Origin of the sequence: Vibrio sp. CyArs1, from assembly GCF_022432925.1 — a bacterium.
Lineage (GTDB): Bacteria > Pseudomonadota > Gammaproteobacteria > Enterobacterales > Vibrionaceae > Vibrio > Vibrio mediterranei.
Window position 1 is genome coordinate 1,038,090 of record NZ_JAKRBO010000001.1, and the last position, 55,466, is coordinate 1,093,555.

The window sequence follows — 55,466 nt, forward strand, 5'->3', positions numbered from 1 at the left end:
TCATCTACTTTATCTTTAAGCTCATCAGGTACTTGGTAGTCAATTGGCGTTCTATCCGCAAATACAATGTCCCAACCAAGTAAACCAAGTCGGATATTTGAAGGAAACATCATCTTATTGGGATCGTTTTTACGAGCAACCGACGCAATGGACTGCATGTATTCCCACAGATCGCGCATATCCTGCTCATTAACGTACTGGTAGGAGGTAAATGGCATCGCGGGATACAAGTAGCCATGTTGACCTTTGCCATCGACCAACGCTGCACGGAAGTCTTCGTAGTCGTAACTACCTATGCCTTCTGAAACGTGGGGTGTTATGTTGGTCGAATAAATAGTGCCGAAAGGTGTAACGAATGGCAGACCACCAGCAAACGGTTCTCCCCCCTCAGCACTATGGCAGGCGACGCAATCACCTGCATGTGCGAGATACTCCCCACGCTCCACTGACGACGCATCAAGCTTGGCAAGTCGAGAATTGTTGTCCAACCGCGCTTTAGTTATGTATGCACCAATAGCTAGTATTTCATTTTGAGAAAGCTGCTGTCCAAAGGCTGGCATAACATTGTTTAGGCCTGCACGAATAGAGTGCTGAATCTCCTCAATACTGCCACCATGTAACCAGATGTTGTCAGCGAGATCAGGCACGCCTTGTTCGATATTGGGAACACTGCCATCCCCATGACACGAAGCACAATTTTGTTTAAACAGCTCTTTCCCTAATTGGACTTTGATTTCAGGCACGTCGGTATGACGTTGATTTAGAGAAGCTAAGTAATACGATATTTTGGAGATTTCATCCGGTCGCAATACATCAATCCACCCTGGCATTGCTCCATTTCGACCTAACTCTATAGAGTGGATAATTGCAGCATCCGATCCACCATACAGCCACTCATTATCGATAAGATTTGGAAAGTGTTTCGCACCTTGCGCATTGTCACGATGACACGCAGCACAATGAGTCTGAAACAGCATACGTCCGGATTTCACTATATTTGGCTCATTCGCTAAGGCCAATAACGAGTCATCAGTAAGTCCGGAAAACTGCTGCGCTAGTGTGGTATTTGGACTACTCAGTTTATCGTTAGCTTGGTCGTAATCCATTAGCCCTTTCCAACTGCCGACTCCAGGATACAAGATCAGGTAACCAACAGAGATGGTAAATGCAACAAAATACGAAACAAACAACAATTTTGGTGGCGGCGCATCGTTCTCATCAATGCCATCAAAGGTATCTAATACTCTGTCTTTGTCAGCTTTGTGATTGTTGCGCCAGTACTTAACGACCACCAGCACCATTAGGATGAAAAATACAACAGTGCCGACAGCAGCCCAAAGGCTCCAAAAATGACTCATTGTCCATCCTCCTCTGCAGTGTCCACACCCAAACTTTGAAGGTAGTGAATCAGTGCTTCACCTTTTGTTTTTCCTCTCACTTGCAGTCGAGCATTGGCAATTTCATCATCAGTATAGGGAACACCTAAGAATCTAAGGGTTTCCATTTTCTCTGTGATGTCATCTCCCGTCAGAACCTGTTCGAACAACCAAGGGTAAGCAGGCATAATGGAAGTTGGCACAACTCTACGAGGGTCTATTAGATGTATTAAGTGCCACTGGTCAGAGTATTTTCGCCCGAGATTAGTCAAATCAGGTCCCGTGCGCTTCGAGCCCCATAAGTTGGGAAACTCATAGATGTCATCTGGCTCTTGGTTAGCCCTTCCGTTTCGCTTCATTTCGGGCTCAAGCGGCCTCACCATTTGAGTGTGACAAACATGGCATCCTTCGCTGATATAGATATCACGACCAGCCACTTGGATCGCCGTAAGCGGTTTCGCAGTGCTGTTCGCAACAAGCTCCGGTGTTCGCAATAAGTTTGGAAGCACCCATACTAAAATAGAGAACGACGCGACCACTATGGTAGAGACAATTAATATGAAGACTGACTTGGTAAAATCTGCACTCATGTTAAGCCTCCTTTGCGATTAACGACGTTGGCATTTTGACGGTCTTGTATATGTTTACAGCCATAAGCAGCAAACCAAGCACAAACAGCGCACCGCCAAAGAATCGAAGGAATAACCAAGGCGCTTTAAAGTTCATCGCCTCCACAAAGCTGTATACCAATTCACCATTATCGCTTTGTGCTAACCACATATAACCCTCACCTATACCTGCTACCCAAAGCGAAATGGCATAGATAGCGACACCAGCATGAGCAAGCCAGAAGTGCCACTTGATGAGACGTGGCGACCACAATTCTGTTTTCCCCCACAGTCGAGGAATGAAATAATAGAATACCGCTATACCCGACATTCCAACCCATCCAAGAGCCGCTGAGTGAACATGCCCTATAATCCACTCAGTGTTGTGTGCGACCATGTTGAACCAACGAATCGCGAGTAAGGGTCCCTCAAATGTCGCCAAGCAGTAGTAAAGAATGGCTGAGAAGAAGAACAGCATGATGTAGTCAGATTTGAGCTTTTGTTTGTTCTGAAGCAGGGTCATGGCACTGTTAAATGCGCCCCCCCAAGACGGTAACCAGAGGATCAACGACATCACTATACCGATGTTCTGGACCCACACAGGTACAGAAGAGTAGACCAAATGGTGAGTGCCCGCCCAAGTGTAAAACCCGACCAAGCCCCAGAAATGAATAATCGACAAACGATAAGAGTAAATCGGACGTTCAGACACTTTTGGGATGAAATAGTAGTTCATGCCAATGATGCCGGCAGTCAGCAAGAAACCAACGGCATTATGTCCCCACCACCACTGTACGATGGCATCCTGCGCACCTGCGAAGACAGAATAGGATTTCATTAATGAGGCGGGCATAGCAAGGTTATTGACGATAAATATCATCGCGATAACAATAATGAATGCTGCAAAGAACCAGTTAGCAACGAAGATATGAGAAACTTTCCTTTTCGCTATGGTTCCAAAAAAGAGCACAGCATAAAGCACCCACACTAAAACAATGAGAATATCAATCGGCCACTCGAGCTCCGCATATTCTTTTGAAGTTGTATAACCAAGAGGCAATGAAATCAGTGCAAGCAACAGCACTAATTGCCAACCCCAAAAGACCATCCAGGCAAGGCTCTTGTTGAAAATCTCACACTGCCCAGTTCGTTGAACAATGTAGAGCGAGGTCCCCATTAAGATATTGACCACGAAGCCGTAAATAACGCCTGAAGTATGAAGCGGTCTAAGTCGTCCAAACTGGAAATACTCGGAATCAAGGTTAAGCGCAGGCCAATAGAGCTGAGCTGCCAAGATAACGCCAATTGTCATGCCCGCCACAGCCCAAACCAACGAGGCGATGATGAAGTATCGAACAACTTTAGTGCTGTAGTTAGGAGATGTCGTATCCATAGAAGCTCTCCTTATTGTTTAGCATCATCAGAGCCAAGTTGAGAGTAATAATAGGCAATATCGGAGATGTCTTGTTCGCTCAAAGCATCAGCTTGCTGCTGCATAAGGACAGCGAGTCCCCCTGAACGTTCTCTAGTTTGATAACTGCGAAGCGAGGTCATGAGATACCCCATTTTTTGACCCCGAAGATTTGGATAGGATTCAATGCTGGATATGCCATCGGCGCCATGGCAGGTCATACAAACTTTTGCTTTCTGTTCTCCAACTTTGAAGCGTTCATCTGCATGAGTGAAAGGAGAAGCACTGAGTGCTCCGAGAAAACAAAGTAAGGGTATGGAAGAGACATATTTACCCATGACACAATTCCTTATGTGGCCTGTGTGATAAAGCTACTGCGTTACTTCAACTTTATTCGTCTATCTAAAATCTAGCCGATTCAGTACGTTGTTAGTGTTGAATGGCACTCGAGGGTGCCAAGAAACGTTGCTCTAGTAACTCCTACGCCTACTTGTACGGTATGGCGCAATAAATGGGGCAAACTTTAGTTGTCTCTAAAACATAGGAAGGGTAAAGCGGATATTCAAATATTGATAGGGATTAAATCGCCTTCGCAGTTGACGAAGGCGAATGGATTTTAGGCAAACAAGGTGTTTTTCAACTCAGCAAGAGACGTTACTTCGTAATGAGGTGCAATACCTTCTGGTCGCGGATGACCTTGTGTATTTAACCAACAGGTTTCAATACCAAAGTTAAGCCCACCGAGTACATCGGAATCAGGGTTATCACCAACCATCAGTATCTTTGATTTACTCGGGAGGCCCATTAATTGGTGGGCGTGCTGAAAGATACCATGGTCAGGCTTAGCCACACCTACTTCTTCCGAGATAACCACATGCTCGAAGTAGTCACTTAATCCAGTACGCTCAAGACGAATCGCTTGCAATTCCGTAAAACCGTTGGTGATGATGCCAAGTTTAGCTTGACCATTTAATGCATCGAGTAGCTCTTTCGCTCCCGGCAGCAAGGTACAAATATCAGCCATGGCTTCTAAAAATGCACTGTTCATTTCTAGCGGAGTGATACCAAGCTTAGTCGCCCAACCTTCAAAGCGAATATGTTTGAGTTGTTCTGCGGTGATTTTTCCGTCTTGGTAATCAACCCATAATGGTTTATTAACCAACTGATACTCTTCGTAATCATCACGAGAGAAGTTTACGCCAAAACGTTCAAACATTAGTTTCATACCACCAAAAGAATCAAAGTGGAACAAGGTTTCGTCGGCGTCAAACAAGATCCAATCGTACTTCATTTTTTGTTTTCCATTCTATTTACCGCGAGATTATATACCTAACTCAACTCACGGTGCATCTTGAGATTGTCACTCTCCGTGACCGAGCTCGAATACATGCATGCTTTGCATAGATTAATTCACAAAATGTCATTTGAGTCATTCAAAGCAGATCATTACACTTCGCGCTCTTTTTAAACCACTATTGAGCGTCATGTTTTCACAATCCATTTTTGCTCAACTCGTGAGAATGTTGTTGCTATTGGTTATCACCCTAACCGCAGTGCACCACTCTCCTGTATTGCTGGAGCTTATTGCAAAACAGGCAGTGCATACAGGGTGCCACCAACAGAATCCAACCGATCCTATGGATCATTCTCATCACCATCATTAGAGCGTAATTATTAATGAGTATTTTTCGTTTTCCCCCATTAGTTTGGTTGGGTATCGGCATCTTGATTGTCAGCTTGGGTATACGACAGTCATTCGGTATTTTCATGATGCCTATTTCCGAGCACTTCGAAACTGGGCGAGAGTTCTTTAGTTTTGCGATCGCATTGCAAAACCTTTTGTTTGGCCTTTTCCAACCCTTTGTCGGGATGGCAGCAGATAAATGGGGTTCAAAACGCATTATTTTAATCGGTGCTATCGCCTATGCATTAGGTCTCTATCTGACCTCAATAACGAATGAAGCCAGTGTTCTTTATCTATCACTAGGTGCGCTTGTTGGTCTAGGTTTGAGCGCGACAAGCTACGTCATCATTCTAGGAGCAGTCGCGAAAGTCGTGCCGGCGGAACACGCCGCAAAAGCATTTGGCTTAACTACAGCGGCCGGATCATTCGGTATGTTTGCCATGATCCCAGGTGCTCAATTAATGTTGGATGACATGGGTTGGCAAGGTGCATTACAAGGTTTTGCTGCGTTGTGCACTCTGATGGTTGCGTTTTCACTATTTATGAAATCCTCACGTCAAAATAACGCAGGTAAAACACCGATTGAAGACAACGAGCTAACGCTAAAACAAGCACTAAAAGAAGCATTTCATCACAAAGGTTATTGGTTAATTCATGCTGGCTTCTTTGTTTGTGGCTTTCATGTGATGTTTATTGCTACGCACTTGCCAAGTTATCTTGCCGATAAGAGCCTGCCAGCAAACAGCGCAGCCCTTGCGCTCGCTTACGTCGGTATTTTCAATATCTTTGGTTCGTATTTTTGGGGGCTAATGGGTGACAAGTACAGTAAACGCCATGTTATGTCGATGCTCTATTTATTTAGAACAGTGGTAATTGCTGCTTTCGTTTCACTTCCCGTGACAGAATACACAGCGGCGTGGTTTGGTGGTGCGATTGGCTTCTGCTGGCTCGGCACAGTACCACTTACTTCAGGTTTAGTTCGTCAGATTTTTGGTGCTCGCTATCTTTCTACTCTTTACGGCTTGGTGTTCTTCACGCACCAAGTGGGAAGCTTTTTAGGTGCATGGGCTGGCGGTCAAATTTACGATTACTATGGTTCTTACGAACCGATTTGGTGGTCGACAGTAGTCCTTGCCTTTGTGGCAGCACTGATTCACTTACCGATAAATGACAAGCCATTACGCGTCGCCGCTACCGCTTAGTTGAATAAAAAAAGCCCCTCTAACAAGAGGGGCAACAGTACCATCGCTTATAGTTATAGTGATATGCCAGTAAATTCGGGTCACTCGCTAATTGTTTGATTCAATGGAATCGCGCGATAACTGGAAATTGTGTTCAAATGCGATTAACCGAAGTCGCCATTTACATAACCTTGAGTACGGTCATCCGCTGGGTTTGAGAAAATAATCGGTGTTTCATTATGCTCAACCAGTTCTCCCATTAGGAAAAATGCCGTGCGGTCTGAGATACGACGTGCTTGCTGCATTGAGTGAGTCACGATAACGATGGTGTAGTCTTTCTTAAGCTCTTCCATCAACTCTTCAATTTTATGTGTCGCAATAGGGTCAAGTGCCGACGTTGGTTCATCCATCAGAATGACATCTGGTTCCATTGCAATAGTACGTGCAATACACAGACGTTGCTGCTGACCACCAGATAAACCAAATGCATGTGACTTAAGGCGGTCTTTCACCTCATCCCAAAGTGCGGCACCGCGCAAAGAGCGCTCTACCACCATATCAATGTGCTTCTTATCTTTGATGCCTTGAGCACGCAGACCATACGCCACATTCTCGTAAATACTCATTGGGAATGGGTTTGGTTTCTGGAAAACCATACCGACTTTAATGCGAAGGTCAGCCACATCGATATTGCCATAGATGTCTGTACCATCCATTTCCAGCGAGCCAGTGATTTTCACACCTTCGATCAGATCGTTCATACGATTTAGACAACGTAGTAACGTTGATTTGCCGCAGCCAGAAGGACCAATCAACGCCGTCACTTGGCGAGTTGGAATCGGTAGGTTGATCGATTTCAGTGCTTGGTTTTCACCGTAGAAAAGGTCTAGGTTTTCAATATTAAATTTGTTCATAGTCTTAATCTCTAAATTCTTTATCGTGCAATGTCGTCATGTATGGAGTGGCGAGGCTCTTTATGTTCTGGCTTTGCCACTCGACGTCAATAATCTCTGTTAGTACGTTGCTGTATTGAAGCGGCTAGCGATAAGCTTAGTCAGCATATTGATAAGTAGTACAACTACAATCAATACCGTTGCTGTGCCATAAGCCTGATTCCACTCTTCTATTGTGAACAGTTCCGTTGTGAGTTTATAAAGGTGAACCGTTAGTGTACGACCTGAATCCATTAATGAATCCGGAATACGTGCAACCATACCAGCCGTTAGGAACACTGGGGCAGACTCACCAATTACACGACCAATACTAAGAATGACCGAAGTTAAGATACCTGGCATTGCGCTTGGCAAAATAAGGCGCCAGATAGTGTAGATTTTTGAAGAACCAAGAGCGTACGAACCTTCACGATAAGTTTGTGGTACGGCCATCAATGCTTCTTCTGTAGTACGGATAATAACTGGCAGGATCAAGATACTCAGTGTTAATGCACCGGAAAGAATCGAGAAGCCAAAACCAAGAATAACCACAAAGAACGTCATACCAAACAGACCGAAGATAATCGACGGAATGCCAGCCAACGATTCAGTACAGAATCGAATGACCTTCACTAACTTACTGCCAACTTTCGCATACTCCGTTAAGTAGATTGCGGTCATGATGCCTAGCGGTGCAGCTACCGCAATCGAGGCGATAACCATGTAAATGGTTGACACAATCATCGGGAAGATACCGTGCTCATCGCCAGTACGCGTATAGTTATCGGTAATAAAGCTCCAGCTTACGTGTTGAAGACCATTTGAAAGGATGTACCAAATAATCCAGAACAAGAAACCCACGGTAAGTGCAGCAGCGGCCCATACGAATGCATTCAGAACCGCGTCTTTATTTTGGCGCGCTTTTTTTAGTTTAACTGTATCCATAATGATTACTTCGCTTTCTCACGGTTCAGGTAAAGTAGTGCAGCGTTTAGCATCATGATAAACACTAATAACACTACGCCAGTCGCATACAATGCATTAGCGTGAACACCACTTGCGTAAGACATTTCGATCGCAATGTTTGCGGTTAGAGTACGCGCTGAGTCGAGGATACTTCCCGGCATCGCAGGCGCATTACCCATGACCATAATGATTGCCATGGTCTCACCAAGTGCGCGACCAATACCTAGAATCACACCCGTCATAATGCCCGAGCGAGCAGCCGGTACAAGTAGTTTGAAAATGGTATAAATCTTTGAAGCACCAAGTGCTAGTGAACCTTCTTTATAGGTGCGAGGCACTGCACGAATCGAAGTTTCAGATACGGTAATTACCGTTGGAAGAATCATCACACCCAACACAATGATACCCGCAAGAATCGTGTTACCCGCAGGAACATTAAAGATTTGCTGAATCAAAGGAACAATGATGACTAGACCGAAGAAACCGTAAACAACCGAAGGGATGCCTGCCAATAGTTCAACTGCAGGGCGGATAATGTCCGCCAAACGCTTCGGGGCAATTTCTGCGATAAAGATAGCCGTTAGTACACCTACTGGAACACCGACGACAACCGCACCGAGAGTAGAAACCACCGACGCTACAATCATAGTAGCAACACCGTAAAGTGCTGGTGGAAGCCAGTTTTGGCCTAAAACAATGCCAGAGACGCCCACTGCTTGGAAAGCAGGAAGACTTTCTTTGAAGATAAAGTAAGCAATAACCGCTAGCGATACGATACCGATGATTGCACTGGTAAGGAAAAGTCCATGGAAAATTCGTTCTTTCCAATCCACTCGTTTTTGAGCCTTAAGGCCGCTGCCACGAGTTACGGACTGAGTCGCTTCATTACTCATAAGCTTCTCACTATTTGTTGCGATGGTCATAATTAATTTCTACTCGTCGAAAGTTCGAGTTAGACATATAAAAGGCTCAGCCCTAAACGGTGGGCTGAGCAAGGTATTCAATATTTACTGGTAGAGATTAGTTTACTGAGATGTAACCTTTCTTCTCTACGATTGCTTGAGCTTCGTCAGTTAGCATCCAGTCAAGGAACTTCTGAGCTTCAGCAGATGGCTTACCTTGTTGGTAAAGCACTAGGAAAGGACGAGCTACTTTGTATGAGTCGTTCTTAACATTGTCTACAGTCGCTGGCGTACCATCGATTTCTAGAGCGTGTACAGAAGTATCAACCGTACCTAGAGAGATGTAGCCGATTGCGTATGGGTTGCTTGCTACCATAGTCTTTAGTGCACCGTTACCGTTAGCAACTTGAGCACGCTGAGAGATAGCCGTTACTTTCATGCCGTTGATTTTTTGCTTCAGGCTCATGATGTCTTCAAATGCGCCACGTGTACCAGAAGCTGTATCACGAGTGATAGCTACGATAGGCTTGTCTGCACCACCAACTTCTTTCCAGTTGCTGATTTCGCCTTTGTAGATTGCAGTTACTTGCTCAGACGTTAGACCTTTTAGGTCATTCGCTGGGTTAACAACAACTGCGATACCGTCGCGAGCAACAACTTCTTCTACTAACGTTGCTTGTTTTTCATCTTCTTTTAGTGCACGAGAAGACATACCCATGTCTGCTGAGCCATCTTTCGCTGCACGTACACCCGCAGAAGAACCTGGTCCTTGTACTTCAATGAAAACATTTGAGTTTGCTTTCATATATGTTTCAGAGAAAACTTCCATCAGTGGAGTTACGCTGCTAGAACCTACCGCAGAGATAGTTTCTTTAGCTGAAGCTGGAGTCACTGCTAGTGCGCCTAGTAGAGCGATTGCACCGATAACTGTCTTTTTCATCACAATTTCCTTTATTGGCTTGATTGCCGAGTTTCATTTGAACGCTGACAAGATTAGTGCCCGAATATGACAGTTGTGTTTCACTTAGTTGAAAGGTGTATGACAAATGACAAAAACGTTGAGAGGAGCAATTGGGATAAGATCACTAAAAAATCAGTAAGTTAGTGATAGATTTGACTGTAAAACCAAATATGACGACAAAATTATTTCGATTATATGACTGTCATATAACTGAGGTTTTCAGTTTGAATAGTCTAAAAAAAGAGCCTTGATAAGGCTCTTTAGTAGAAATGATTGATTAAGCGTCTTCGGCTGGCTTCGGCTTTTTCTTAGGAATAAAGACCGAATCACCCACCGCAACATTTTTGTAGAACGTTTTGTCGCGTTGTGCCGGCTTCTTAGTCGTCGCTTTCTTCTGTTGAGGTTTACCTTTAGTAGCAGTCGCTTTTTTGTTAAACGCAGGCTTCTTAGGTCTAAAGCCTTTGAACTTACCTTTAAGCCCTTCTAGCTCAGAGAAAGTCAGGTCTTGTTGTAAGAAGGCTTCAACACGTTTAAAGCTATCCCAATCTTTAGGGCCCACGAGAGATACCGCATCGCCCTTGTTACCAGCACGACCTGTACGACCTACTCGGTGTACGTATTCTTCCGTATGTTTTGGCATATCAAAGTTAATTACGTGCGTTACGCTCGCAATATCGATACCACGCGACGCCACATCGGTAGTCACTAGGATCTTAAATACATGACGCTCAAATTGACTCATAATCGCGTTGCGTTGAGTCTGATTAAGATTCCCACTTAATGCGACTGCTTTAAGCTTCTTCTCATTGAGCCATTTTGTAAGACGTTCCGTATCGACACGTGTCGCAGTAAAGATGATGACTTGCTTATATTCTGCTTGCTCAAGAATACGTTCTAGAATCGCTTCTTTGTGATCAAGGTGATCACATAGATAGAATTTCTGGGTAATGTCTTTGTGCTCTTCATTCGATACACCAATTGCAATTCGTTTTGGCGCATCTAACATCTCAGCTGCAATATCATTTACTTCAGCATGGTCAAGTGTTGCTGAGAACATCAACGTTTGGCGACGACGGTGTTTAGCCGCGTTATGAATACGACGCAGCTCTGGTGCAAAACCAAGATCTAGCATGCGATCCGCTTCATCAAGAATGAGAGTATCTAAGCCATCAAGGAATAGAGAGCGGTGCTCAAGGTGGTCAGCTAAACGTCCTGGTGTCGCGACGATAAATTTTGGGTAACGACGCAGCGCTTTTACTTGATCGTTAAAGTTCTCACCACCTAAGATCAGCGTGGCATCGTAAGATAAGCCACCAAGCATCGATTTTAGTTCGCCATAAACTTGCTTCGCCAATTCACGTGTTGGTGCAAGAATAACAGCTCGAGGATCTCTTGCTGAGAATGCTTTGCTCTTGAGTGCTTTATGGAGCATCGGCAATACAAATGCCAAAGTCTTGCCAGAACCAGTCTTCGAAGATGCCAACAGATCCTTTCCAGCAATAGCTACTGGAATAGCTTGCTTTTGAATATCAGTCGCTTTCTTAAAGTCATAATGACTTAAGTTCTTCAGTAGTCGGTTATCAAGGCCAAGTTCTTTAAATTGCAATGCGTGTACTCCTAAAAGGTCGTGCAGATAAAAATGAGCGCGCATAATACCTGATAATTGTCATGGTAACCAGCAATGTCAGTAACCCAGAAATTTGCGTCCCCTTGCTTCATTGTAGGAGATGTCCCACTTAATATGGCCCAAATTCTGCTTTCATTAGATAAAATCTGACGATACAGTGACTTATCGTGTTCTCGCGTTATAATTTTGACAGAGATCACATTATCCTATGCCAAATTATTCTCATAATTAAGAAAGAGGAAGTTTAACCGCAAAATCGCGTAATTTTTTGGTTTTTCTGACTTTTAAATAATTTGCGTTCTTAAAATTAGGCACTAAACTCAAAAATAGCCTCAATGCGATGAATTAAGTAGCAGGGCTGTTTTAAATACTAAATCCTGAAGGAGCTTATAATGAAGAAAGTTTTAATTGCAGCAGCAGCGTCATCAGTTCTACTACTAGCTGGTTGTGCATCTGGTCCAGACGAAGCAACAACAGCAAAAATGGATGACCTAAGCAACCAAGTAAGCCAACTAAGCTCTGACGTGCAAGCACTGAAGAACGAAGTTCAAATGGGTAACAAAAACGCAATGGCTGCTCAAGAAGAAGCTGAGCGTGCAAACGAGCGTATCGACAACATCGCTCAGTCTTACACTAAGTAAGATTAACTAATTTAAATAGCCATTTACAATCAACAAGTTAGCTAACAACTGAATAATAAATGGCGACAAAGTGGCGACACATCTTTTGTGTCGCCACTTTTGTTTTTTGCCCATGTACTACCCCATTAGGACCGTAACTCAACCAAACCAGCTTGGACCTGTTTTGTCATGCTAAACCACTTTGGCTAAGGTGATTGATAATTTGGTCTTACTAAACACCACCTTATAAACAATTTAAAATCAATTAGTTATCAACACGCTAATTATCAATTGTCCCAAAAATGTCCACGCCGTGAATTTATGGGTATCTGGCAAAATCGCGTTTTCTGTCATTGCTTTGTTCTCTTTTCCGTTCACATTTCTAGTTTCATCCAATGAACAAATTTGAAAAAACAGTTTTGCAGTCAGATTAGCGCTAAGGCCTTGCTATACGTGGCTTAGCTACCAACCAAAGAGATCTTTAATTTTCCACACTAGATCTTAAAAAAAACTGACAAAAAACACATAGCAACAATACAAATCAACAACTTACAACAAAGCACTAGATCTTTGCAGATCGTCATTATTGCAATTTATCGAAAAAAAGCGCAATTGTTGAAATTCTATTAGGCGCAATATAAGCCCTTTTCAGCGGCTTTTTATATCATTCGAAGCCCTTATGGCAAAAGGCTTTATCGCGCGCTCTACGCCTTTCCCAGCCTCGTAGATTTTCACTAAATCAAAATTGCGAAAAAATCAGATCGAAAACGTCGCAGGTGGGGAGGAGGAGTGCGGATTCCGTCACCTGAGTGCTTCTTTACGCGGCGCTAGCCTGTAGCTATGCATTGGCTTTAGATATAAGAAAAGCGCCCATAGTGGGCGCTTGGTGATGAGGCGCTGGGCTTTTAGCTTACTTTGTAGGTTCCAGCAGAGCTGCCAGCATCAATGATGACTTCTGCATCTCGTTTAAACACTGTAACCATTGCTGCTGCTATGGCTTCCATCAATGGTGAGTTCTGTGAAAACTCTCCTTCTGTTACAAACCCTCTGGCTTCTAACTCTTTAATGAGTTCCTGCTTTGTTGCATCAACTTCTAGTGCCATGTTACTTACCTGCGAATACGGTGGTTGATACGTCCACATGCGGTTTACCAGTGAACGGACAAATGGTTGCCCCAGTACAAACACCTTTACCGCCATTGAGTTTTATTGTGTCGGCGTCTTCGGTGATGTTCTTGGCTTTGATAATGAGGTCTTTGCCTACGGTTAAACTCACTTGCCCTTTGATGTCCTGCACTTGGTCTTTGAGTATGGTTATCTGCTCACTCTGTTTTACGACCACCTTTCGCAGTTGCTCAATGATGGCAGTGTAGTTGGTTGCATTTACCGCCCTATCGACACAATTCATCGTGGCGTTTTTATCTGTAGTGCTCTCAAAGTTTCCATCTTGGTCTACTAGGTGGTAAACACCTTGGCGTTGTTGGTATCGGCTTTCACCCTCTTTGATACCTGGTAGCTTGAAGCCAAGTGGAAGAACGCAACGAACAAAAGGTTTGTCCGGTTGGCCGAACATAAAACCTAGCTCTACGATGCTACCAATTGCGGGAGGCTCTAGACGGCCAGCATGATCACCAAGACCTGGCACCGGAAGTGGTACCGCTTGCAGTGGTGGTTTATCTTCGTATTCCATGCCCTTTTCATCGAGTAACTGAACATCCACGGCATAGTGAGGATAAAAGCGATCAGACAAATCACCTTCTTCTGGAAGTTCTGGTAATGCGACCACCTTGCCCCATCTTGGCAAATGCCACTGGCCTGTGAGTTCTGGGAACAAGCGGAAGATAATGCGCTTAATAACATTTACATCCATGTGAGCTTTGCCTCCGTTCCTTCAAACTCGACACCGACTAATCGAAGTCCATTGACGACAACACCTGGCTTTAATTTTGGAATAGCCGGTATCTTTACCGACTTGTTTGCCGTGTGGTTTATCATGAGTTCATTAGGTATGGTAACGGGCTTATCTGCCCAGAATGAATCCTTCCAACTTCCTACGTAAATTTGCCCGTTGCCTTGTTGCTGCCAGAATAAGCCATCAATACTGAACGCTTGGGCTAATTCGTCTATGACTCGATAGCCGTTGCCATCGCTATAAAAACAAGGAATAGCCGTTTTGCTGTAGGCTTTCTCTGGTACCACAAATTGAAGCCCCGTTTTATTGGTCACTTCGCTCAGCAGCTGCATAAGTGTCGGGTGACGCATAATGATATTAAGTGGCTTGTAAAGCATTGCCGCTAATTCGCGGCAAAACACTTTTGACCAACCTTTTTCTGCAGGTTGAACACGTTCAATGTAACCAAGGAAAACCCGATCAATTGAATCACCCCACCCCATATCCACCGCGACAATAGTGTTTGCCTCGGGGCTTCCTTCTAGCGCCAGCTCACATCGACCTGGCGTATTTTCACTAAAGACAATGCGGTGGCTTTTTACTCTGGCTTTGCGTTTGCCAACGTAAGCCCGACACAAGAATTTATTGTTCGCCGTCATAGTCCACCACTAAGCTAAAGCATTATCGGCAGCTTTAAGTATTTTCATAAAGCCTGTTAGCTCCACGTCGGTACCTGGCGGCACATCGTCAGTTTGTCCAGCTTCAACCGGAGTATTCACACCTTGCACTTTTTGCTGTGCCGCAGGTTTATCCGGTTGGCGTTGTTCCACTCGTTCTGGTACCGATAGATGCTCTATCAGTTCAAATGAAACGCTCCATTGCCTGTGAGAATCTTGCTCATCGGCACGAACAGCACCTTGGAATTTCACTTGTCGGATCTTCAAAGCTTCTGCCGTTTTGTTGCTAATGCGGTAGATTTGGCGGGCACCGCTATCTTGTGCTTCCGCCATGTTGAACAAATTGGTTAGTAGCTGTTTTTTGGTAAAAGGGATCACGCCTTTCACGGTCAGAATTTTACCTTTGCTACCTGTTTCCGCTTGGTCGGTAGCCGAGGTCTGGCCGGACATATCCTGTCCGGCTAGTTGCTGACGAACACTAATGCGTAGGTTCTTTAATGGGAGTTGGGTACCGTTAAGGGTTAGCATATATTTTCCGTTATTACACAGTTACAAGTTGCCAAGTCTTAGGGCCTGGAGTTCGCATGAATAACGCGGCTTCATCCTTAGGTATCGTCACTGTTGAACCTGCTATAGATATATTTCCGGAACTACCAACTACTACAGCGCCACCAATTGCTCTAATACAGATCAAAGAGCCAGGAAGAAGACCAGACTTGATTGAATTCAGGTTGCCAGAATTCATGATCACATAAGGATGCTCTTTTACATCTACAACCCCAGCATCTTCACTAACTTGTAAATATCCGGATAATATTTCACCCGATATATCTTTTCCCATCCCTCCTTTATAGCTATATCCTCTTGACAAATTGATCTGTTCTGCAAATTTGTCATATTTGCCCCCAACATTGTTTCCTTCCCCCCACATGATATAAGAGTTATTTCCGTGTTTGAGAATGTACCCACTCCCTTCACCGTCACCAGCATTTGCAAAGTTCGTATTTTCAACGGAAACTTCACCGTTAACCGAACATTCAATTGCCTCCTGTGTATTTTCAACCCAGCAGTCATCAATTGATATTGCTACACCAGAACGAACAAAATATGCTTTTTTCGCTTGTTGCGTTGAAAAGCCTTCACGAAAACTTACATTCACGGGTGCTCTTACTGCATTACCAACGCCAGCAATATCACTGGAGCTTTCTCCTCTTTGCTCACTTGCCACCTGAGATGGTTCTGGATCCCAGTCAATCGTCACACATGTAACATCTTCAGAAATTCCCGGACCATCCCCCTTTCCTTTTTTAACTGATGTTTGTCCATGCTGACCAGTAAAGCGCCAAGGTACAATCTCTGCAGGCATATTTACATCTTTATAAGTATTCCACTGATTCGGTAAAAGGCTATGCGCTGTTGTATACCCCCCTCGCGACCAAACACCATACAACCAGTTTTTCCCATCAATATTCTCGGTAATCGAACTCCATAATCCACCATGGTTATAATCAGAATCCCATTTTGCTCTATGGTACATAGCCCATTGGTCTGGATTAACAGGTGATAGCCCATCGTCTTGTTCTCTGCTTGCCCACAATGTCATATTCCTGAGGTTAGAAAATTGGACGGGACCACTATCGACTTCAATCAAACCAATAACAGGATCAATACTTAGTCCATCTCTGGCTATAGGATGGATATTTGTTGCCCTCTGACCTGCACCATACACTGAAATTTTGCTTCGCCTAGTTAGCACTGACATAGCAAAATCACCGTCTGGTAAAAATAATGAACCACCACCTTTGCGATAAAGCCATTGGCAATATGCATCATACATCGGTGTATTATCTGTATGGACATCATCCGTGCCGTCAGATATCCCCCCAAAAACATAAAGATCGTGATTACCTGTTTTACGCTTTAAGGTAAGAACATTCCCCCCTGCGTCAATATGATCAGCAAAACCATCTGGTTCTAACAACCCTGTACTTTCAAAGTAACTAGAAATAGTTTTTACTTCGTATTCCGCCCCGCCTCTCTCACTTCCTTTGATTCGCTCAGAAGTAATAATTGTTGTTCCGCATACGTTGTAGGCAATCTTTGCATCATCCAAAGATTCAATTTTGAATTCAGGCTTCCACTCTCTAAAATTTGGATCTGCAATCGGAGTATCTCCCATTACTTTAGGTTCAGCTTGTGATGCTTCCGGCGCATACCATTCCTTTCCATCTGCCTCAGCATCTACTCCAAAATAAATAAACTTATCTCGGTGGCTCGTAACTTTTTTTCCTTTTTCCCAGCGCAGATTCGCCAGACTCTTCTGCCTCAAATCACTAACGCTTCCATCACCTAGCACCTGCGCTATCTTACAAACGAAGTGCTTCACGCCATTAGCATCGGCGTAATCGTCTTTATCATCTGCAGTAACCACGAAATCAAACAGCGTAACTTGTTCGCCTGTTGGTGTGCCTTCGCGGTGCGCATCTACATAGATGAATGAAGGCTTGTTAGGGACTTGAACATTGCGGTCAAATTCGAGTGTGACACGATTGCCCGACACATAGCCGGCACCCGATTTAATGTTGAATGCACTAGCTTGAGGTGTTACCAAGAAACCGTCTTCAATGAACCAATCTTTGCCGTTTTGGTCGATGATGGATTGCGCCACATCATCATCCATTTTCTTCATGCGTGGCGTAGCGTTGTACTGCCATGTTGAAGCGTCTACTGTGATGTTGGTGATTTCTGCAATGTCTTTGTATTCAAGAACCACTGAACGCACTAACGTATTACCTGAAACACCTGGTTCGTCTACCGTCTTAGGTGTTAGCGCATGGTGGTCTATCGTGACCAACACGCCATATTCAGAGCAATAAGCCCCTGTCCAGTTAAACTCGAACGGGCCTTCTTGACTGGTGAGCGTTGTGCTGTAAATGACCGAATCAACCGAAAGGCGACCACGTTGCTCTACTGCAGCTTCATGAACCACATCATCACTTGGTACCACATCATCAGGTTGTGGAAACTCTGGGCGGTTCGGTACATTGGCAAAAATCATCTTGTCGATTACAAGCGCCTTTTCTTCTGCATTAAGCTGAGCCAATAGTGCCTTACCTGCGGCGGTCAAAATCGACTTATCAGTGGTGTTTGTCATTCTTCTAGTTCCTTAGCCTTTCGCAGTGGCTTGGTAATATTCACAATCGACATTGAGCATATTCGGTAACATGCCAACGTTTATCCGTGTCTTAACGTGTGACGTTGAGTATTGCGCCTCGATGTTCATACTTCGCGCGGCCAACGGCATTTCGACATAACTGGTGTATTGATAACGGCGACAGGTACGCCCGTACTGGCGAATCACCGTGTCTAGTAATTTCGGGACATTGGTTAAATCACCATCTCGAATCTTGAGGCTGATAACATCCCAATCGACATTAACCAACCTTTCATCTTGGGCAATATGCGGATAACCAAGCTTTGCGAACATGTCTTCCCAACCAGACACCGAACCTGCATCACGGGCAAAACCATAAGCATGAGCCACACGAATTCGAAACAACTCTTCGGGCTCTTGGCCGAGTTTTTCTACTCCACGCTGCCAAGCCAGAATATTGACCAATCCAATAGGTGCGGTCAGTGGGTCATGCTGCTGCAGTGGCATTTCGAATGCGGCTTTCACATGTTCCCAGTAGTTACGAACAGCTCTAACGAACTTGGCGAGTTCGCCTCTACCCATCCAGTAACGAAGGTTTATCTCAGGTATTTTCAATGGATACCTCCAACGTCTGAATGCGTGGCACCGTCAGGTTGTTAATTATGTCGGCGTTATCGAATTCTAGTGATTCAATCTGTGCAAACTGACCGTGCAGCTCTTGACCTAACTTGGAGAAACTAAAGCGCAACACTGGGTTGGTTACAGTTGGTGAATAATCTGTGTTCTCGCGGAATGCCGCACCAATGAACTTCTCAACAGCTGCTTTAAGCTGGGTGCGCTCATCCATCGTGAGTGAGCGAAGCGGCCAAACACGGCAAACAATGTCGGTTTGAGTTTCTGGCATTGCCATCACCTGCAAATCATCACCATGGCCGTGTTGCCCTTGCTCACGAATATAGGCATTCAAATCAACAAGCATTTCTGGCGATGGCTCACCTGTATCAAGCAAAATGTAGGAATCGGCGGTACCTGGTCCACGTGGTGCGTTATGCTCGAAATACACGTTGTCATCGTTAATACCTGCTCGACTCGTTAACAGTGAGCGGTAAGCAGCATCAATGTGCCATTTAGCAACCGCGCTCCATTGGTTGCGGATGCGTAAACGAAGCTCATCATTGCTTTCTTTGTCTGCACCTGCAGCGGTTAGCCATTCGGCTGGGTTCGTCGCTGCGGCAATACCTGGTATCGCAGTAGGCAGAATATGGTAGTAACCTTCGCCAAGGTTATAGGCCGCGCCTTCACTTTCTGCTTCCACTTCTGCCATGATCATCGTTTCGTTTTCTGGCAGCGTGGTATCAGCAAGCACACGAACGCGATAGATATTGCCGTTGATGGGTTCGGTTTGAATCCAAGTATCTTTTGGAATGACTAACGCAGGCCCTTTTGCAGCGGCACGTTGGAAGGCGATCAGACCTTTGGCTTTGGTTGCTTCTTTACGAGTGAGTTTGCACTGCCATGCGAGGAGGTCTAGCCATTGGTCTACAGCGGTTGCAACAAACATGTTCGGTAGAACGTAACCCACCAATAATGTATTGATGAGCCACAAGGTCACTTGTACCACTGCCGATTCAATCAGGCGCCAGAACGGGGAGAAAAGCGAGTCGTTAGAGATAATACACTCTTCTTTTTCCATTTCCTCTTTCAGCACTTTTTTCCAACTGGCTGCATCGGTAGGGATACCGGATTGTTTTACCAGTTCGGTGTAATCTGGCTTAGGGATATCAGACATTGGTTGCCTCCGAAGTTTTTATATCAAGAGTTACATCGCCAAAGTCTGCAGTTGTGGCGAAAACATAAATCGTGCCTTCTGTCGGATCTTCTAATCTCACCGTTCCCGGCACCAGGCGAACATCTTCTTCAACCAACAGTTCCAACTTGGTACGAATATCCGCTTTCTTTGATGGGCTGCGCTCTGCAATGAGATCGACAGCTAAATTGCTTTCAATGATGGCGTGTTTAATGTCTTGGGCGATCACTGCTCGGTCTTGAATCAATACAGGGTTACGGCCTGCGTCGAGCACCACATCACCGTTTTCAATGAGCAAATCTTGGTATTTGAAATCTGCCATTAGCCTGCCGCCATTTCTAATTCACTAGCCATATCTTGTGGGCTATTCATGTAGGTTGGATAAATCGCTACACCACCGTAATTGGTTGAGCTCGTTTGATAACTAGCAATGCTCTTGGCCGCGCCACCTGGTTGGATTTGGGCATGTGGTGTTGCGCGTTCTACTGACTTCGATTTCACCGGAGCCGTTTCATCATCACTGCCGAAACCTGGCAGCCAATCAACTAGCCCTTTCATGGTTTCCCAAATACCCGCTAACTTATCGGTGAACCAGCTAAATACGCTTCCAAAGATGTTGCGCATCGAGTCGGCCATTTGCTCAATGAAGGCAAAGCCACTGGTATCGGTAAAGCCACTCATCACCCATTGCCAACCTGCTTTGATGAACTCAAACATGGCTCTAAATGGCATCATGATTAACGTAATTGCACCTTCTAATACCTGGAACCATGTTGTGTCACCAAATGAAGCTTTGAGATCATCCCAGTAGTAAATCAATGCCCCTACTGCAGCGATTGCTGCAACCACTGCACCAACGACCAAAATGATTGGGTTAGCCGCTATCGCAATATTGGCTGCTAAGACGGCCACACGTAGTGCTGCCATGCCCTTGGTTAATAAGAAACTCACTCCCGTGAACATCTTCATGGTGAGCATGTAAGTTGCCATTGCTTGCTTACCGACACCCATCATCAAGGTAAATGCACCGCCTGCTGCCGCAGCACCTAAAATCGCTATTGCAGCAAAGCCAATGTATTTAGTAAGGTTCGGGAACATCTGTGTCCATTGAATAATTTCAGTGGTACCGTCTGCCATGCTGCCAACAACAGGCAAGATGGCAGGAAGAAGCACAGAACCAAAAGCAGCACTTATGGCAAAGACACCTTGTTCTAACCGTTCCCATTGGTCGGTCATGCTGTGCGCCATATTCCTCGCTTCCTTCAACCCCGATACGTCTTGCAGCTGCTTAATTGACTTATTGAGACCATCAGTTTCATTCATCATATTCATAATGAAGTTCACCGCTTGCTGCCCCCCAAATGCCTTTTTTAGCTCTGCTTGTTCTGAAAGTTCGAGGGTATCTCCATAGAGCGTTTTTAGTTGTCCCATGATGTCTATTACGGACTTCATGCTTCCATCTTGATTTTGGAAAGAGACTTTATTGCCAAGCTCACCTTGAGCTCTGGCGACACCTTGAAGGAAAGAAGAGTATTGTGTACCAGCTCGGGAGCCCGACTGAGTTATAGCTTGTAGCGTTCCCAATACCGCAAACTGTTCTTCCATCGCAATATTGTTTTTCGTACCAATGCTCTGAAAGTTCTGAAAGGCTGCGGCCATTTCCTTACCTTCCGTATTGAACATTTTCACAACAGTTGCTGTTTGGCCTGCAAGTTTTTGTGCCCATGCGACATTACCCATCTGCACAGCATCATCGTTAAAGATTTTGTGCATCTGCCCCATGTAACCTGTAATGGTCTCAGTATCTGCTTTTGTTGCAGCTGCCATAACGCCAGAAATATGGGTAAGCTCTGAAAGTTCATTGCCTTTCAGAGACGAAATCGCTGATTGAATTTTGTAACTTGAATCCACAAACTCAGTGGCCGACTTGCCATATTCGACGGAAAACTTCGTCGCTGTTTGAGCTAGGGTTTGCAGCTGATCATCAGCAACACCAAGTGATTTAACTTCACCTAGCTTTCGGTCCATTTCAATGGCTGGCATCAAGGCTTGTTGTAATGCGAAGCCTGCACCCACCATGCCTGCCGCACCTGCCATCATGGTATGAGTACCTTGACGATAGGTGTTGGTGACATCGGTCATTTGTCGTTGAATATTGCCCAGAGGTTTTGAAATCTGGTCAATGAGTCCAACTTGAAATCTGAGTGCTTCTGGTAACATCAACAATTCTCTACTTACTTTGTGAACTGAAGCTTAGTGGTTAACCGCCAAAGGCTTTGGCTACACCGCTAGCGGTGACGGTTTTCATGTTTTCCCAATGGTTCTTCTCTAACCAAATCGCATAAGCAAGGTTCTGCTCAGTATCAGGTTCATTAGGTAGCCACTTTCGCCGCCACGCATACATTTGTTGCCTGTCGCTACTATCAATGGCAGCGACAAGCCCATCTATTTTTTTACCGAGATGGAAAGCTTAGGCGTGTACTCCTTTAGAAGTGCGCCATAAATCTGCGTTGCAGCACCCGCGTTCTGCTTAGTAATTTTTCGCAAGGCTTCTTTTGAACCTTCGCTAACACAGCTCATCAAAAAGTTGTGTGCAGCACTGCTTATATCACCTTGCATGGTGGTATTCTGTGCTTCATCGTACTCGGCTGGCGTTGGTTTGAATTCAAGTTCGGCTTCACCAACGTTTAAAATGATTGTTTGTGTCATGCTGCTTCTCGCTCTGTTTTATCTAACTTTGCATCTAGACGGTCGAACCGTCCGTTAATTGATTCTTTCAAGTCGTCTACGGCTTCCCGCAGTTCGTGTTTGGTGGCGTACTTTTCTGCTACATCACCGCGTTGTCGCTCTATTGCCAGTTCACAATCATGGATACGGCGGTCATGATCTCGGGCTGTGGTTTGCCCTTTATCCGTTCTGCCAAATACCAGATTGATAATGGTGATGACCAACGCAATAATCGCCACTCCCACCGATAACCATGATGAGTCCATCGCTATTCCTTTTGTGGGATTTCCTTCAAGCGTTTGCCCTGAAGTGCTGCAATGATGTCGTCAACAGTTTCTTGAAGAACATCATTTGTGCTTAAGCCTTTTAGTGTTTCCAAGCCCCACACCACCAAGCGAGTCGCAAAGCGTTCAAGAATGATTTTCCAACCGATTTGAAAGAACAGGCCTTTCAAAACTTCGAGTAAGGTTTTGCCGATAATTCCAGTTAAAAAGCTCATTAATCTTCTCCAACCATGGATTTGTATGCGTTGAGGTAATCCGCTTCAGTAGCCTTACCTGCGTGAGTGTTCCAATACTTTTTGGCGTATCGCGCAAGCCCTTCCAAATCATCCGCTTCGGGCAGAGTTTCTGGGAACCGAATCAAGTTCAACCTTGCAGTAGCAACCGCAAACTGAGGGGAAATCACCATATAATCCGCATCGCTTTCACAAATAGGATCAGCACCAACAGGCCCAAACATAGATAAAGCATCCAGCAAGTGAGGGCGTGATTTGCCTAACCACTCAATCAACCATCGGAATGTCGCTGGTTCCATCTGAGTAAAACCAAGAGCAGGACCACGAACCTGTTTTGAGTAGGTCAACTTTCCAGACTCATGAGCCACAATCATCAAAATCAGATTGATAGCGGCTTGCGTGTTCATTTTTCCGTGGCCGCCTGTTGCCATATCCAAATGGTCAAGAACCGGCTTAATCACATGCTCAACAAAGAGCTTTCCTAGTTTCATCGCGTCATTCTCTCCATGTCGCTTTGGCACTGGGTGCAATATTGGCACCCTGGTACTTTTTGGCGGCGTTCTTCGGGTATTGGGTCGCCACATTCGCCGCATTCCTGTGCGCTTTCCCGTTGTTCAATTCGCTTAGCCCTTGCCAGTTGGTTCGCAAGCGCCACTTCTGTGAATTGGGTTTCAAGGCCACTGGCATGGTCGATAACATCAGACATCACGCCCCCTTATTACTGCACCAAGTCTTCGGTTTCATCTGAGCGCAGGTATGGAACACCGTTAATATTCACAAAATCTGGGCTTGTTACTTCAAACGGCAGTTTGTGAACCAGTGCGCTACCACCATTGGAATCAACATCAAGCAAATCAGAAATTTTGATTCGACAACCAAAGGCTTCTACTTTCAGCTCATCTTTATCAATCTTGCCGTAGAACAAAGCGTCAAAGGCAGGCAGACCACGCCAAGAACCGGCTTGTTTTGCGGCCTTGCTCAACTGGTTAAACTGCTGCGTTGTGAGCTCCATTTCACCACTTGCTTCTACATCACCATCGACATAACCATCTGGCACACCAGAGGTTTTGTTCACGGCTGAATTGTCGGTAATAGATAGGGTGACTTTTTGCGCTTTTAGCTTGTAGTCGCCCATTGAAAAGTGCATGTTCTTGCCAGAAATACGCATGCTCATTGGTTATGCCTCCGAATCTGCAGGGTTAGAGAGATCAAGCCCAATGTTGACCACAATGTGTTTCGGGCAGTTATGAGGACGAACCATTAAGCCAATGTTTACTTTGGTTTTAGTCATCCACTGAATTGACACATCTTCATCACGTGGTGGCATGATTTCACCAGGGAACGGAATGCCGCCAATCTCAGTGGTCTTCGACATATCGCGCATATCTTTACTGAAGTAAGTGCGGTTGAGCTCGATACTTGGTGGTGTTGAATTAAGAATGCGGTCAGCAATACGACGAATCGCTTTAATTCGAATGCGGCGATTTAGCTTGTGAACAGGGCGAACATATTCAAGGTATTGATAGTCTCCGTCTTTCGCTTCTAGCGTGGTGGCATCTGTCCAGTAAACGCCTTCCATATCGGCGTACCACTGGGGCAGTGAATAACGCGCATCGGCTAACGCTGAAATAGTGCTCATTTCAAGTGGTTTACCTGCGCTATCCACTGGCATTTCACCAAGACCTAATAGGCTTCCCGTTGCGACTCGCATTGGGCTATCGGCTACGGTGACAGCGCGATCACATAAGCGACCACCAAGCACACCGACATTATTGCCGTTAAGCATTGGCACTGGCGTTACCATATTTGCTGCCACATCTTTCACTAGGGCTAGCATGGCTGTTTCATAGTCCGACCACGTTTGGGTATCTGCATCAATACCAGCACACGCAGCAAGGAAGAACACCCAACGACCAAGTTTGCTCGTTAGCTCTGTTGCTTTGTCTTGCATCGTTGTGAACTCGGCTTTGTCGGCCACAACATCAACGATACAAATACCTTCGAAAGAGTCGGTAAGGTTGGCAGTATCTACAGCGTCTTCCCAAGAGTCACCGTCAGCCAAACCAAAGATGGCACCCGTCCAGTTCTGTTTACCATTGAGCTGTGCGGCTTTGACGTTTGCGCCTAGCGCATCATCAGCGACCACTTCATCAAGGTTGGTCATGTTGTTTACACGGGTGACTTTGCCTTGCAGTTCGGCTTTATCAGTTCGTCCGATGTAGAGCAGGTGGCGTTCAATCTCAGGAATCCCGCCTTGCCCTAAATTGAGGTTGTTTACCTCTACCTTTCCGGTTGCCATTGGTTGTTTCCTCGCTTATGTTCGCGTCTTGGCCTGCTCAAAGATCTTTATGAGTTGGCGGGTTACTTCGCGTTCGTTACTGCCTAATATCTGGCGTTCTGCTAATGGGATATCCCAAGCGGTTACACTAGGCTGATTGCTCAGCTCTCGGATAATTTGCCCTGCTTGGCCATGGGTAACGGTTTCCATTAACAGACGAAGGCTTGGCTTTTTCCGTCCTTTGCCGCTTTTTCTCGGTACCGTGTAACCCAGTTCCCTTAGCTTTCGCGCTTGCCCTTTACGGCAAGGCGCGGAATAGTCTGGTGTTCCCCAACGCTTTTGCATTTGGCGCTTGGTCATTTTTTGCTTTTGACCAACGTGATGCCTGGCTGCAATTCTTGCGGTGAGCTTGTTGTTCCAAGTTAGGTCGAGCATGTTGGCGTTTCGTACATAAGGGGTTAACCCTTTCGCCATACGGCGCATCACTTTGCCGCGCTTCTTCCCCTTTTTGGGCTCTAATGCTTGCCCGTGAATATCTTTCTGTTGCTGAATTCGTTTGCGTGTATTGGTTTTTTCCCAACGGCCTAGGGTTTTCAGTATCCAAACTCGCTTCTTTGGTGGCAGTGCTAACATGGCAAGCTTTTCTTGCATGTTGAGCACATCCCTTTTATTCGCACTAATCGTTGGTTTCATTCACCAACTCCGCTTCTTCTGCGGTGTAAATCTCTACGGCTTGAACTCGGTATTTAATTCCGCGCCAGGTAATCATTCCGGCTTCTGAATCTGGTACCAACTCGATAGGCTCCATCAGCTCAAGCTCTATGCTCACATCAGCCAGCTCACTGCTAATCACATCAACCGAAAGTGTTGGGTCTTCGAGCTCTTGTTCGTTGCGGTCTTCTTCATGGTCGCTTAACCAACAGGCCACAAGAGCAAGCAAACAGCGCGGGTCTAATAACTGGTGAGGAAACTCCTCTACCGAGATCACCGCGTTGTATTTCCAGTAACACGCGATGTAACCATCGTTGCCTCGGTCTTCACCGCTTGGCACTATCGAGCCGTTCTCTTGCCAAGCATCAATTTTGTTATCAAGTACGTTGCTATTGAGGTGGCTAACGATGTATTCCGTTAAATGCTCAAGCTTGGTCTTGTTGTAGGCTGTATCGCTCATATCGAATCAATCCCATTGGCACTTCGGCCAAGCAACAAGCGCACATCTTGATTGCTTTGAGTGATAAAGCGTGCCTCTTGTTCTGGTTCATCTGTCGCTACGCTTTCGCCCTCTTTGCGGCGGTCTTGCGTGGCGAACTCTGGCAATAGATCAGCATGGGCCAAACCATAAACCGCGCGTTTATATGCCGCTGTTTTGGCTGCGTTTAGCTGTGGCGGAATATCGTCAACCAATAGGCTTGCAAGTCGTTGTTGGATATTCAGAGCCGCAATGCTCACGGCTGCAGCCATAGAATCGTTGTCAAAAGTGTGAGGAATACGGCGCAATTGACGGAATTCATCGGTTGATAAATCCGGCCAGCCTTCACCTGGTATGGCGGTATTTACTGCGCTGTTAACTTTTCCACCAAAGCTCATCACGATTCCTTCTTTGAATAAGTGCGCCTCTAGCCACTGGGTCGACGGTATCGAGTTAGCCTATTGGCTTCTCTTACCTCACCAGCCGAGGCGCGGTGGCGTAGGAGTCTTTACAGATTCTTGCCGTCTTTAATGGCACGAATTCGTTGTTCAATTTTCTTGATTTGGGTACCCACACCCACTTTGCTGTGCTTATCGTGGGCGTGTTGAAGCAGAGCCAAAGCCTTTTCCAACGTTTCCAAACTGCCGATTGCTGTCGCTTGCGGTTGGCCTTCTTCATTTCGAATCAGGTATAAGCCTGCGAACTTGAACCATTTGGCGTGAACCTTTTCGTGTAAACGCCAATCTTTTTCGATCTTCTCAAACACATTGGAGAAGTAAGGTTCAATCGAGTTACCACGTTCAGATTCGCTTTCGGCCCAATCCAGTACTTCATCAGCACAGAATGTCGGCCAGTCACGGCGGAAGTTCTCTGGCGTTGGCAAGTCGCGTTCGATTGCCGTCATGCACCACTCAATCGCGGTATCTAGCTCTTTAATATCGAAAAGCCAGATCACCATGTTGGTGAAGATTGGATTCTCGAATTGCTCACCACTTTCTAAGTAGGCTTGAACATACGGCTTGTATTTAGGTACCAAGACATTACGCTTATGCTCAACACGATCAGCAATCGCATTGAAGGAACGCAAGTGCTTGCGGTCTTCTTCAAACTCAATCAGTTTGATGTGCAGGCTGTCGGTGTCTACACCAGAAACGGTTTCTGGCGCAAACTGGTTAGCTTGCTTTTCAAGAATCTGTTTACGCTGTCTTGCTAATGAACTAACCATTGTTCACCCCTTACGCGGCTGGCGCATGGTCAACAACTGTGACCGTTTCGATTGCAGCAAACTTTTTAAGGTTGCCCACTGCATAACCTTCCATGCGGATATGGTTTTGCTTAAAGCGAAGCTCATCTTCATCGTTCTTCTGCTTGCGCCACTGCGTCCCTTCCTGCGTAAGGATTTGTAGATTCTTGGTATTGGTCACCCAAATTTGATTAGCAGGGAAGAACGGCGGTGTGTAAGCCTTTTTACCCGCAATCGTCTTAGCTAGGCTTTGCGCCGCTTTGTGCTCAGTTGGGCTATCTGCTGCTTCAAGCAAGCGGTGTTGTTCAGCCGCCACCAAATCAGAACCAACCAACACAACAAGATCAGGGTCTTGGCGATGCTCTGGAGCAATGGTTGTATTGATTAAGTCTTGCACCAACGAATCAAGGTTTTTGTATGAATCTTGGGTCGCACCTGTTGGATCAAGGTCGGCTGACGCTAGCACTTGAGCTGCCGCTTTCTCTTTTACAATTTTTAACCAGCCCTTGTTCACATCTTGTCCTAGCGGATTAGCAACTGGGTCGGTTTTGGCTGCGATAGATGTACCATTGAAACCAATACGCAGCATGTCCAAGGCAAAGCGACGAGAGATGGCATTTTTCATCATGGTTAGCCATTCATTCTTTGAGCCTGAGTTGGCCCACTGAGTCATGGTCTCCCACATAATGTGTGCGCCTGAATCGGTTTTTGTCAGTTCATAGGTATTATCACTTTGACCTACTTCAACGCTAAAGCGCCCAGTATCGGAGCGACCTGTAGACAGGCCATCATCACCCACATCGACCACTTGGCCTTTAATTTGTTGAACAGGCAGTAGTGAAACCATTCCAAGAAACGCATCGGACTGCATAATTGCTTGGCGCAGCTTAGTTTCCATTGGTGGTGTTAGGTTAAACGTCTGTGTGCCCTGTGGAGCGTTTGCCGCTGATAGCGTTGCTGTGCAGAACTCTAGTAAATAGGTGGTTGATAGTGCATTCAGCATTTAAAACATCTCCGTGGTTGAGAATTTGTCATCAGCACCTTCGCCCTTTGGCTCTTGGTCAGGTACTTCCTGTGAAAGTTTGTTGAACTGGGTTTCGAGACCATCCACTTTCTCAAAAAGCGGATTGAGTTTTTTATCCAGAGTGGCAGAGAACTGTTCGATCGCTTGGCTTTGATCTTGTTCTTCTACTGGTTCTTCTGGGGTTTCTGCATTGAGGTTGAACTCTTCGGCCAGTTCTTTTTTGAACTCACCTTTGAATGCAGAAAACTGTTCTTTCAGTGCTGCTTTAAGTTGCTCTTCAGTCACTTCGGTATCCTCGTCTATTGATGGAGTTTCTGGCACTTCATCGCCAGAAGAGAAAAATTCATTGAATGCCGCAAAAAAGCGGTCTTTCTTGGTGAAACAGGTTGAAAAGTCGATTTCTTCAAGTGCACTGCATTCAAGTTCGGTGGTTTCACCTTGCTTACGAGAGAATTGAAGTAGCGAAGTACCTGTGGAGGCTGGGGAGTCAGTCGCAGCTAGGCCCATTAAGTAACAACGCCCTTCGCCCTTGTAATCGGGGTTTGGCTCAATGGATGTGAATAGCTTTTGCTTTTTACGGTTTGCTTCAAGCATGTAGTCGTTAGGCTCAAGCTTTGCGAACAGACGCATTTTGCCGTCTTTCTCTTCCGCTTTAAGCTCTACTACCTTGCCCCAGTTTTCACCGAAACCATAAAAACGGCGGTGCTCTGGCCAAATCAATGCTGGGTATTCTTCAAGCGAATAGTTCTCCGCCATTTGAGTTAACCATTCGCGGGTAATTTTGCGCCCGTCTACGGTTGGCCCTTCTGTCGCTATGATTTTCCAGTCACTAATCTTTGGCATTTACATACTCGCATACTCAAAATTTTGTTATTTACATCTCGATTTACGCAAACAATACGCCTTTGAATGACTGCTTTCAGCCACTTCAATTCCTAGAAATTCGGATTTTGGCTAAATCCGAATTCATCCGAATTTTGCTTAGTCATTTGAGAGTTTTCGGGGCGTATGATGCAGCTATGGCATATTCAGATGAAATTAAAGAGGCCGCGAAAAAGCTTTATTTACGCGGGGTACCTCCAAAGGAAATAGCGGCGCAACTTAACCTAAATAGCGACCGCATCATTTATACCTGGGCGGAGAAATTCGGCTGGGCTTTGTTGTTGAACGAACTTTCTGTAGAGGAAATGATTAACCGCCGTTTGGCCGTGTTAATTGATAAGGACGAGAAAACCGATCAGCAGCTTAAAGAGATGGATAAACTCATAGACCATCACGTTAAGTTGCTAAAAGCGAATGCCGATGCAAAAGCCAAAGCTGAACGCATGCTTTCGCAAGGCAGCTCGAAGGCTAATGATTCTGAACCAGCCAACCAAGGCCGTGGTGGCAACAGCAATCGCAAAAAGAGTCGAAAGAAAAACAGCATTGAGCACCTAGCCGAAGAAGACTTTAAACGCTGGCATGAATCGTTGTTCGAATATCAGCATGTCATGCGTAACAATATTAAGCAGCGTATTCGCAACATCCTTAAATCACGCCAAATCGGTGCGACTTACTACTTCAGTGGTGAAGCGTTAGAAGATGCAATTCTAACGGGCGATAACCAAATATTCCTTTCTGCTTCTCGCGCTCAAGCGGAAGTTTTCCGCAGCTACATTATTGCTATTGGTAAAGAGTTTTTAGACATCGAGTTAACCGGCAACCCGATCATTCTTTCTAACGGCGCAGAACTACGCTTCCTATCAACTAACAGCAAAACAGCCCAGAGCTACCACGGCCATGTCTATGTTGATGAATATTTCTGGATACCTAAGTTTGATGAGCTGAACAAACTCGCTTCAGCAATGGCTACGCATAAGAAGTGGCGTAAAACCTACTTTTCTACACCGTCTTCAAAAATGCACCAGGCTTACCCATTTTGGACGGGCGACCAATGGCGAAAAGGCAAAGAGTCTCGCGCCAAGATAGAATTTCCAACCTTTGAAGAATATCGCGATGGTGGCCGACTCTGCGACGATAAGCAGTGGCGTTATGTTGTCACCATTGAAGATGCCGCTAATGGTGGTTGTGACCTATTCGATATTGATGAACTGCGAGAAGAATACAGCCAAGACGACTTCAACAACCTGTTTATGTGTGTGTTTGTTGATGGTTCGCTTTCTGTCTTCAAGTTCTCTGACCTTGAAAAAGGCATGGTAGACGCGGCCCACTGGCAAGACTTCAAACCAAACAATAAACAACCTTTTGCCCGTCGAGAGGTTTGGTTAGGTTATGACCCATCACGAACCCGAGACAATGCCTGCTTGGTGGTTGTGGCACCGCCTGCCGTAGCGGGTGAAAAATTCCGTGTATTGGAAAAGCACTATTGGAAAGGGCTCAACTTCCAGTATCACGTTTCAGAGATCGAAAAAGTCTTTCAGCGTTACAAAGTCACTTACATTGGCGTCGATATCACGGGCATTGGTGGCGGTGTTTGGGATTTAATTTCTAAGAAATACCCGCGTGAATCTCACGCTATTCACTACAGCAACGAAAACAAAAACCGCCTTGTGATGAAGATGATCGACATTGTAGAAGCCAAACGACTGCAATTTGATGCCGAACACAAAGACATTGCTATGGCATTCATGGCGATTAAGCGAGTACCAACCGCCAGCGGCAACGCCATGACATTCAAAGCAGAACGCAGCCAAACCACAGGCCACGCCGATGCATTTTGGGCAATTTCTCACGCCATTATTAATGAGCCGTTAGACCACTCAACACCAACTAAATCAACTTGGGCAACCGCAGCATGACCGAGCAAATAGAAACTTTAGTCAAACAAGAAGAACAAGCACCCGAGTCGGTTTACCACATCGACTCTGCACCCGAAGCTATCGACTCTAATAGTTGGATGACTTCCTACTCAGATTTGTTTTACAACGATTCCGATAACTATTGGGAACCGCCAATTTCACGCACTGGATTAGCCGATATTACCAGAGCCAACGCCTATCATGGCTCTTTGCTGATCGCTCGGGCCAACTATGTGGTTGGTCGATTACAACAAGGAGTCTCAACTCGCCGCAGGCATATTCAAGCTTTTTGCCGCGACTACTTTACCTTTGGTGATGGCGCTTTCTTAAAAATCCGTGATGGCTTTAAACGTGTAGTACGTTTGCACCCGTTACCTGGCATGTATTTACGTAGGCGTAAAAACGGCAACATTGTCATTCTTGAACGAGACAACCAACAGCGAGAATACCGCAAAGAAGATGTGATCTTCTTACCTCAGTACGACCCACAACAACAAGTTTATGGGTTACCCGATTATTTAGGCAGCATTCAGAGCAGCTTACTAAATAAAGATGCCACACTATTTCGTCGCCGTTATTACAAGAACGGGGCTCACATGGGCTTTATCTTCTACGCTTCTGACCCGAACCTAAGTGAAGAAGACGAAAAGAAGATGAAGGAAAGCATTGCCAGCTCCAAAGGCGTGGGTAATTTCCGCAGTATGTTTGTGAACATTCCAAACGGCAAAGAGAAAGGTATCCAGTTAATCCCCGTGGGCGACATTGCCACTAAGGACGAATTTGAGCGAATTAAGAATATTACCGCCCAAGATATTCTAGTGGGCCATCGCTTCCCAGTAGGTAAAGCAGGGATCATCCCTCAAGGTACCACCAGTTTAGGCGACCCGATCAAGATTGGCAGTGAATACGCCAAAGATGAAATCATTCCAGTCTGTGAACTGATTATGGATGAAGTGAACAGCGACCCAGAGATCCCCAAGCGACTCCATTTAAAGTTTGATACCGATACGGGAACAACCGCATAAAACTGTACAAAAACACAGTTTGTGGCTTAATATTGAACTGTCAGTCAGTTCAGCTAGGTCATTGTTATGAGAGTGCTTTGCCCAGAGTGCGGCGAAAAAAGCCGCATCCAGAAATCAAACAGAATGAGCTCGAAATATGCAGATTTGTATTGCTCGTGCAGTGACCCAGAATGTGGTCACACATTCGTGATGAACTTGTCTTATAGCCACACTCTTAGCCCTAGTGCTAAAACCACCTCGCAGTTAGCTTTTAATATGGTTAAGGCCTTAGCACCAGAACATAGAGAAGAATTGAAACAGCAGCTTTCCATTTTATAGCTTAAAAGTTGGACTATCCGCTTCATCAGCCATCCTGATTATCGATTGGATGACTTTTATTTTTTCATCATCCAAAAGATGAGCAAACCTTGGCAGTACTCCTTCAAGTAGCACACGCCCCGCTTCCTCTCTTCCCTGCCCTGTCGTGCTTACGGCAACACCATCGATGATGACATCCAGAGCGGATTGAAATAGCTGCTTTTCTTTAGACATATCAATATCCTTACCAGTGACACTGAAAATATACTGTATATCCATACATGTTTCTAGCTAATTTCTTAGACCTACTTCACTCATATGTCATTTTCCTTCCCTGCGAACTGCAGTGGTAAGATTCAGCCAAACTGTCCATCCAGATCTAACAACAAACTGCACTACTCAGTGCTTTCGGCACTTATACGGAAACTTTCCGCAAAACCCTCTTTCGAATCACATAACAGACTGATGTAAATTGAGTTTCATAATGATTACTAGCACCATAGACAAAATGCAAATACGGAAAAATTCCGTCTAATAAGCGTTAAGTTAACTTTCAGTATTGGAGTACTATGTTAGTTAAAGGTATAGAGAAAATAATTCGAAAGAAGCTTCAGTTTGAAACGGATGCATCATGGATTGAATGCAGAGTGTCTACTTGGAGGCAACTAGAAAGAATCTTTGAAATTCTTGATCAAGATAACTGGCTTTTTAGAGGTCAGACAAATGCTGACTGGGGTTTAAAAACAAGTATTTACAGGTTGTTTGAGGATTTTTCATACCTTAACTTATCAGAGCAAGATAAGTACGAGTTTGAACAAGAAATAGTGAGAACATTTAAAGCTAATGCGCACTTATACGGTATAAATAATTTAAGTGAAAGCGATACGCTGGAGTGGCTTTCCGTGATGCAGCACTATGGGGCTCCAACTCGTATGTTAGATGTATCGCATTCTCCGTACATAGCGAGTTATTTTGCATTGGAGTCTGGTGAGGATGATTGTGCAATATACTGCTTTAATTATCATAAGTTTAAGGAAATTGACGAAGAGCTTTTTGGTAATTCAGTTTACAAAGATAGAGTGCTTGATTCAAAAAATGATGGTGGTAATTTTCTTATGGCTTATGAACCTTTTAAAACAAATGAAAGGTTACTTCTTCAGCAAGGTGCTTTTCTAGTTCCGAGTAATACAACTGATACTTTTGACAAAATCGTTGAAGAGTACGGAGATGAAAGTAAGTGTTTAAAAATTGTTATTCCATCATCTCTTCGCTTAGAGGGATTACGTAAGCTTCAAAAAATGAATATTAGCGCTGCCACTCTTTTCCCCGGGATTGACGGCTTTTGCAAGTCCTTAAGAACTAGAGTTATAAACCCTCTTCATAAGCTAAAACGGATTGAATAGGTTAACTTAACAAAGCAATCAAGGTGACCCGTTACACTCGGCATTTTGGGTTTGAAGTTCGGTGCGCTTTGTTAGTGTAGTGTGGGGCACCTTATCGCAGGCGTTAGTTGTACTAGTTTGCGATGTGAAAACGGATAGATTTATGTTTAAAACAATTACAGATGCCCAATTAGGTGAAGCTCAAGAAATTCTAGGTTTTGAATTTCCACTTGAATATATAGAGTTCATTAAATCTGGCTATGACCTAGGCGATGCGCCTATTGAAGCGCTAGAAATACTGAATCCTCCCAGCTATGCGAACATTTTCGAGACATTAAAAAATGCTCGCGAGTATTACGATTTACCAGTGGAATTATTACCCATATGCGAAGATAACTCTGACTATTACTGTTTAAACCTCAGCGGTGAGGTAGTGTTTTGGTCACACAACGGAGTAACAGGTGAGAAATGGGCAAATGTTGCAGATTGGCGAACGCAAATGATCGCGGAGTCTGAGGAGTAAACGTAAAACTAACAAGTTGTTCAAGCAGACAGCTAACGTTTGGCGATTTTGGTTTGGTTGAGTTTAGTGATTACGGTGGCTTTGTTTGGGTGTAGTGGTAGTTAGCTGCTACTTAACAAGGCTACATGGATTCCCCCGGCTGTCAAACATCCGCTAAACTTCAAGTGATGGGTTTTGGACTGCCGCTCTACATTCGGTCTACTTATCGATGGTTCGCAACATCGTGACCCTGATGACTTTGCGCGACTGCGGTGCCTTATTCGTTAGATGACATTTTAATGTCCGCCGCATTAACAGGCTCTCCGCACGTGGTCTTAACCTATCTCCATCCATTGCGTCTGCTATGACCCGGTGGGTGTAATACTCTCGCTGCTTGGGTTCGTTAGAGCTTAAGCAGCGTAGTTCTCATACTCTGTTTGATTGTGTAACAGTGACCAGATGATACGTGCGTTCTTAGCCGCTAAAGCGACAACCGCTCGGTTCATACCTCGTCGTTCTAATACATTTCGACACCACTGGCTGAGCCTATCTTGCTTATCACCGAGGTTGGCGATGACGGTTCTTGCTCCGTGGATGAGTAGCGTACGAAGGTATTTGTCCCCATGCTTGGTGATTCTCCCAAGTTTGAGTTTACCGCCTGTAGAGTATTGCTTGGGAACTAAGCCGAGCCAGGCAGAGAAGTCCCGGCTTTTATCGAACTGAGCTCCATTGCCTATCGAGGCTAGTATGGCGGTCGCAGTTTGAGGGCCGATCCCTCGGACTTTCATAATGCGCTGAACGTTATCGCTGATCTTAGCGAAGGACTCGAATGTCTGCTCAGTATCTGCAATGCGTTGGTTGAGAGCATAAAGGTGTTGGTATGCGTCATGGATAACGACTCTAGCAAGTTGAGGCAGGTCGTTTTCTGCATCTTCGAGAATGAGTGGAACCTGCTTCATTAATGACGAGCGCCCGACGGGTATAACGAGCCCAAACTCAGAAAGCAGAGCTCGAATGCGGTTCATGATAGCTGTTCGTTCGCGAACCCAGTGCTCACGCATACGATGTACCGACAAAATAGCCTGTTGCTCTGGAGATTTAATTGGAACAAAACGAGTCGCAGGGCGTTGAACAGCCTCACATATCGCGACGGCATCATTGAGATCGTTCTTTCCTTTAGTTCTGTATGGAGCGACATATTTAGCCGCCATGATGCGCGTATCGTGACCAAGTTTGTTGAGAGTTCTTGCCCAGTAATGTGCACCACCGCACGCTTCCAAACCTATACGCATATGTGGAAGGTTTGATATGGTAGTCAACAACTTAGAGCGTGTAACTGACTTATGTAGAATAACTTTGCCTTTTTGGTCAACGACATGAAGACTGAAGTGGTTCTTAGCTAAGTCGATACCGCCAAAATACGAATAATCAGACATGGTGCCTCCGGTTCTAACAAGTACCACAAGAGTGTGGCAGATCCTCGGGAGGGGGAATCCATGTCATTCGTTATGTGCTAAAAGCGTAAAGGAGTAATCAATAATTATGGTGGGTCGAACGGAAGCATATAAACAAGGTTATCTTGCTAAGCACTATAGAAATCCATATCCAAGAAATTCAACCGAATTTAATGATTTCGAGCGAGGCTGGTCTCAAAGAATTAAGAGTATACGTCCAGCCCCGCCTCTAAAGTATTATCAGAATGACCAGATGGCGCAAAGTAATGTTCAGGCAAGCAAGCCTAGTTGTAAATCTCCAAATAGTGCTACCAAATACAATCCTTACGCTGAAGCTAAAGGAAAGTAGTTGATCAGTATTGCACATAACAAATTGTTCAAGCAGTCAGCGATTTTGGCCTGAATTGGGTTTAGTGATTACGGTGGCCTTGTTTGGCTGCAGTTGTGGTTAGCTGCTACTTAACAAGGCGTTAGAAGTTTTAGGAATAAATATGGGACGCAGGAGAGAACTAGGTAGTATTGCAAGCGGTATTATTGGCTCGTTTCGGAGTAGAAACAATGATGTCGATGGTTATTGGGGTATCGGTAAGCTTTACCTGTCCGTAGACCACCTTCAAAGCAAATGTGTTTCAATAGACCTTTGCTCCCAACAGATTGCTCCATATTACCCGCACTTTGACCTCATGACTGAACGCTATTCAAAGATGTTTAAAGGGTTGCTTGTAAAACATTCAATTCCGTTTGAATGGGTTCGCTCAGCATACGTTTACGTTGAATTTGAAGCAGAATATGAGGAGCGTCATCACAATTGGCGGAGTGCATTGGGAAATCCGTGCAATCTCGTTTGTGTAGTCATAGATGACAATGGCAAAAGTCATGTTGCTCGTGCGTATACAAACTGTTTCCCACATGACGCGAAAAGGGAAAGTCGGAGCACTAGGTGAGCAAACTTCTAACAAATTGTTCAAGAGTGATTCGCAACGCGTGGCATTTTCAGTTTGCGTTGGTTTATGTGTTTAAGGTGGTATGCGGCGGCTTCGGTATTGCGTTGCTCACACCTTAACAAGGCGTTAGTCGTACATATCAGCCTCGTGGAAAATGTTTAGATAAGAAAATCAGTATTTCGTTCATCGTCTGATTTGCTGACGGTGCATCTTGGTGAAATCTTAACTTTGTGTCTTCCTTGAATATCGGCATAAATACAATTTCAGAATCTTTTTCTAGTCTTAACTCACCGAAGTATTCTTCCTCTTCAGTTTCCATAAAACTCATGGTGACAGCGTCATCTGGAGTATGGGTAAATAGTTTAAAACCTAGATAAGTATCGTCAAAGGGAAGTGATTTCATAGACTCGTAGTGATCTGAAAAATTTTCCGACCAGTCCTGTATAAGCTTGTTGATTGTCTGCACGTGTGGCTCTGAAACCGCAAACTTAACCATTCTTTTAATTTCTAGACTTTTACGAAATGCATTAAGGTTGGTGTCTTCCTGTCCATTCCCAAATCGTTCAGCAATTAAGTTAGCAACGGCGTTGAATGTTTCATAGTCTTCAGAAAGTATTTCAGCAGTTGTACCATTGACTGGGAGGTTTAGATCGATACATAAGTAGTAGATTTCAAAGTAGGCAGTGATATACATGCCTAGTTTTGTTTCGTTCACGTCGATATTTCTAGTGCCAAATGCTCCTGAAAATATTCCAAGTCGTCGGTGCAGAAACTCAAATAACTGTATAGTCAACGACTCTAAAAGATACTCGTTATTTGCATCTCGTTTTTCTTCCATAAAGTACTCGTAGAATTCCCAAAAGCACTTTCTTGTGCCATCGAAATACTGTTGTATATCTTCGCTCAGGCTTTCTTTTGGTGTAATTTGACCTTTCTCATGCAGTCTTTGAAATTCGTACAGCTCTGCATGAATAACAGGTAAATCATCCTTTGTAATGAATTGCCAATTTGCAGTAGTTATTTTTCGTCCATATACCCGTTCAAAAAAGCTCTCTTGCTCAAGGTAAGTTTCAACTAAGCGCTTAGATTCTTGTAATTTGTTGGCTTTAGTTGTTTGGGCTGAGCGGTGGTTTGCTATAACCCATGTAGCAAGCGGCAGTGACAAAGAAGCAATAGCTATTGGTAGCTTCATTGTTGCCCAAATGTTGCTTAGAAATGCTGAAAATTCAAGGCTGTAGTGTATTCCTAAACCGATACCGATGGCCGTCAGGAATGGGATAGTAATTGACGCGATAAATAATGGGCTCGCAAATACATCTTTGTCTTTTGCTACGAACTTTTCGTACATTGTAGTAACCTTACACCTTGATATAATTAGGGTTATACACAAGTTAGCTGGTGTAATAAAGTACTAAGAGTGTGATGTACGGCTAACAAACGACTATGGCGTCAATAATTAATCTATAGCTGTGTTTTCAACCCACATGTCGCCATCTCTTAGCATCGAATTTAGTGTTACTACAATCTTTCGCACACATGCAATAGTACTCATCTAACCTTTCGCCTTTTGATTTAGGCATACACGCTCCTAACTCAACATTGGTTGAAACCGCCCTTCTAAATAATCAGCAGTAATACTCCGCCAATAGCTCACCTCATTTTCATCAACCTCAATGGGTTGCACTACATCGTGGAGTACAGAGTGCCAGTATGCCTGATTGTCTTTGAACCTAGCGAATGAGCTTTCATAAAAGTTATCAGCACTGTGCTTCACATCACTCAAATCTAGGTTACGACACTTCAACGCCCAGCCTCTTGCACCTGCCGCCCAGAACATGAAGTCGTCTACTTTTTGCTTCGCATCTTCACTATCAAAAGAAATACAAAAACGATTCGAGTTACTAACGTGAACCCCACGTTCTCTAATGACCTTGCTGATCTTTTGAGCCTCTTTTTCTAAGCGAATAATTCGGAAATAAAGCCTGTTTTTATAGTCTTCAGGCTTACCCTGTTGTTTTGCGATTGCTTTAGCTTTGATGGTTTGGGCCTTGGCCGCATTCAGTTTGTTAATTTTACGCCGCAAAGGTTTCTTCCATTGCTCTAGCCTAGAGCCCATCTCTCGAATAATCGCTGTCATATTGTGAGTTTCGAATGCCGCAAGGCACTCCCAATCTGGAGCTCGTGAGCATCGAGCGATATTGTATCGGTTACCACGTATTAACCCCTGACCAGCATTCGCACCTTTCGCGGCATACCCAACGGCCTTAATGATATAAGAGCTCGCGGCGGTAGGTTTACGGATACGCTCTAATTTCGCAAAACCATGCCCCCAGATTTTTTCTAGTCTCTTGGCCCATGGGCTAAACAAAGGCTCGGGAACAGACCAACGCAATAGCAAATGAACATGAGGATTCGGTTCACCGTCCTCATTTGCCGGGCACTCTGCGACCCAAATGTAATGAAAATCTGCTGGTATTACTGTTGGCCCTTCTATCGATGGCTGCACATGCATAGGAACTTTGTGATTTTTAAGGTCACTGTACTTAGATCCAGACTCGGGATCTATTTGCGTTGTGTGGTCTGCAACCCAACCGCGCTGGTACATTTTTTTGGCTGCATCTAAGAAGCGTGATACCTCTTTGCCGATGGTCGTTTCTAGGCCCTTTTCCATCGTGAATTCTTTCTCTGGCTTTTGCTTAATGTCGCAATACGGCCCTGCGATGATGCTTCCTCGGTTCATTACTCTTGGGTATGGGGAATCTTTTGTTGGAACAGTGATATATTCACCCCCGATATCAGTAATTGGATCCCAGATTTTCTTTTCACCACGCTTAGGATAGCTAGTTACCATGTTGCGCTTGTACTGTATTGGGTGATGTGAACCCATGGTTTGGCAATCGGCCTCATCCAACATCCCACCAAACAATTCAAGTCGTTTCTTTTTAGAAAAGGTCAGAGTAAGAAACGTAGTAAACCCACCATGACAAGCAGCCGTGTATGCACCGGCTTCGAATATTCGACTCACAGCTCTTGGATTTAGTTTTTCAGTAAACCTCGCTCCAACGTTTTCCGCGGGCGCATTACCAGACGGTGTTTCTGTTATCACCTGGAGCTTATAAGTTTCGTTCCAATCACGATGCATCAATTGCACAAACGTCGGTACTTTGTTTGGCTCCCCTCTCGCTCTTTTGCCATTCTCATTCAGAATCGAGGCGCTATTTTGCTCCGTAGAGCGGTACAAGACGTGCTCATTATCATGGGCTTGTGATGACGCCAATAAAATGGAACTAGGGCATCTAGCTCGCAAGGGGCCCAGCAAACGGCTAATTTTTTTGAAGTTATCAACCCTATATCGCCCTGTCGGACTTTTGCTCCCCTTGACTAGCCTATACTCTTCGGCGATTCTCGCCGCCGCTTCGCGGAGGTGTTTGGGCGTATGATTTACCTTTTTAAAGAAGTCCGTTCTACTAATAAGATCGATGTCGCGCTTCGATTTTTTGTTGAGAATACGGTCATAAATAGGGATTTTCTTAACTGCCCCACTATCTAAAAGTGCCTGTTCTTGGTCGGTATAAAGTTTGGAACCAAAAAAACCAGCGTTATAGCTGGCATCGTTTTTTTTGATTCGGTCAAGGGGCATAACTGCCCCTCCTATGTATAAAAGATCTTTTTCAGGTATGGGTTTATAGCTCATACTTCCCCCAATTCCTGAGTCGTGACCAACATAAAGCCTCCTTTACCCTCACCTTTGCTCAACACACCTTTAGTTAAGTGAGCGCAATCTAAATCTAAACATGCCTGATCTATGGCTTGTTCTATCGATTCGAAATCACCAACAAGGACATTGGCAACTTCTTGTGTTTGTTCATGACGGATAATTCCACCGTCAGGGCAGAGCATAATTGCGGCATATTGCATAGTGGCCCCTTACTTACCAATGACTGACAAGCAGTACTGTTCGAATTGAAAAAGTGCTTCATCGTCCCAACGGCCAAGGTCACGCAACGCAAGCATTTCAATAAACAAGCTGCGGTTTTTCATATCTAGCTGTGACCAGTGATGCAGCTGTGGTTTGGCATTGTCGTTTTCATAAGAGCGGTACCAACTCACATAGTTATGTGCGAAAAACACGCTTGCGCGATCACCTTGCATAGCCTCTTTGATATCGGCTAAAACATCTTTTAATGGGCGGTGGGTTTGAACAGGTGTGAGCTTTTTAGCAATCGCATCAAGCTGAATCACTATTTCCTCTTGCTGCACTGTGCTGCTTTTTTCAAAACGTGCTGCAATCTGTTCAAATGACTGGTTGAATAGTTGTTCGTAAATGTTGCTCACGCTGCTACCTCCGCTTCTTTTTTGTCACGAAGCTGCGCAACTCTTTCGATAATCTTGTCTTCAACCGCTAGTAAATCCTCAAGCGCTTCTTCGCTATCCAAAATCACCAGGTTATAAACCCGGTGAGTAGCGTTATCTGAGAACAAGACAATGTTCATCAGCTTCATTTTGGATGAGTACTCAATTCGAATACTCAGAACGTCGGCACAATCCATTGCTAAGGCATACAAGCTTTGAATCGTGGATAGGACTGCGCGTTTAATCGCGATTTTGGCTGCTGTGTTATTCATCTTTCCTTGCTCCTACGCTAAGACGAAAAGGAGCCCCTATACGGCTGGGGCAAAGTTGGCTAGTAATGAATAGGGTTAATGGGTGCTGCTAAAGTGGTAGTGCTTCAAACGACGAACATCGCCCAACTGTTTGTCAAAACCGACTACAGCCTCTTTTAAGTACTGCATCCCCTTGCGGACTTTTTGCAGTTCTAAATCATCGAACGACTCAAATTCACGCTTGTAATCTTTCGCTGGTAAACCACCTGCGATAAGCACTAGGCCGCGGCTCTTGTCTGGTAGGTTGTTGAACATTTTTTGCAACTTGCGGCGGGTTGCCTCACCGTTAAACAGTGACTTACACGCCGCGATACTTTCTGCAGCACAAGGTGTTTCACGTAGTGTTTCTTGGGTTCTAGCTAATTGACTCATAACGCCTCCTTGATATGTGCTGATTTTAATATCCAGATCAGCAACTGGTTGTGTAGTAGTGCGACCCAATACACGGTAGAATTACTTTGCGACTCAATAACAAAGTAGGAATTAGCATGGATAATCCAGACCACTTCAAACAACAGATACCTCGCAAACCAGAACCACCAAAAGACGAGGAATAACTCCTAGAGGGTGACACCAATGACGACAAAAATTAGTAAGTTCGATATTGAATACAGCTTTTGGCTGGAAGAAATGCACTACACGTTTTGGCGAAGAGTTGATGCTAGTATCAACATCGCACTTATTATTTTGGGCACATCGGTTGCAGCTTCCTTGCAGCTCGACTTTTTGGTTGGTTTGGCGGTGGCTATTCTTGCTGCTATCAATGTAGTAATTCAGCCTCTTAAAAAGTCCATGCAAGCACGTAGTCAAGCAGAGAAGTTTGGAAAACTTTTGAGTGTTATGGATGATCATGAAGCGAAAGAATTTAATAACATGGTCCACACTGCCTCGGAACACAGCAGTGATCCACTTGGAGCTATCACTGCACTTGCATTTAACCGCGCTGCCATTCGCCTTGGATTGAAACCCAACTACGAATACACCTTCATAAATAAGCTTGTAGGTCACTTCATTGGTGACTTGCCCGACAGCCGTCCTTAATACCATTCCCTTTACCCTCACGCTAAACCCGGTAATGGCGCACCATTAGCCAAAAAGTCTGTGCCCATTTGTATAAATGGCTGTAGGCCTGTGGTGCGGTCTTCGATTTCATTGATAAGCAGGACGAGATTGCCGATACCTGCTTGTGCTTTTTGGATGAGAGATTGCTTTTGTGTCCTTGAGAAATAGCTTTGGTTGCCGTGTGCCAAGCCCCACGCGGAGAGTTCGCCAGCGTTAGCGCTGTGTTTGAATAGGCGTCCTACTATGGACTCGGCTTGTTCGGCTGACTCAACGGGTGCGGTAACCACGTCGAGCCCAAGCAAAAGACTGTTGACCAGCGTGTAATTACCACTGACTTTCGAGATAGCGATAAGCTCGACAGGTTTCAGCACGTGTGGCTGATCTGGATTGAGCTTATTGCGCAGCATGGTTGGCGACATTTCTAGCTCTCGGGCTATCGCTTCCATGTTTTCTTGTCTCGCGAATGAGAAACAAGCTTCGTCAAATGACTTTTGTTTGAGCTCACGAAATTCGCACATTGAGTTCTTTTCGTTCATGACTAACACTCATTTAAAGAATAAAGGTACGAGAACGAACGACCAATAAATGGCGTTTAACCAAATTGGGCATTTATCTGGGTATCTTTTTTCCCAAGCCTTACTCAATGCATCTCGCAAAGTGGGCTTGGTCGATGGTGAGGAGGCGAACTTCATACCTCTTGCTCCGCTGAGCGTTGCATCAGCTTTGGCAAGTTGATAAGAACCGAGCCTTTTTCGCCTTTCTTTTCAAGGATTGGGATATCGCCATTTGCTATGGCGCGATTTAGAGAGGAAGCGGACCAGCCAGTGCGTCTAAGAAACTCTTTTTTAGTACAAAAAGGTGCGTCAACCGCTATTTGAATAGTTGCCATAATGCTATCCTACTTGTTTGAATTTAGTTGAAGCTTATTGGTGAGACATGACAGCTCCAACTCACTTATAACGAATTTTTGATCGCTTTTACGATATTGTCAAATCGCAAAATGGAAAGAATTAGTTAAACAACAAAGTGAAACTCTAAAAAGTGATCTGAGACACCTTTTATTGTATGTCACAAGTGATACAGGTATCGAAATGAGCAAAATAGACGCTAAAGTCCCACCTTTTGAGTATCTCAAAGGTAGAGATTTCACTCAGAAGCTAAAAGAAGTGACTAATTGTGCAACTTTCGATTTAGTTGCTGACCACTACGGCGTGCCGAAATCTACGTTCTTCACTTGGCATACACATAACCGTACTGGCTTCGAACTTATCGTAAGAGAGCATTTGGCCTCGGGTGCCTCAGTTAGGTATTTGGCTTTAGGCGAAGGAAAACCCTTTGATAACAAAGCCAGTACCGGTGAGGAGCTAAGGCTCAACAAACTAAGTGGCGGAGTGCTGGAAGACAGCGGCTCCATGTCTCTGGATCTCGCGACTCTTGAAAGATTTGGCTTAAAACCAGACATGACCCAAGTAATTGAGGACGACGCTGGCCTGTACTACATAGACAAAGAATCAACAGACCCTATCTCGGGTGATTATCTCATCGATGTAGATGGAAGACTGTCTATTAACTACCTACAGCGTTTGCCGGGTAAAAAGCTCGCTATTGCGTTTGGAACATCGACTATTGAAGTGTCTGAGGATGACATTAAGGTGCTTGGTCGCGTGGCGATGGAAATGAAGAAGAAGTAAATACTTATCAATCTGTGAGAGTTCTGCATATGCAAAATGAATTTAGTGAGTTTAAACAATCTCAAATAACTGAAGAAAAACAAGCCATTGCTGAAGAACAAATTTTGGAAAAACAGAAAATTTCTGACTACGACATTCGTGAATACCCAATCGAAGTTCTAGTATCAAAATTTACAGTCGGACTAGAAGATGATGAAGCAGACATATACATCCCAGACTACCAGCGTGAAATGATTTGGAAAATTGCTCAAAAAATCAGATTTATAGAATCAATTTTAATCAACTTACCTATCCCGTATATCTTTCTGGCTGATGATGATGAAGGGCGAAGCGAGGTCGTCGACGGATCACAACGAATTCGTACAATCGTTGAATATGTGCAAGGCCACTGGCCACTGAGAAAGTTGGAGCTTTTACCTGCTTTGGAAGGCTTTTATTTCCATGACTTACCCAAATCTCGACAACGACGTTTCTTTAAGAAAACAATTCGCATGATCGAAATGACACAAAACTTAGACGATGAAGCTCGCCGTCAAATGTTTGACCGTCTAAATAGCGGTGGTACCAAGCTAAAACCAATGGAGCAGAGACGAGGTTCAAAGGATGGTAAGTTCCTAAACTTCATCAAAGAAGCAGCCAAAAGTTCTCTATTTGCAGAACTGTGTCCGATAAGTCCCAATTTAATCAAGCATCGTGAGAATGAAGAGTTTGTCTTGAGATTCTTTGCCTATACCGACCGCTATACGAGTTTTAACCATAGAGTTGATGAGTTTCTTAATGATTATTTAGACGATATGAATGCTAAAGGCTTCAATGAAGAAGAATTACGCAACAAGTTCGACACCATGTTGGAGTTTGTGAAGCAGAACTTTAAATATGGATTCAAGAAAAACGCAACCAATAATTCAGTGCCACGTATTCGATTTGAAGCTATATCAGTTGGTTGCACACTTGCACTACAAGAAAACCCCAACCTAAAGGTAGAAAATGTCGATTGGTTATTTAGCCCAGAATTTGGTCATTTAACAAGGTCGGATTCTAGTAACTCGAAACCAAAGGTTGCAAATAGGATTCATTTCGTTCGTGATAGCTTACTGGCTCGAGATATCGAATTAATTGGTGATCCTGATAAAGTCTTCTCTGACCCAAGGAAAATTGACCCTCAACCAGAACTATTTTAGTACTTGCGATCATGAATGAATATATTGAAGATGCTATAGATTTATTAGAAGAGCGCTCCCAAGAGATAGAGCGTCATCTATGCTTTGTAAAAGAACTTATTGATAGTAAACCACAATATTTGGCAAAGGTTAGTGATGAGAAACTGGTTAAAAGCTCAGATTATCAGATTGACCGAAGATTAGTCAAAACGCTATCCGCAGCAAGCTATTTGCTTATTTATAACCTTGTTGAGTCTGTAATGACTGATTGTCTTGATGCTGTTCATAAACAATTAAAGTCAGAAAAGCTTAGCTTTTTTGAGCTTAGTAAAGAGTTGCAAAAGATCTGCTTAAAGGACTTTAATAAATTTACTGCTAACCATAAAACGGCAGAAAATCATGGTGAAATAACTCTTGAGAAGGCTATGACATGGCTAGGTTATAACCGTTTCAATCACTTCAACGGAAATATCGATGCTAAGATGATTCAGAAAAAAGCTGGAGAGTACGGCTTTAGTATAGGTGAACACGATCGAAAGTTTACTGAAGACGGAAAGATCCTCAAAGATATTCGAGATAATCGCAATCGACTAGCTCATGGTGAAGTATCATTTGAAACTTGTGGTCAAGAAACTGCAATAGAAGCCCTTATTACGCTTCACCAGCAAACAAAAGTTTACCTAAATGCTGTACTGATAGGAGTTGATCAATACCTGACAGCACAGCAATATAAGCGCAGCTCGCTCACCTCTTGAATAAACTATTGGTTGAAGGAGTCTACATGCTCCTTCAAGCTCTCACCTATAATATGACCCAAGTCAACCGGCACTGCATTGCCAATCATTTTACCAACGCTTGAGATGCGTAATAACTCTGTATCAGATACAAACTCGTAGTCACGTGGGAATGTTTGCAATATAGCAGCCTCACGTAAAGAAATTGCTCTATTTTGTGAGGGGTGGCCAAATCGACCATTACCAAATCCATAACATTGAGTTGTCATAGTTGGGCTTGGTTCATCCCATTTCATACGTGCATAAACACTGGTGTAGGTTTTACCTGAAGATTTTCTGTGGCAATCAGCCAAAAGGTCTTTAGGCCAATCCCGCCACGTTCCACCTTCTTTGGATGCCCTCATTCTTCTCATGTTTAGCTCGGATAGACCAGAACAAATATGAAGACGATCACTTTCATCTTGTTGTCCTGCCTTTAGAGCTGGTAATTTGTTGTTACCTATAGCATCTTCCACTGTAGCATAATCATCCTTTGAATGAGTTTTTGCCTTCAATTGAATCGGACCGAGTTTCGAAGCTAATAGTACATGTCTACTTCTACGTTGTGGCATCCCATAGTCAGGACAAAACACCTTATCAGCCCAAACATAGTAGTCTAGAGACTCTAGCTCTTTTACAAAATCATGATAAACCTCATGCTTAATCACGTCTGGAACATTTTCCATAGTTACTAGTTGAGGTTCAACTTCATTGATCAAACGAGAAAATGCATATAGCAACGGCCACTTTTTATCCTTACGAACATCACGTCCCTGCGAGTAGGTTGAAAATGGCTGACAAGGAGCACATCCAGCCAAAACCTTCAAATCGGTGTCTTTGTAGTGAGCAAGCAATTCTTCTTTAGTTAAATCAATTACACTTTTTTGAATAAAAAGTGCGTCATTATTCCGTTCATAAGGGTAGCGACAAGCTTCTTCAATGTCGTAACCTGCGACAACATCGATACCTGCTCGCTGTAAACCGTGCGTCAACCCACCAGCCCCACAGAACAAATCAACTGCCTTCACTTTATACCTTCACCTTTAAAAATAATCGCGGGATTTTATCAGATAATTATCTATATGGATCCATTTTTTCTCTTCGCTTCAGAACAGCTCTTCAACTAAGGTCACGGTCATTGGACTAAAGCTTCTATCACTGTAATTATATACATACCATTTTGTGTATCAAGGTCTCTTACTCCAAATATCAAGAGTAAAAATAGTAACTCACCTCAGAAGTCACTGGTTCTTAGGGATGTGAGAAAAGATTTGTATGCAGCTTCCGTAAACAAGTCATGCTCCCCTTAAAATGAAACTAGCACTTGAATATATTGTGCGCAGCTTATCAAACATTGCAAAACACTTACATTCTGATACTGTTTATTTATACATACCTGCCATAGCATATCAATGACAGTCAGAAACCTTAAAGATAGCCACAAAAAAACTTGGCTCTGTGAATGCTACCCACAAGGCCGAAAAGGTAAACGTATTCGCAAGCGCTTCGCCACCAAAGGTGAAGCACTTGCTTTCGAAAAGTTCACTATGGCAGAAGTGGATGATAAGCCTTGGCTCGGTGATAAAAAGGACTTGCGCTCACTTAGAGACTTAGTCGAGCTCTGGTATAAACTTCACGGCCAGCACCTCAAGTCGGCGAAAAAGGTTTACCCTCGCCTCTGCACCATAGTGGAAGAACTCGGGAATCCGTTTGCCATCAAGTTTACAGCAAAAGACTTTGTTCACTGGCGCTCTAGTCGCAAGTCTAAAAACCGATATGGCGATGAGACTACCGCAGGCTCATCCATTTCGGCGCCAACCAATAACCTTGATTTAAGGTATTTGCGAGCGGTATTCAACGAGCTGATTTCCCTTGGTGAGTGGACTCAACCTAACCCTCTCGCCACAGTTAAATCGATTCCGGTAACAGAGTCTGAAATGGGCTTTTTCTCAAATAACGACATCGCCACCCTCTTCGACCGAATCTACAAAAGCAAACGCGCCAAGGAATATGAACTGGTGTGTAAGGTATGTTTGTCTACCGGAGCGCGAATATCCGAAGCCAATAACCTGCGCCTTCCGCAGATTACGAAGCACAAAATCACGTTCCTTGATACCAAGAGCAAAAAGAATCGCACTGTGCCGATCACTGAAAAGCTCTACAACGAGCTGATGGCGTTTGAGCGAACGGGCGAAAAAGACAAGCTGTTTAAGAACTGCCTTCATGGCATTGCGTATATTGTTAGGCAAACATTCCCTGAACTGCCAGACGGACAAAACACTCACGTGTTTCGACATACCTTTGCAAGCCGATTTATGGAGGCCGGAGGAAACATTCTGGTTCTGCAAAAAATCCTTGGTCACAGCGACATCAAAATGACGATGCGCTATTCCCATTTTTCACCCGATCACCTCATTCAGGCAGCCGAGCTAAACCCAATTTCCAAACTAGGCCTGTAGCCAATAAATGGCGACAAAATGGCGACAGATTTTCTCGATACTGGTCATTATTGGACAATACTAGCAAAACAGAGGAAATATAAGTTGTTGAAATTGCATTAAAAGCCTTGATTTTACTGGTTTGAGAAAAAGGCTATGTATTACACTAAGTAAGTAAAAAGAATACTAAGAAAAACACCCGCTTGATGCGGGTGTTTTTTTATATCTGTAAATCGACCTGTTATTCTAAGTCATCCATAGCCGGTACAACTTCAATCGGCACACCATTTTGTGCTAACACCGCCGCGCGGGCAATTCGGTCATTAATACCGTACTCGTCAAGCCACCAAGTCAACTCTTGAGGGATGTCCATTTCCTTTTTAGTCCCATCACTGCGGGTCAAAGGTTCATGTGCCTCAATAAACACACTTCTGTCTGGCTCTAATGCGATCTTGATCGGCTCATCAATGATTCTTACTTGCATACCTACTTTCGCTTGGTGGAACAACCAATCAATGTCTTTTGGGTCCATTCGAATACAACCAGCGCTTACCCTCAGACCAATACCGAAGTCTTTGTTAGTACCATGAATCAAGTAAGAACCTGTCCCGTACGCGAGTCTCATCGCATAGTCTCCGAGTGGGTTCTCCGGACCAGCGGGAACGACTTTAGGTAGTTCGACACCTTTGGCTAAATACTCTTTACGAATTGAAGTAGGCGGCGTCCAAGTTGGAGCCTCTCTCAATTGACTGATTTTCGTTGTCATTTCCGGTGTATCTTGACCAATTCGGCCAATACCTACTGGAAAGATGTGAACCAGGCTTTTGTCAGGTTCAAAATAGTACAACCTCAGCTCAGCCAAATTGATCACGATGCCTTTATAATCGACATGCGGTAAAATAGCCTGACTGGGAATGGTCAGAACGTAGCCTTCTTTGGGTAAGAAAGGATCCACACCCTTGTTTGCTGCCATTAGAGAAAGAAAGCCAACATCATACTGCTTAGCAATATCAGACATGGTTTCTCCAGCCACCACACTGTGATACTGCAACGTTCCCACCATATTACTCCCGTCAGTCGGAAGGTTGTAGGTGGCGGCACTCAACCAGTGTGAAAAGCCCAAACAGGCGGCTAAAAGGGTTTTACGTAACATCAATGTTGGTCCTTTGCATCTTTATACAAAGCTAAGGTTATATCTCTTTGTATCTTATGATCAACTATCGGTTTCGGATAATCGACATTCTCGAACTCATTCCAAAGCCAGGGCTTGTGGATAAATTTGTTAGGGACCGAGTTAAGCTCAGGAATCCACGTTCTTATAAACTCGCCATTGGCATCGAATTTTTCTCCCTGACTTATTGGGTTAAAAATACGAAAATAGGGTTGCCCATCACAACCCGTAGATGCGCACCATTGCCATCCACCATTGTTGGCAGCAAAGTCACCGTCTATGAGTTGTGTCATAAAGTACTGCTCCCCCAACCTCCAATCTAAATGCAAATCTTTAGTTAAGAAACTGGCTACTACCATTCTCAATCGATTGTGCATCCACCCTTTGGTATTAAGCTGACGCATAGCGGCATCAACGATTGGATAACCTGTTTTTCCCTCGCACCATTGCTTAAAATGATCAAGCTTTCCTGTCCACTTCAGGTGTTTCTCCCATGATAAGTATCCGTGATGTTTACAAAGCTTGGGTTCGAAATAGATAAGGTGTTGGTAAAATTCTCGCCAGATCAGTTCACTCAACCATGTCTCGGCACCAGTTGATAACGAAGTGTTGGCTGCATCATACTTAAGCCTAGCAACACATTGGCGAGCCGATATCGCCCCAATGGCGAGATATGGGCTTAACATACTTGTACTGTCTAAAGCAGGGAAGTCCCGCTCGGCTTGGTAGAAGCTAGCTTTATCAGCAGAGAAGTCTCGCAGCCGCTGGATGATCTCGTGGCTACCTACAGGCCATTCTGAGCTATTTCTTGTTGGATACGAAAATGAGGAACTGGAGTCGAACAAGAGGTTGGCAGGCAAAGTCACTGATGCTGATACCAGTGGTTTGCGCACGATCACTTCACCAACGATTTTTAACCACGCCTTTTTAAAAGGCGTAAATACCTTAAAGTACTCTCCCTTTTGATTGAGTACTGACCCGGGTTTTAAAATACACTTGTCATCAAACGCCCTAATACTCCATTTTGTACCAGCGATCTCAGACAGTCCCTTGACTCGTATGGCTTCATTAGTCTCATAATCGCAGTTCAAAAATACCTCTTGAACAGCAAATTGGTCACAAATGTCAGCCACCCATGTATTCGCAGCAGCATAATCTTGAGCTTCATGGTAGATAAGAGGCACATTGAGTTGTTTTAGCTCACTGTCCAAAACAGTGAGGCGTCGCCAAATTAAATCAGCTTGAATGGGCGAAAGCGAATGACTTTTCCACTGTTCTGGGGTAGCGACAAATGCAGCTATGACAGGGGATTCGCCATCTATTGCTTCGATTAACGCCGTGTTATCTGTGACGCGTAGATCTCGATTGAATAGGACTAACCTCATGAAACAGCCCCTTTGCGTACGTCCATCAAATGAGCAATGAGGGGGGAAACTCGAATATTATTACCTTCCATTTGCTGCGCCTCAACAATGGTATCAAGCTGTTTCTCTGGCAATGACTTTTGTGCAAATAAATAGATAGTTTGATACGGAGTCACATCGGTGAACAGCGTACTCATCTCCTCTACCCCATCTAAAAAAACCACGCTCTCACCCTGTTCTATCAACTGAGCGTAGTAAAGCCACGCGTAGATGTTTCCCGCTTCATCCAAATTCACCATTAATTTATCCAACCGGTGGCCACGTTTACTCTCAGAGTTGACCATCAAAGTCAGATGCTTAATAAACATCGTTTTGAACAACGCAAGCTGTAAAGAGCGAGGTCCAAGCTTCAAAAACTGGATAGCTCCCAATATAGGAATAACGAACTTAGATTCCACAATAGTCAGAGGGTACTCCTTGAGTACCATTGCTATCAACCTATCGGTTTTTCCACCATCTAAATCCGCTAAACTATTCAACGTCTCTGACACTTCTTCCAATTGATTAGCGTCTTCGACAGCACTCGAAACCACTTCAGATTCCAATAAAGACTTTACCTTACCGATAGAGACGCCCTTGTTGAGCCAACTCTGAATCGTTTTTATCTTTTCGAGATCATCCGCAGTATATAGCCTGTGACCCTTTTCAGTGCGAAGCGGTTGAACCAAATTGTAACGACGCTGCCATGCTCGTAATGTCACAGGTTTAATACCGGTCAAATCTGCTATTTCTCTAATGGCGTACCGTTTTTCATTACAATCCATATCTTAAACGCATCTCTTCTGGGTGTGGTTGAAGGAAAATTTGGCTCGCCAAGTAATCATCTGGGTAAGCACTCAAATAATGCTTTAACAAGGTTAGCGGCGCTAAAATAGGTAACAATCCAACACGGTAGTCATCGATAACTTTGGCTAGTTCTGCTTTTTCATCTTTGTTTAATGCCCGCTTAAAATACCCCTGGATATGCATTAAGACGTTAGTGACATTCTTTCTGCTTGCTCGATTTTTTAACGCATTCATCAAGCCATTACGATACTCGGTGTAAAAGTCATCTGGAGCGTAGTCACTTTGGTTAGCAACAAGGCGGCCAAGCGATTTGTAAGCACTTGGATCATGCGCCATTAGTGTCAATTTATAGCGAGAATGAAAGGCGACAATCTTCCCAGGTGTCGGCTTACCTTCCATTGAGCGATAGAAGTCTTTCAAACTGTAAATACGTGAAATGAAGTTCTCTTTCAGAACCGGGTCATTCAATCGTCCATCTTCTTCTACAGGTAGCCACGGCATCTGATCCATGAGGTGCTTAGTATACAACCCCACTCCATCTGTAGATGCGTGTCCTTTGCTGTAGACTTTAACTCGCTCCATCCCGCAACTTGGAGATTTAGCACAGACAATATAGCCACACATTTCCGTGTCTTTAAGTTCGGCAACCTTCTCTCGGGAGAAGTGCATCATGCCCTCAGTATGGTCACGTGTACTGTCTTTTGTATCCACCAACGCGATGCGTTCTTCATTCGTCATCAAACGTATAGTTGGTCTGGGCACAGGGAGTCCCATGCCGACCTCTGGGCAAACAGACACAAATTCAAAGTAGTCCGCTAACTCTTTATTAACGTAACTACTTTGCTTATGGCCTGAATCAAAACGGACTTTCTCACCTAATAAACAGGAACTGATGCCCACTACAATTGCGTCTTCCATGTTAAACCCCTCGCTACGTTCATCTATTGGCATCGCATGTTATTGGCCAATAAGTGATACAAAATTTTATCTTGTACAATTGTATGTATCGAACCGCAATTTGGTTCACTTCTCCACGAAAAATTTTCTTATAGAGTGATTTTTGCAGAAAAAATCGATTGCCTAACCACTTTCAACATATTTAGTTATCATTAGTTGCCTTTTATATAATTACCGACAGAAATGTGATTAAAATCTCATAGAACACCAATATATCGGTATAAACTCCCCATCAACGACGAACAACACGTTCAACAGAATTAGTTAAAACTTTAGGAGTGATACAATGGCTACCCCACACATTAATGCTAATCCAGGTGATTTCGCGGAAACTGTACTAATGCCAGGTGACCCACTTCGCGCGCAATATATCGCGGAAACTTTCCTTGAAGACGTTGTCAAAGTGTGTGACGTTCGCAACATGTTTGGCTTCACAGGTACTTACAAAGGCAAAAAAGTGTCTGTTATGGGCCACGGTATGGGTATCCCATCATGCTGCATCTACGTTCACGAGCTAATCAAAGATTACGGCGTAAAAAATGTTATCCGCGTTGGTAGCTGTGGTGCTGTACGCGACGACGTTAACCTTATGGACGTGGTCATCGGTATGGGTGCATCAACGGATTCAAAAGTGAACCGTATCCGTTTTAACGATCATGACTTTGCTGCTATTGCAGACTACGGCCTACTTGAAGAAGCGGTAAAACAAGCGCGCTTGCAAGAAGTACCAGTAAAAGTGGGTAACATTTTTTCTGCGGATCTTTTCTACACTCCAGAAGCAGACATTTTCGATAAAATGAAACATCTGGGCATTCTTGGTGTAGATATGGAAGCGGCAGGTATTTACGGTGTAGCTGCTGACCTAGGTGCTAAGGCACTGACCGTACTAACGGTGTCAGACCACATTATCCGTGGTGAGAAACTAAGCTCAGAAGACCGTCAAAAATCATTTAATGACATGATGATTGTAGCGCTAGAGACTGCAATCAACATTTAAAGAACAAAGCCAGCTCAATGCCTGAATGAGCTGGCTTTTCTTTGCCAAGGAATCGACCGAACCATAGGGGGTGAACGTGTCAGAAGGCAGACTGCCGTTAGCCGCAAATGGATTACAGCTCAATTTTTGTAAAACATTGGCGTGTGACAATTTTGGACGAAGTGATGCAAACCTCTATATCCTGCAGCACAGTAATCCTAAACGGCCAGCGATGGTATGCCGAGAGTGTGGCGCGTTTCCCCCCCTACTTAATAACCAAGAAGTTCTTAACGAACTTGACCGCTTAAGCCAACATCACCATGACGGCCTTCCCTCTTGTAAGGACGCTCAATGTGAAAATTATGGCCTGTCCGTTCATACTCATAAAGATCGTTACCACGCTTTTGGCTTTAGCGGTGATCGTCAGCGGTACCGCTGTAAATCCTGTCAGGGTACTTTCGTCGATCGTTGGTCTGGAACCAACAAAAAGCTCTCCTTTCAAGAGACACTCTTAGGTTTATTGTTCACTGGCTACTCGGTAAGAGAAATCTGTCGAAAGCTCGAAATCAACCCGAAGACTTTCTATGATCATATTGATCAAATCGCCAGTCGTTGCCGACGCAAGCTTGCTGATATTGATGCGAGATGGATTAATCATGCTGATGAATACCAACTAACATCCAACTATCGGACGCTTCAGCCACTTAGTAACAATGGCGTGTTCTGGTTCGCAACCTGTGACGCTAACTCGGGTTACGTATTGTGTCAGCATACCAATTATTCTGTTGATGCCAAGCCAACTAGCTTTACCGATCACAATGCCTTTCAAGTGGATTGCCAGATTGTCCCATCCGACTACAGTGCAGAAAACAATAGCGAAGTAAATATGCCTACCGATAACTTAAAAAGTCGTATCGATGTCAAGTATCAGAACATTCTGGCGCGTAGCAATGTCGAAGATCCTCTCGGTAATTTTGCAGCGTTTAATTATCCAGCCGTCGGAGCGCTGATACGCGCACCCTATACCTCTTATGCGCATTATTTGCATATTTTACAGTCGTTAACCGATAGCAAACGGGTTTCGATTTATATGCCGCAAGATCCGGTATTGCGCTCTGCCGCTCTTACGGTTTGCTTGCCTCGTATTCAAGCTGGCACTGTCGATCTTATGTATGTTGAGCAAGATGA

At 44.4% G+C, this 55,466-nt stretch carries 64 protein-coding genes (2 of these 64 cut by a window edge); 16 read left to right on the forward strand and 48 right to left on the reverse strand.

Features of this window, described 5'->3' with window-relative positions:
• The 5 genes from MMA19_RS04840 to yjjG all read right to left on the reverse strand — a co-directional run.
• Positions 1-1,358, reverse strand: partial view of a cytochrome c gene (locus tag MMA19_RS04840; RefSeq protein WP_240205636.1) — the 5' portion only. 799 nt of this gene lie to the left of the window's left edge; the window shows 1,358 of its 2,157 coding nt (coding positions 1-1,358); it begins with the start codon at positions 1,356-1,358; its stop codon lies off the left edge, out of view.
• Positions 1,355-1,966, reverse strand: a complete 612-nt coding sequence (locus tag MMA19_RS04845) for a cbb3-type cytochrome c oxidase subunit II (protein ID WP_006069308.1) — start codon at positions 1,964-1,966, stop codon at positions 1,355-1,357. The genes MMA19_RS04840 and MMA19_RS04845 overlap by 4 nt, the downstream gene beginning before the upstream one ends.
• A 1-nt stretch (position 1,967) precedes the next feature.
• A complete protein-coding gene (gene ccoN / locus MMA19_RS04850) occupies positions 1,968-3,377 on the reverse strand; it encodes a cytochrome-c oxidase, cbb3-type subunit I (RefSeq protein WP_006069309.1) in 1,410 nt (469 codons plus the stop codon).
• A gap of 11 nt (positions 3,378-3,388) precedes the next feature.
• Entirely contained in the window at positions 3,389-3,733 is a 345-nt protein-coding gene (locus tag MMA19_RS04855) for a c-type cytochrome (RefSeq protein ID WP_006069310.1), read from the reverse strand.
• A gap of 278 nt (positions 3,734-4,011) precedes the next feature.
• Entirely contained in the window at positions 4,012-4,686 is a 675-nt protein-coding gene (yjjG, locus tag MMA19_RS04860; RefSeq protein WP_006069311.1) for a pyrimidine 5'-nucleotidase, read from the reverse strand.
• 193 nt (positions 4,687-4,879) lie between these two features.
• Between yjjG and MMA19_RS04865 the strand changes: the two genes are divergently transcribed.
• Positions 4,880-5,059 (forward strand): hypothetical protein, encoded by a 180-nt coding sequence (locus MMA19_RS04865; protein WP_081836405.1) that lies wholly within the window; start codon positions 4,880-4,882, stop codon positions 5,057-5,059.
• A 13-nt stretch (positions 5,060-5,072) separates the two neighbouring features.
• Positions 5,073-6,281, forward strand: coding sequence for an MFS transporter (locus MMA19_RS04870; RefSeq protein WP_240205637.1), 1,209 nt, complete (start codon positions 5,073-5,075; stop codon positions 6,279-6,281).
• Between the two features lie 143 nt (positions 6,282-6,424).
• Here the strand turns inward: MMA19_RS04870 and pstB are convergent, their stop codons facing one another.
• From pstB to MMA19_RS04895, 5 genes are all read right to left on the reverse strand, one after another.
• Positions 6,425-7,174, reverse strand: coding sequence for a phosphate ABC transporter ATP-binding protein PstB (pstB, locus tag MMA19_RS04875; RefSeq protein ID WP_006069313.1), 750 nt, complete (start codon positions 7,172-7,174; stop codon positions 6,425-6,427).
• A 99-nt stretch (positions 7,175-7,273) separates the two neighbouring features.
• Complete coding sequence (pstA, locus tag MMA19_RS04880) at positions 7,274-8,137, reverse strand: phosphate ABC transporter permease PstA (protein ID WP_006069314.1); 864 nt, start codon at positions 8,135-8,137, stop codon at positions 7,274-7,276.
• Between the two features lie 5 nt (positions 8,138-8,142).
• Complete coding sequence (pstC, locus tag MMA19_RS04885; RefSeq protein WP_006069315.1) at positions 8,143-9,081, reverse strand: phosphate ABC transporter permease subunit PstC; 939 nt, start codon at positions 9,079-9,081, stop codon at positions 8,143-8,145.
• A gap of 97 nt (positions 9,082-9,178) precedes the next feature.
• Complete coding sequence (locus tag MMA19_RS04890; protein ID WP_006069316.1) at positions 9,179-10,000, reverse strand: phosphate ABC transporter substrate-binding protein; 822 nt, start codon at positions 9,998-10,000, stop codon at positions 9,179-9,181.
• Positions 10,001-10,298: 298 nt separating this feature from the next.
• Positions 10,299-11,627 (reverse strand): DEAD/DEAH box helicase, encoded by a 1,329-nt coding sequence (locus MMA19_RS04895; RefSeq protein ID WP_006069317.1) that lies wholly within the window; start codon positions 11,625-11,627, stop codon positions 10,299-10,301.
• Between the two features lie 413 nt (positions 11,628-12,040).
• Here MMA19_RS04895 and MMA19_RS04900 point away from each other — a divergent pair, with 413 nt between their 5' ends.
• Positions 12,041-12,289: an Lpp/OprI family alanine-zipper lipoprotein gene (locus tag MMA19_RS04900; protein ID WP_006069318.1), complete on the forward strand. Its 249-nt coding sequence runs from the start codon at positions 12,041-12,043 to the stop codon at positions 12,287-12,289.
• Between the two features lie 884 nt (positions 12,290-13,173).
• On the opposite strand, the gene MMA19_RS04905 is transcribed toward MMA19_RS04900, so the two are convergent.
• From MMA19_RS04905 to MMA19_RS05015, 23 genes are all read right to left on the reverse strand, one after another.
• Complete coding sequence (locus tag MMA19_RS04905; protein ID WP_240205638.1) at positions 13,174-13,371, reverse strand: hypothetical protein; 198 nt, start codon at positions 13,369-13,371, stop codon at positions 13,174-13,176.
• 1 nt (position 13,372) lies between these two features.
• Entirely contained in the window at positions 13,373-14,137 is a 765-nt protein-coding gene (locus MMA19_RS04910; protein WP_240205639.1) for a hypothetical protein, read from the reverse strand.
• Positions 14,128-14,817: a hypothetical protein gene (locus MMA19_RS04915; RefSeq protein WP_240205640.1), complete on the reverse strand. Its 690-nt coding sequence runs from the start codon at positions 14,815-14,817 to the stop codon at positions 14,128-14,130. The genes MMA19_RS04910 and MMA19_RS04915 overlap by 10 nt, the downstream gene beginning before the upstream one ends.
• Positions 14,818-14,826: 9 nt before the next feature.
• Positions 14,827-15,363, reverse strand: coding sequence for an adenine glycosylase (locus MMA19_RS04920; RefSeq protein ID WP_240205641.1), 537 nt, complete (start codon positions 15,361-15,363; stop codon positions 14,827-14,829).
• Between the two features lie 13 nt (positions 15,364-15,376).
• A complete protein-coding gene (locus tag MMA19_RS04925) occupies positions 15,377-17,989 on the reverse strand; it encodes a phage tail protein (RefSeq protein WP_240205642.1) in 2,613 nt (870 codons plus the stop codon).
• 12 nt (positions 17,990-18,001) lie between these two features.
• Positions 18,002-18,604, reverse strand: coding sequence for a phage tail protein (locus tag MMA19_RS04930; RefSeq protein ID WP_240205643.1), 603 nt, complete (start codon positions 18,602-18,604; stop codon positions 18,002-18,004).
• Complete coding sequence (locus tag MMA19_RS04935; protein ID WP_240205644.1) at positions 18,591-19,778, reverse strand: baseplate J/gp47 family protein; 1,188 nt, start codon at positions 19,776-19,778, stop codon at positions 18,591-18,593. The genes MMA19_RS04930 and MMA19_RS04935 overlap by 14 nt, the downstream gene beginning before the upstream one ends.
• Positions 19,771-20,118: a DUF2590 family protein gene (locus tag MMA19_RS04940; RefSeq protein WP_240205645.1), complete on the reverse strand. Its 348-nt coding sequence runs from the start codon at positions 20,116-20,118 to the stop codon at positions 19,771-19,773. The genes MMA19_RS04935 and MMA19_RS04940 overlap by 8 nt, the downstream gene beginning before the upstream one ends.
• On the reverse strand, positions 20,118-22,016 hold the full coding sequence (locus tag MMA19_RS04945) for a phage tail tape measure protein (RefSeq protein ID WP_240205646.1): 1,899 nt from the start codon (positions 22,014-22,016) through the stop codon (positions 20,118-20,120). The genes MMA19_RS04940 and MMA19_RS04945 overlap by 1 nt, the downstream gene beginning before the upstream one ends.
• 40 nt (positions 22,017-22,056) lie before the next feature.
• On the reverse strand, positions 22,057-22,200 hold the full coding sequence (locus MMA19_RS04950; RefSeq protein WP_240205647.1) for a hypothetical protein: 144 nt from the start codon (positions 22,198-22,200) through the stop codon (positions 22,057-22,059).
• A 41-nt stretch (positions 22,201-22,241) separates the two neighbouring features.
• On the reverse strand, positions 22,242-22,505 hold the full coding sequence (locus MMA19_RS04955) for a putative phage tail assembly chaperone (protein WP_240205648.1): 264 nt from the start codon (positions 22,503-22,505) through the stop codon (positions 22,242-22,244).
• Positions 22,502-22,789 carry a hypothetical protein gene (locus tag MMA19_RS04960; RefSeq protein WP_010437019.1) on the reverse strand — a complete coding sequence of 96 codons (288 nt, stop codon included), beginning with the start codon at positions 22,787-22,789 and terminating at the stop codon, positions 22,502-22,504. The genes MMA19_RS04955 and MMA19_RS04960 overlap by 4 nt, the downstream gene beginning before the upstream one ends.
• 2 nt (positions 22,790-22,791) lie before the next feature.
• Positions 22,792-23,022, reverse strand: a complete 231-nt coding sequence (locus MMA19_RS04965) for a hypothetical protein (RefSeq protein WP_010437017.1) — start codon at positions 23,020-23,022, stop codon at positions 22,792-22,794.
• Positions 23,022-23,531 (reverse strand): hypothetical protein, encoded by a 510-nt coding sequence (locus MMA19_RS04970; protein WP_240205649.1) that lies wholly within the window; start codon positions 23,529-23,531, stop codon positions 23,022-23,024. Before MMA19_RS04970 ends, MMA19_RS04965 begins: the two co-directional genes overlap by 1 nt.
• Positions 23,528-23,746, reverse strand: coding sequence for a TraR/DksA C4-type zinc finger protein (locus tag MMA19_RS04975; RefSeq protein WP_010437011.1), 219 nt, complete (start codon positions 23,744-23,746; stop codon positions 23,528-23,530). The genes MMA19_RS04970 and MMA19_RS04975 overlap by 4 nt, the downstream gene beginning before the upstream one ends.
• A 12-nt stretch (positions 23,747-23,758) precedes the next feature.
• Positions 23,759-24,214 carry a phage protein gene (locus tag MMA19_RS04980; protein ID WP_010437010.1) on the reverse strand — a complete coding sequence of 152 codons (456 nt, stop codon included), beginning with the start codon at positions 24,212-24,214 and terminating at the stop codon, positions 23,759-23,761.
• A 3-nt stretch (positions 24,215-24,217) separates the two neighbouring features.
• Positions 24,218-25,339, reverse strand: coding sequence for a DUF2586 domain-containing protein (locus MMA19_RS04985; protein ID WP_240205650.1), 1,122 nt, complete (start codon positions 25,337-25,339; stop codon positions 24,218-24,220).
• 15 nt (positions 25,340-25,354) lie between these two features.
• Positions 25,355-26,011 carry a virion morphogenesis protein gene (locus tag MMA19_RS04990; protein WP_240205651.1) on the reverse strand — a complete coding sequence of 219 codons (657 nt, stop codon included), beginning with the start codon at positions 26,009-26,011 and terminating at the stop codon, positions 25,355-25,357.
• Positions 25,995-26,489: a phage tail protein gene (locus tag MMA19_RS04995; RefSeq protein ID WP_240205652.1), complete on the reverse strand. Its 495-nt coding sequence runs from the start codon at positions 26,487-26,489 to the stop codon at positions 25,995-25,997. The genes MMA19_RS04990 and MMA19_RS04995 overlap by 17 nt, the downstream gene beginning before the upstream one ends.
• The gene (locus MMA19_RS05000) at positions 26,486-26,905 is read right to left on the reverse strand and encodes a head completion/stabilization protein (protein ID WP_025536119.1); all 420 of its coding nucleotides are present in this window, start codon (positions 26,903-26,905) and stop codon (positions 26,486-26,488) included. The genes MMA19_RS04995 and MMA19_RS05000 overlap by 4 nt, the downstream gene beginning before the upstream one ends.
• Before the next feature lie 110 nt (positions 26,906-27,015).
• Complete coding sequence (gene gpM / locus MMA19_RS05005; RefSeq protein WP_240205653.1) at positions 27,016-27,732, reverse strand: phage terminase small subunit; 717 nt, start codon at positions 27,730-27,732, stop codon at positions 27,016-27,018.
• A 10-nt stretch (positions 27,733-27,742) separates the two neighbouring features.
• Positions 27,743-28,753: a phage major capsid protein, P2 family gene (locus MMA19_RS05010; RefSeq protein WP_240205654.1), complete on the reverse strand. Its 1,011-nt coding sequence runs from the start codon at positions 28,751-28,753 to the stop codon at positions 27,743-27,745.
• Complete coding sequence (locus MMA19_RS05015) at positions 28,754-29,617, reverse strand: GPO family capsid scaffolding protein (RefSeq protein WP_240205655.1); 864 nt, start codon at positions 29,615-29,617, stop codon at positions 28,754-28,756.
• Between the two features lie 176 nt (positions 29,618-29,793).
• On the opposite strand from MMA19_RS05015, the gene MMA19_RS05020 reads away from it, so the two are divergent.
• From MMA19_RS05020 to MMA19_RS05030, 3 genes are all read left to right on the forward strand, one after another.
• Positions 29,794-31,572, forward strand: a complete 1,779-nt coding sequence (locus tag MMA19_RS05020) for a terminase family protein (protein ID WP_240205656.1) — start codon at positions 29,794-29,796, stop codon at positions 31,570-31,572.
• Positions 31,569-32,597 carry a phage portal protein gene (locus MMA19_RS05025; RefSeq protein ID WP_240205657.1) on the forward strand — a complete coding sequence of 343 codons (1,029 nt, stop codon included), beginning with the start codon at positions 31,569-31,571 and terminating at the stop codon, positions 32,595-32,597. The genes MMA19_RS05020 and MMA19_RS05025 overlap by 4 nt, the downstream gene beginning before the upstream one ends.
• 66 nt (positions 32,598-32,663) lie before the next feature.
• The gene (locus tag MMA19_RS05030) at positions 32,664-32,915 is read left to right on the forward strand and encodes an ogr/Delta-like zinc finger family protein (RefSeq protein ID WP_240205658.1); all 252 of its coding nucleotides are present in this window, start codon (positions 32,664-32,666) and stop codon (positions 32,913-32,915) included.
• On the opposite strand, the gene MMA19_RS05035 is transcribed toward MMA19_RS05030, so the two are convergent.
• Positions 32,910-33,128 carry a hypothetical protein gene (locus tag MMA19_RS05035; RefSeq protein WP_240205659.1) on the reverse strand — a complete coding sequence of 73 codons (219 nt, stop codon included), beginning with the start codon at positions 33,126-33,128 and terminating at the stop codon, positions 32,910-32,912. The genes MMA19_RS05030 and MMA19_RS05035 overlap by 6 nt on opposite strands.
• Before the next feature lie 335 nt (positions 33,129-33,463).
• On the opposite strand from MMA19_RS05035, the gene MMA19_RS05040 reads away from it, so the two are divergent.
• Positions 33,464-34,297 carry an FRG domain-containing protein gene (locus MMA19_RS05040; protein ID WP_240205660.1) on the forward strand — a complete coding sequence of 278 codons (834 nt, stop codon included), beginning with the start codon at positions 33,464-33,466 and terminating at the stop codon, positions 34,295-34,297.
• A gap of 142 nt (positions 34,298-34,439) precedes the next feature.
• On the forward strand, positions 34,440-34,799 hold the full coding sequence (locus tag MMA19_RS05045; RefSeq protein ID WP_240205661.1) for an SMI1/KNR4 family protein: 360 nt from the start codon (positions 34,440-34,442) through the stop codon (positions 34,797-34,799).
• Between the two features lie 389 nt (positions 34,800-35,188).
• On the opposite strand, the gene MMA19_RS05050 is transcribed toward MMA19_RS05045, so the two are convergent.
• Complete coding sequence (locus MMA19_RS05050) at positions 35,189-36,214, reverse strand: IS110 family transposase (RefSeq protein ID WP_240205662.1); 1,026 nt, start codon at positions 36,212-36,214, stop codon at positions 35,189-35,191.
• Positions 36,215-36,723: 509 nt separating this feature from the next.
• Between MMA19_RS05050 and MMA19_RS26605 the strand changes: the two genes are divergently transcribed.
• Complete coding sequence (locus MMA19_RS26605) at positions 36,724-37,176, forward strand: hypothetical protein (protein WP_346657522.1); 453 nt, start codon at positions 36,724-36,726, stop codon at positions 37,174-37,176.
• A 139-nt stretch (positions 37,177-37,315) separates the two neighbouring features.
• On the opposite strand, the gene MMA19_RS05060 is transcribed toward MMA19_RS26605, so the two are convergent.
• From MMA19_RS05060 to MMA19_RS05085, 6 genes are all read right to left on the reverse strand, one after another.
• Positions 37,316-38,524: a hypothetical protein gene (locus tag MMA19_RS05060; RefSeq protein ID WP_240205663.1), complete on the reverse strand. Its 1,209-nt coding sequence runs from the start codon at positions 38,522-38,524 to the stop codon at positions 37,316-37,318.
• A gap of 240 nt (positions 38,525-38,764) precedes the next feature.
• Positions 38,765-40,870 (reverse strand): hypothetical protein, encoded by a 2,106-nt coding sequence (locus MMA19_RS05065; protein ID WP_240205664.1) that lies wholly within the window; start codon positions 40,868-40,870, stop codon positions 38,765-38,767.
• Complete coding sequence (locus MMA19_RS05070) at positions 40,867-41,094, reverse strand: hypothetical protein (protein WP_240205665.1); 228 nt, start codon at positions 41,092-41,094, stop codon at positions 40,867-40,869. Before MMA19_RS05070 ends, MMA19_RS05065 begins: the two co-directional genes overlap by 4 nt.
• Before the next feature lie 9 nt (positions 41,095-41,103).
• Positions 41,104-41,511, reverse strand: a complete 408-nt coding sequence (locus MMA19_RS05075; RefSeq protein ID WP_240205666.1) for a hypothetical protein — start codon at positions 41,509-41,511, stop codon at positions 41,104-41,106.
• Entirely contained in the window at positions 41,508-41,801 is a 294-nt protein-coding gene (locus MMA19_RS05080; RefSeq protein ID WP_240205667.1) for a hypothetical protein, read from the reverse strand. Before MMA19_RS05080 ends, MMA19_RS05075 begins: the two co-directional genes overlap by 4 nt.
• A gap of 75 nt (positions 41,802-41,876) precedes the next feature.
• Positions 41,877-42,212, reverse strand: a complete 336-nt coding sequence (locus MMA19_RS05085) for a hypothetical protein (RefSeq protein WP_240205668.1) — start codon at positions 42,210-42,212, stop codon at positions 41,877-41,879.
• Between the two features lie 204 nt (positions 42,213-42,416).
• On the opposite strand from MMA19_RS05085, the gene MMA19_RS05090 reads away from it, so the two are divergent.
• Positions 42,417-42,881 (forward strand): hypothetical protein, encoded by a 465-nt coding sequence (locus MMA19_RS05090; RefSeq protein ID WP_240205669.1) that lies wholly within the window; start codon positions 42,417-42,419, stop codon positions 42,879-42,881.
• Positions 42,882-42,898: 17 nt separating this feature from the next.
• Here MMA19_RS05090 and MMA19_RS05095 read toward each other — a convergent pair whose 3' ends face one another.
• Together MMA19_RS05095 and MMA19_RS05100 are read right to left on the reverse strand one after the other, a co-directional pair.
• Positions 42,899-43,438, reverse strand: coding sequence for a phage regulatory CII family protein (locus MMA19_RS05095; RefSeq protein WP_240205670.1), 540 nt, complete (start codon positions 43,436-43,438; stop codon positions 42,899-42,901).
• Between the two features lie 152 nt (positions 43,439-43,590).
• The gene (locus tag MMA19_RS05100) at positions 43,591-43,791 is read right to left on the reverse strand and encodes a Rha family transcriptional regulator (RefSeq protein WP_112460220.1); all 201 of its coding nucleotides are present in this window, start codon (positions 43,789-43,791) and stop codon (positions 43,591-43,593) included.
• A 202-nt stretch (positions 43,792-43,993) separates the two neighbouring features.
• Here MMA19_RS05100 and MMA19_RS05105 point away from each other — a divergent pair, with 202 nt between their 5' ends.
• Genes MMA19_RS05105 through MMA19_RS05115 form a run of 3 tightly spaced genes read left to right on the forward strand, consistent with a single transcriptional unit; the run spans position 43,994 to position 46,508 of the window.
• Positions 43,994-44,593, forward strand: coding sequence for a helix-turn-helix domain-containing protein (locus MMA19_RS05105; RefSeq protein WP_240205671.1), 600 nt, complete (start codon positions 43,994-43,996; stop codon positions 44,591-44,593).
• A gap of 29 nt (positions 44,594-44,622) precedes the next feature.
• The gene (locus MMA19_RS05110; RefSeq protein ID WP_240205672.1) at positions 44,623-45,774 is read left to right on the forward strand and encodes a DUF262 domain-containing protein; all 1,152 of its coding nucleotides are present in this window, start codon (positions 44,623-44,625) and stop codon (positions 45,772-45,774) included.
• A gap of 11 nt (positions 45,775-45,785) precedes the next feature.
• On the forward strand, positions 45,786-46,508 hold the full coding sequence (locus MMA19_RS05115; RefSeq protein WP_240205673.1) for an MAE_28990/MAE_18760 family HEPN-like nuclease: 723 nt from the start codon (positions 45,786-45,788) through the stop codon (positions 46,506-46,508).
• 5 nt (positions 46,509-46,513) lie between these two features.
• On the opposite strand, the gene MMA19_RS05120 is transcribed toward MMA19_RS05115, so the two are convergent.
• A complete protein-coding gene (locus MMA19_RS05120) occupies positions 46,514-47,554 on the reverse strand; it encodes a DNA cytosine methyltransferase (RefSeq protein ID WP_240205674.1) in 1,041 nt (346 codons plus the stop codon).
• A gap of 384 nt (positions 47,555-47,938) precedes the next feature.
• Here MMA19_RS05120 and MMA19_RS05125 point away from each other — a divergent pair, with 384 nt between their 5' ends.
• Positions 47,939-48,985, forward strand: a complete 1,047-nt coding sequence (locus MMA19_RS05125; protein WP_240205675.1) for a tyrosine-type recombinase/integrase — start codon at positions 47,939-47,941, stop codon at positions 48,983-48,985.
• Positions 48,986-49,205: 220 nt separating this feature from the next.
• Here the strand turns inward: MMA19_RS05125 and MMA19_RS05130 are convergent, their stop codons facing one another.
• Genes MMA19_RS05130 through MMA19_RS05145 form a run of 4 tightly spaced genes read right to left on the reverse strand, consistent with a single transcriptional unit; the run spans position 49,206 to position 53,263 of the window.
• A complete protein-coding gene (locus MMA19_RS05130; RefSeq protein ID WP_240205676.1) occupies positions 49,206-50,117 on the reverse strand; it encodes a L,D-transpeptidase family protein in 912 nt (303 codons plus the stop codon).
• A complete protein-coding gene (gene phrB, locus MMA19_RS05135; protein WP_240205677.1) occupies positions 50,117-51,520 on the reverse strand; it encodes a deoxyribodipyrimidine photo-lyase in 1,404 nt (467 codons plus the stop codon). The genes MMA19_RS05130 and phrB overlap by 1 nt, the downstream gene beginning before the upstream one ends.
• Positions 51,517-52,323 (reverse strand): MerR family transcriptional regulator, encoded by an 807-nt coding sequence (locus MMA19_RS05140; protein ID WP_240205678.1) that lies wholly within the window; start codon positions 52,321-52,323, stop codon positions 51,517-51,519. The genes phrB and MMA19_RS05140 overlap by 4 nt, the downstream gene beginning before the upstream one ends.
• Positions 52,313-53,263: a DUF523 and DUF1722 domain-containing protein gene (locus MMA19_RS05145; RefSeq protein WP_240205679.1), complete on the reverse strand. Its 951-nt coding sequence runs from the start codon at positions 53,261-53,263 to the stop codon at positions 52,313-52,315. Before MMA19_RS05145 ends, MMA19_RS05140 begins: the two co-directional genes overlap by 11 nt.
• A 325-nt stretch (positions 53,264-53,588) precedes the next feature.
• Here MMA19_RS05145 and deoD point away from each other — a divergent pair, with 325 nt between their 5' ends.
• Together deoD and MMA19_RS05155 are read left to right on the forward strand one after the other, a co-directional pair.
• Positions 53,589-54,299 carry a purine-nucleoside phosphorylase gene (gene deoD / locus MMA19_RS05150; protein WP_240205680.1) on the forward strand — a complete coding sequence of 237 codons (711 nt, stop codon included), beginning with the start codon at positions 53,589-53,591 and terminating at the stop codon, positions 54,297-54,299.
• Positions 54,300-54,375: 76 nt separating this feature from the next.
• Positions 54,376-55,466 carry the 5' portion of a lactate dehydrogenase gene (locus MMA19_RS05155; protein WP_240205681.1) on the forward strand. It continues 382 nt past the right edge of the window, so the window shows 1,091 of its 1,473 coding nt (coding positions 1-1,091); the start codon lies at positions 54,376-54,378; its stop codon lies beyond the right edge, outside the window.

Excerpts from the sequence above, each read along its gene's own strand:
- MMA19_RS04845 (WP_006069308.1), bottom strand. The coding sequence starts at position 1,966 with ATGAGTGCAGATTTTACCAAGTCAGTCTTCATATTAATTGTCTCTACC.
- ccoN (WP_006069309.1), bottom strand. The coding sequence starts at position 3,377 with ATGGATACGACATCTCCTAACTACAGCACTAAAGTTGTTCGATACTTC.
- MMA19_RS04855 (WP_006069310.1), bottom strand. The coding sequence starts at position 3,733 with ATGGGTAAATATGTCTCTTCCATACCCTTACTTTGTTTTCTCGGAGCA.
- yjjG (WP_006069311.1), bottom strand. The coding sequence starts at position 4,686 with ATGAAGTACGATTGGATCTTGTTTGACGCCGACGAAACCTTGTTCCAC.
- MMA19_RS04865 (WP_081836405.1), top strand. The coding sequence starts at position 4,880 with ATGTTTTCACAATCCATTTTTGCTCAACTCGTGAGAATGTTGTTGCTA.
- MMA19_RS04870 (WP_240205637.1), top strand. The coding sequence starts at position 5,073 with ATGAGTATTTTTCGTTTTCCCCCATTAGTTTGGTTGGGTATCGGCATC.
- pstB (WP_006069313.1), bottom strand. The coding sequence starts at position 7,174 with ATGAACAAATTTAATATTGAAAACCTAGACCTTTTCTACGGTGAAAAC.
- pstA (WP_006069314.1), bottom strand. The coding sequence starts at position 8,137 with ATGGATACAGTTAAACTAAAAAAAGCGCGCCAAAATAAAGACGCGGTT.
- pstC (WP_006069315.1), bottom strand. The coding sequence starts at position 9,081 with ATGACCATCGCAACAAATAGTGAGAAGCTTATGAGTAATGAAGCGACT.
- MMA19_RS04890 (WP_006069316.1), bottom strand. The coding sequence starts at position 10,000 with ATGAAAAAGACAGTTATCGGTGCAATCGCTCTACTAGGCGCACTAGCA.
- MMA19_RS04900 (WP_006069318.1), top strand. The coding sequence starts at position 12,041 with ATGAAGAAAGTTTTAATTGCAGCAGCAGCGTCATCAGTTCTACTACTA.
- MMA19_RS04905 (WP_240205638.1), bottom strand. The coding sequence starts at position 13,371 with ATGGCACTAGAAGTTGATGCAACAAAGCAGGAACTCATTAAAGAGTTA.
- MMA19_RS04910 (WP_240205639.1), bottom strand. The coding sequence starts at position 14,137 with ATGGATGTAAATGTTATTAAGCGCATTATCTTCCGCTTGTTCCCAGAA.
- MMA19_RS04915 (WP_240205640.1), bottom strand. The coding sequence starts at position 14,817 with ATGACGGCGAACAATAAATTCTTGTGTCGGGCTTACGTTGGCAAACGC.
- MMA19_RS04920 (WP_240205641.1), bottom strand. The coding sequence starts at position 15,363 with ATGCTAACCCTTAACGGTACCCAACTCCCATTAAAGAACCTACGCATT.
- MMA19_RS04925 (WP_240205642.1), bottom strand. The coding sequence starts at position 17,989 with ATGACAAACACCACTGATAAGTCGATTTTGACCGCCGCAGGTAAGGCA.
- MMA19_RS04935 (WP_240205644.1), bottom strand. The coding sequence starts at position 19,778 with ATGTCTGATATCCCTAAGCCAGATTACACCGAACTGGTAAAACAATCC.
- MMA19_RS04940 (WP_240205645.1), bottom strand. The coding sequence starts at position 20,118 with ATGGCAGATTTCAAATACCAAGATTTGCTCATTGAAAACGGTGATGTG.
- MMA19_RS04945 (WP_240205646.1), bottom strand. The coding sequence starts at position 22,016 with ATGTTACCAGAAGCACTCAGATTTCAAGTTGGACTCATTGACCAGATT.
- MMA19_RS04950 (WP_240205647.1), bottom strand. The coding sequence starts at position 22,200 with ATGTATGCGTGGCGGCGAAAGTGGCTACCTAATGAACCTGATACTGAG.
- MMA19_RS04955 (WP_240205648.1), bottom strand. The coding sequence starts at position 22,505 with ATGACACAAACAATCATTTTAAACGTTGGTGAAGCCGAACTTGAATTC.
- MMA19_RS04960 (WP_010437019.1), bottom strand. The coding sequence starts at position 22,789 with ATGGACTCATCATGGTTATCGGTGGGAGTGGCGATTATTGCGTTGGTC.
- MMA19_RS04965 (WP_010437017.1), bottom strand. The coding sequence starts at position 23,022 with ATGAGCTTTTTAACTGGAATTATCGGCAAAACCTTACTCGAAGTTTTG.
- MMA19_RS04970 (WP_240205649.1), bottom strand. The coding sequence starts at position 23,531 with ATGAAACTAGGAAAGCTCTTTGTTGAGCATGTGATTAAGCCGGTTCTT.
- MMA19_RS04975 (WP_010437011.1), bottom strand. The coding sequence starts at position 23,746 with ATGTCTGATGTTATCGACCATGCCAGTGGCCTTGAAACCCAATTCACA.
- MMA19_RS04980 (WP_010437010.1), bottom strand. The coding sequence starts at position 24,214 with ATGAGCATGCGTATTTCTGGCAAGAACATGCACTTTTCAATGGGCGAC.
- MMA19_RS04985 (WP_240205650.1), bottom strand. The coding sequence starts at position 25,339 with ATGGCAACCGGAAAGGTAGAGGTAAACAACCTCAATTTAGGGCAAGGC.
- MMA19_RS04990 (WP_240205651.1), bottom strand. The coding sequence starts at position 26,011 with ATGAAACCAACGATTAGTGCGAATAAAAGGGATGTGCTCAACATGCAA.
- MMA19_RS04995 (WP_240205652.1), bottom strand. The coding sequence starts at position 26,489 with ATGAGCGATACAGCCTACAACAAGACCAAGCTTGAGCATTTAACGGAA.
- MMA19_RS05000 (WP_025536119.1), bottom strand. The coding sequence starts at position 26,905 with ATGAGCTTTGGTGGAAAAGTTAACAGCGCAGTAAATACCGCCATACCA.
- gpM (WP_240205653.1), bottom strand. The coding sequence starts at position 27,732 with ATGGTTAGTTCATTAGCAAGACAGCGTAAACAGATTCTTGAAAAGCAA.
- MMA19_RS05010 (WP_240205654.1), bottom strand. The coding sequence starts at position 28,753 with ATGCTGAATGCACTATCAACCACCTATTTACTAGAGTTCTGCACAGCA.
- MMA19_RS05015 (WP_240205655.1), bottom strand. The coding sequence starts at position 29,617 with ATGCCAAAGATTAGTGACTGGAAAATCATAGCGACAGAAGGGCCAACC.
- MMA19_RS05020 (WP_240205656.1), top strand. The coding sequence starts at position 29,794 with ATGGCATATTCAGATGAAATTAAAGAGGCCGCGAAAAAGCTTTATTTA.
- MMA19_RS05025 (WP_240205657.1), top strand. The coding sequence starts at position 31,569 with ATGACCGAGCAAATAGAAACTTTAGTCAAACAAGAAGAACAAGCACCC.
- MMA19_RS05030 (WP_240205658.1), top strand. The coding sequence starts at position 32,664 with ATGAGAGTGCTTTGCCCAGAGTGCGGCGAAAAAAGCCGCATCCAGAAA.
- MMA19_RS05035 (WP_240205659.1), bottom strand. The coding sequence starts at position 33,128 with ATGTCTAAAGAAAAGCAGCTATTTCAATCCGCTCTGGATGTCATCATC.
- MMA19_RS05040 (WP_240205660.1), top strand. The coding sequence starts at position 33,464 with ATGTTAGTTAAAGGTATAGAGAAAATAATTCGAAAGAAGCTTCAGTTT.
- MMA19_RS05045 (WP_240205661.1), top strand. The coding sequence starts at position 34,440 with ATGTTTAAAACAATTACAGATGCCCAATTAGGTGAAGCTCAAGAAATT.
- MMA19_RS05050 (WP_240205662.1), bottom strand. The coding sequence starts at position 36,214 with ATGTCTGATTATTCGTATTTTGGCGGTATCGACTTAGCTAAGAACCAC.
- MMA19_RS26605 (WP_346657522.1), top strand. The coding sequence starts at position 36,724 with ATGGGACGCAGGAGAGAACTAGGTAGTATTGCAAGCGGTATTATTGGC.
- MMA19_RS05060 (WP_240205663.1), bottom strand. The coding sequence starts at position 38,524 with ATGTACGAAAAGTTCGTAGCAAAAGACAAAGATGTATTTGCGAGCCCA.
- MMA19_RS05065 (WP_240205664.1), bottom strand. The coding sequence starts at position 40,870 with ATGAGCTATAAACCCATACCTGAAAAAGATCTTTTATACATAGGAGGG.
- MMA19_RS05070 (WP_240205665.1), bottom strand. The coding sequence starts at position 41,094 with ATGCAATATGCCGCAATTATGCTCTGCCCTGACGGTGGAATTATCCGT.
- MMA19_RS05080 (WP_240205667.1), bottom strand. The coding sequence starts at position 41,801 with ATGAATAACACAGCAGCCAAAATCGCGATTAAACGCGCAGTCCTATCC.
- MMA19_RS05085 (WP_240205668.1), bottom strand. The coding sequence starts at position 42,212 with ATGAGTCAATTAGCTAGAACCCAAGAAACACTACGTGAAACACCTTGT.
- MMA19_RS05090 (WP_240205669.1), top strand. The coding sequence starts at position 42,417 with ATGACGACAAAAATTAGTAAGTTCGATATTGAATACAGCTTTTGGCTG.
- MMA19_RS05095 (WP_240205670.1), bottom strand. The coding sequence starts at position 43,438 with ATGAACGAAAAGAACTCAATGTGCGAATTTCGTGAGCTCAAACAAAAG.
- MMA19_RS05100 (WP_112460220.1), bottom strand. The coding sequence starts at position 43,791 with ATGGCAACTATTCAAATAGCGGTTGACGCACCTTTTTGTACTAAAAAA.
- MMA19_RS05105 (WP_240205671.1), top strand. The coding sequence starts at position 43,994 with ATGAGCAAAATAGACGCTAAAGTCCCACCTTTTGAGTATCTCAAAGGT.
- MMA19_RS05110 (WP_240205672.1), top strand. The coding sequence starts at position 44,623 with ATGCAAAATGAATTTAGTGAGTTTAAACAATCTCAAATAACTGAAGAA.
- MMA19_RS05115 (WP_240205673.1), top strand. The coding sequence starts at position 45,786 with ATGAATGAATATATTGAAGATGCTATAGATTTATTAGAAGAGCGCTCC.
- MMA19_RS05125 (WP_240205675.1), top strand. The coding sequence starts at position 47,939 with ATGACAGTCAGAAACCTTAAAGATAGCCACAAAAAAACTTGGCTCTGT.
- MMA19_RS05130 (WP_240205676.1), bottom strand. The coding sequence starts at position 50,117 with ATGTTACGTAAAACCCTTTTAGCCGCCTGTTTGGGCTTTTCACACTGG.
- phrB (WP_240205677.1), bottom strand. The coding sequence starts at position 51,520 with ATGAGGTTAGTCCTATTCAATCGAGATCTACGCGTCACAGATAACACG.
- MMA19_RS05140 (WP_240205678.1), bottom strand. The coding sequence starts at position 52,323 with ATGGATTGTAATGAAAAACGGTACGCCATTAGAGAAATAGCAGATTTG.
- MMA19_RS05145 (WP_240205679.1), bottom strand. The coding sequence starts at position 53,263 with ATGGAAGACGCAATTGTAGTGGGCATCAGTTCCTGTTTATTAGGTGAG.
- deoD (WP_240205680.1), top strand. The coding sequence starts at position 53,589 with ATGGCTACCCCACACATTAATGCTAATCCAGGTGATTTCGCGGAAACT.